This is a genomic window from Stutzerimonas kunmingensis (assembly GCF_900114065.1).
Taxonomy (GTDB): Bacteria; Pseudomonadota; Gammaproteobacteria; order Pseudomonadales; family Pseudomonadaceae; genus Stutzerimonas; species Stutzerimonas kunmingensis.
In genome coordinates this window covers 167434-222838 of record NZ_FORS01000003.1, presented here as the reverse complement: position 1 = coordinate 222838, position 55405 = coordinate 167434, and the positions used below count along the sequence as shown (strand labels likewise).

Sequence of the window (55405 nt, the reverse complement as noted above, 5' to 3'; positions counted from 1 at the left end):
ACGCTGATCAGCGAACTGCTGAGCAACCTGCTGGACAACGCGCTGGCGCATACCGGCGACGGCGGCAACGTGGTGCTGCGGGTGCTCGACGGCGCCGTGCTGGAGGTGGAGGACGACGGCCCGGGTATTCCGGCCGCCGAGCGCGATCGCGTCTTCGCGCGCTTCTACCGCCGCGACACCGGCGGCCATGGTGCCGGCCTCGGGCTGGCCATCGTCGGCGAAATCGTCCGCGCCCATCGCGCCGAGATCAGCCTGGATCAGGGCGCTCTCGGCGGCCTGCTGGTGCGGGTGCGTTTCGTACCGGCCGAGAGCTGAGGGGCGGCCGCGCCTCAGGCAAACACGGTCGCGCCATCCGGCCCGAGGTCGGCGGCCTCGACCACGCAGTTGCGCCCGCTGCGCTTGGCCTCATAGAGCGCACGGTCTGCTGCACTGAGCAACTCCAGCGGCGACGCCGCGGCTTGCGGATCGAGCGTAGCCACGCCAAAGCTGATGGTCAGGCTGACGCGCTCACCGTCGCAGTCGAGCTCAAGCCGCTCGACATCCTGCCGCATCCGCTCGGCCAGCAGCACCGCCTGCGGCCCGCCGGTTGCCGGCAGCGTGATGACGAACTCCTCACCACCGTAACGCGCCGCGAGATCACCGGCTCGCTGGCAATGCTGCTGGAGTACCGCCGCGACCCGGCGCAGGCACTCGTCGCCGAACGGATGGCCGTAGCTGTCGTTGACTCGCTTGAAGTGATCGATGTCGCCCAGCAGGACCGTCAACGGCGTGCCGTTGCGGCGTCCGCGACGGACCTCGTCTTCGAGTAGCTGATCGAACTGGCGGCGATTGGCGAGGTGCGTCAGCGGATCGGTGGAGCTCAGTCTGAGCAGCTCGGCATTCGCCAGCTCGAGACCGTGACGGACTTCCTCGAGCGCCTTGGTGCGCGCCACTACGCGCGTTTCCAGCTCTTCATTGGCACGCTGTTGGATCTGCAGTGCCTGTTGCTTGGCCTGCAGGTGCTGCTCGCGTTCGTCGGCCAGGCTGCGCGAGGTCTCCAGCGCCAGCTGCTGGGCGGCGATGCGTTGATCGCGCTCCAGGTTGATCCGTTCGGCAAGCGCCATCGATAGCAGCACGAACTCGATGAACATGCCTATCAGCTGGCCATGCAGCGTCAGCCGATTGAGTGGCATGTAGCCCCACAGCGCCAGGAGGTGAATGACGGTGAAACCCAGCAGCGTTATCCAGGCGATGCTGAACAGCCGCGCCGATACGTTGCCGCGGGCCCACAACGTGAGCGTCACCGCCAGGCTGATCAGGCAGTAGGGCAGCGCCACGTATTCCATGAACAGCCAGTGTGCATGCTCCGGAACCAGCAGCACCGCCAACACCACCGTGATCCAGTAGCAGCCCAGCACCCAGGTGATGTGCCAGACCCAGCCGCCGTACTGGCGAACCTGCAGAAAGCGTACGACGAAAAGCAGCGGAGTAAGGAAGCACAGGGTTGCCGACAGCGTGTAGAAGCGCGCCGAGAACGGCGGTGCGCCGGGCCACAACACCAGCTGGCCGAAGCCGCTCATGGTGCCGACGTAGAACATTGCGCTGAGCAGATACAGCACGTACAGCAGATAGCTGAGGTCGCGGGTGAAAATCAGCAGGCTCAGGTTGTACAGCACGATGACGATCATGCCGCCGAAGAACAGGCTGAACAGCGCCGTATCGAGCACCTTGCCCTCGATGAAGCTCGTCTCGTCGACCAGCTCCAGCGGCAGCACCATCAGCTCGCTGGCCTCCAGCTGCAGATAGACCACCGCCTGCTCGCCGGGCTGCAGGTTCAGCGGGAAGACCAGGTTGTGATCGACCACCGGCCGCTGACTGACCGCCAGCGTATCGCCAGCGACCATGGGCTCACCCCATCGGTCCTGCCGCGGGTAGTAGACGCGCAGCGTAACGCGGTCGAGCACGGGCCACTTGAGCAACAGATACCAGCTGCTGGCATTTGCCTGGAGGTTGTGCACCGGGAATCGTAGCCATGCGCCTGCTGGCTGGCGGAGCAGATTGGGTACCTGCAGCGGCTGCCAACCCCGGTCGTCGCTGCGTGCCTGGTCGAAGCCAGACTCCAGCCGGCCAAGCGCGTACTCCGGTTGGCCAACCTGCAGCCCGGGAGCGTGCCGGCTTTCGATCATCAGGCTGTCTTCGGCCACAGCCCGGCCCGGCGCAGCACCAAGCAGAAGCATGAAGCACAGGATCAGCAGTGCATTGAACGGCATCGATTTCTCATGGCCGGTAGCGCCGCCGGAATCGAGCCGGAAACGCTTCGGAAGGGCGTGGTGGTATCGGCGCGGCCCCGCCGGGCGACCGGAGCCTGAAGCGGATCATTGTATGTAACTTTTTGTATTTAGGCGCGCAGCGGGCGATCCCTTTTTCAGGGCATGCCAGCGAGCCGCGCGCACCTCGCGCAGGACCGTTTCATACCGCTCAAGCGTTGAGGGCCGGAGTCTGCTCGCCAGCATTGACCTCAGCGGCCAGAGCCACCTGGTCGCGACCAGCGTTCTTGGCCTGATAGAGCGCCGCATCCGCCGCCGCCAGCAGATCGGCCGGCGCGACGAGCGAGGGGGTCAGCGTGGCGACGCCAAGGCTGATGGTCAGCGCCACCGGCTGTTCGCCATGCTGCAGCTGCAGGTGCGCGATCGTGCAGCGGATCGATTCCGCCAGGGCGACGGCCTGTTCGGCGTCGAGCCCCGGCAGCAGGACGACGAACTCCTCACCGCCATAGCGCGCCGCGACGTCGCCGGCGCGCTGGCAGTGGGCGGCGAGCACTGCCGCGACCTGGCGCAGGCACTCGTCACCGAAGGGGTGGCCGTAGCTGTCGTTGACCCGCTTGAAGTGATCGATATCGGCGAGCAACACCGATAGTGGGCTGCCGGCGCGCCGCGCGCGGCGGATTTCCTCGTCCAGCAGACGATCGAAACGCCGGCGGTTGGCCAGCTGGGTCAGCGAATCGGTGGTGCTCAAGCGCATCAGTTCGGCATTGGCGGCTTCCAGGCCGTGGCGGACTTCTTCCAGCGCACGGGTGCGTTCGTACACCCGCGCTTCGAGCACCTCGTTGGCGCGCAGTTGCAGATCCAACGCCTCCTGCTTGGCCTGCAAACGGAGTGCGCGCTCCTCGGCCAGCGATTCCGAGGCGTGCAATGCCAGTTGCTGCGCGGCGATGCGCCGGTTGCGCTCGACGTTGAAGCGCTCGGCCAGCGCCATGGATAGCAGCACGAACTCGGCGAACATGCCGATCAGCTGGCCATTCAGCGTCCAGGCATTGAGTGGCAAGGTGCCGTTGAGCGCCAGCAGGTTGACCACGGTGAAGCCGAGCAAGGTGCTCCAGGCGATGCTGAACAACCGCGCGGACGGATTGCCGCGCATCCACAGGTTGAGCGTCACGGCCATGGTCACGACGCAATGCAGCAGCGCGACGCTGTCCATGAACAGATAGCGCGCCAGGGTCGGTGCCAGCAGCAGCATGAGCACCGCCACGCCCCAGTAGCCGGTCAGGCTGATGGACACCGCCCAGACCCAGCCGCCATAGCGGCGTATGCCGAGAAAGCGCAGGGCGAACAGCATCGGCGTGAAGAAGCACAGCGCCGCGGAAAGGCCGTAGAAGCGTGCCGACAGCTCGGGGATTTCCGGCCAGAGGTAGAGCTGGCCGAAGCCGGTAATGGTCAGCACGTAGAACACCGCGCTGAGCAGGTAAAGCACGTAGAGGAAGTAGCTGCCGTCGCGGGTGAAGATCAGCAGGCTGCAGTTGTACAGCACGATCACCAGGATGCCGCCGAAGAACAGGCTGACCAGCGTGACGTCGCGAAGCTTGCCCTCGATCAGCTGCTTTTCGTCGATCAGCTCCAGCGGCAGGGCGAGGGTTTCCCTGGCCTGCAGCTGCAGATAGACCACCGCTCGCTCGCCCGCCGGCAGCTCGAGTGGATAGACGAAGTGATGGTCGGCCAGCGGTCGGCTGCTCAGTGCCACGGCATCCCCGGCCAGCATGGATTGACCCCAGCGGTCGCTGTCCGGGTAATACAGGCGCACCGCGACGCGGTCGAGCACCGGCCATTTCAGCAGCAGGTACCAGCGCTTCGCGGCGTCGCCGGTGTTATGCAGCCGGAGGCGCAGCCAGGCACCGTCGCGCTGTTTGCCAAGGTTGGGTTTGTTCAGCCGCTGCCAGGGCAGATCCGCTACGGCGATCTGGGTGAAATCCGCGTCCGGCCTGCCCAGCAGGTATTCCACTGCGCCAACCTGCAGCGTCGCCGCCCCCCTCGTCTGCAGCACCGGCGATGGCTCAGCCGCCATCGCGTTGCCGGTCCAGGGCAGCAACGTCAGGCAGGCGAGCATCAGCAGTAAGGCGCGCATCATGTGGAATGCCTCGTCGGCGCGGCAATGGCCAGCGAAGTGCCAGCCAACCGGCGTCATTTAATAAGCGCCGACGAGCGCATGATGCCACTCTGACATCAGTCTGTCCCGTGCAAGCGACAGACTGCAGCGATCACGCCCGCCGCCGCGCCCAGAACTGTTGCACCAGCTCGAGCATGCCATCGGCCAGCTTGGCGACGCCGCAGGCGCTGCGCTGGCTGTGTAGACCGGTGGCAACGTGATTGTCCGAGCTGCCGCGGATGCTGACGATGCTCTGGGTGATCTCCTCGCTGGCCGAGCTTTGCTGATCCACCGCTGCGGCAATCTGGCTGCTCATGGCGCTGATCTCGTTGACCCGGCTGTTGATGCCGCCGAGCGAATGCTCGGCCTGGTCGGCATGGCTGACGCTGTGCTGCGCCTGCTCGCGGCTACGCTGCATGACGTCCACGGCCTGGCGCGCACCGGCCTGCAGCGAGCCGATCATGCTCTGGATATCGGTGGTCGCGCTGGATGTGCGCGATGCCAGCTGACGCACCTCGTCGGCCACCACAGCGAAACCGCGGCCCTGATCGCCGGCACGCGCCGCTTCGATGGCGGCATTGAGCGCGAGCAGGTTGGTCTGCTCGGCAATGCTGTGAATCACCTCGAGCACGCGGCTGATTTCCTGGCTGTGGCTTTCCAGCTGATGAATGACTTCGGCGGCCTGCTGGATGTCACCAGCCAGCCGCGTGATGCTGCTGCCGGTCAGGCCGACGATCTCCCGGCCGCTGGCCGCTTCGCTGTCCGCGCGGGCCGCCACCTCGGCCGTGCGCTGCGCGTTGAGGGCGACTTCCTGCACGCTGGCGGTCATCTGCCGAATCGCCGTGGCGATCAGATCGGTTTCCTGCTGCTGGCGCGAGGCGCTTTCGGTACTGCCATGCATGGCACCGAGCAGGTCGCGGGCGTGGCTGCTGAGCTGGCGGCTGCAGTCGGCGATGCGCCCGACCATGGCGCCGGCTTCGGTTTCCAGCATCTTCATGGCGAAGGCGATCTCGCCGATCTCGTCGCGGCGTCCGGTGTAGATCAACTGGCTGACCGGGTTGTGGCCGATGCGTCGTGCCTGGCGCGCCAGCTGCGTCAGCGGTGCGAGCGCCAGCGCCGCCAAGCCAGTGGCCACCGCACCGCCTAGCACGACCGCGGCGGCACCGGCGGCCAGCGGCGCACCGAGCAGCAACGCGCCGAGCGCCGAGCCTGCGGCACTGCCGAGGCCAGCCAGCAGCGCCACGCGGCCACGCAACCCGAGCCGCGAAGCGCGCAATGCGCCTGCGGCACGGCCCTCGCGCAGGCGTGCGTAAAGCACCTCGGCGGCGCGAATCTGTTCGGGCTGCGCGCGGGTCCGCACCGACTGGTATTCGACGACCTTGCCGTCGCGGCCGACGGGCGTGGCGAACGCGCTGACCCAGTAGTGATCGCCGTTCTTGCAGCGGTTCTTCACGATGCCCATCCACGACCTGTTCGCCTGCAGCGTTTGCCAGAGGTCGGCAAAGGCGGCCTCGGGCATGTCGGGGTGGCGCACGAGGTTGTGCGGCTCACCGAGCAGCTCGTCTTCGCTGAAGCCGGAAATCGCCACGAAATCCGGATTGGCGTAAGTGATGGTGCCGTTCAGATCGGTGGTGGACAGGATGTTCGCCGTCTCGCCGACCGTGACTTCGCGGCCGCTGACGGGAAGGTTGGTGCGCATAAACAGATCTTCCTTGGAAATGGGGTCTGAGTACGCGAGGCAGGTTCGGCGCCGCTTCTGTTGGCAGCGCTCGCATGGATGCGGCGGACATCCTTGTACAGGAGGCCGGTTACGGTTTGGCGATCAGCGCTCGTCCTTCTCTCCCGTGTCGGTTTCCAGTTGCTCGAGCAGTTCAATCAGGCGCCGGCGCAGCTGGCCGAGCTCGCGCGATTTGAACGAGCGTCGCGTGCGTTCCAGTACCTGAATGGTTTCTTCCAGCGCAGTGCGCAGCGTCTCTTCGGTCAGCATTGATTCATCTTTCGTGCAAGCACATGCAGGTTGAGTGCCGATCTCTGTCAGGGCGCGCCTTGCAGCGAAACGAGCCCAAAAAAAAAGGCGCCAGCCGTGGTGCACCCCCAAGGGAATGTCACGGCTGGCGCCTTAGCTATCAGGTCCGGTTGTCCTGAGCGGTAAAGCAGCTTTCGCAGCATGCGAAACTAGTGGCATTTTGCCTTTACGCGCGCGGCGTAACAAGCCCGGCGCAGACGGCGCAGGCAACATGCCGCGCCCTCTCCAGCACGCACCATTTCGGGGCATCGGCAGGCCTTCAGCCGCGCCGCCGCGTCCAGAATTGCTGCACCAACATCTCCATGCTGCTCGCCAGCTCGGCGACGCCCGACGCGCTCTGCCGGCTGCGCAGGCCGCTCTCCACATGCTGATCGGAGCCGCCGCGAATGCTGACGATGTTCTGGTTGATGTTCTCGCTGACCGCGCTCTGCTGCTCGACGGCCGCGGCGATCTGTATGCTCATCGCGCTGATCTCGTTGACCCGGCTGTTGATGCCCTGCAGCGAGCGCGCCGCCTGGGCCGCATGTTCGACGCTCTGCATGGCCTGCTCGCGGCTGCGCTGCATGACCTCCACCGCCTGCCGTGCCCCGCCCTGCAGCGCCCCGATCATGCTGTTGATCTCCTGGGTCGACTGCTGGGTCCGCGATGCCAGGCTGCGTACTTCATCGGCGACCACGGCAAAGCCACGGCCCTGCTCGCCGGCCCGCGCCGCCTCGATGGCCGCGTTCAGCGCCAGCAGGTTGGTCTGCTCGGCGATGCCGCGAATGACGTCTAGCACCTTGGTGATGTCATTGCTGTGCGCCTCCAGCTCATGGATCACGTCACCGGCTTGCTGGATGTCCTGCGCCAGTCGGCCGATGGCCGCCCCGGTACGGTTGACCACCTCGGTGCCGGTCGCCGCTTCGCTGTCCGCGCGGCTGGCTGCCTCGGCGGTGCGCTGGGCGTTGCTTGCCACTTCCTGCACGCTGACCGCCATCTGGTTGATCGCCGTGGCGACCTGATCGGTTTCGCTTTGCTGGCGTGCAGCGCTCTGCGTGCTGCTGTCCATCGCACCGAGCAGTTCGTGGGCATGCTGGCTGAGTTGACGCGAGGCATCGCCGATACGGCCGACCATGGCGCCGGCCTCGGTTTCCAGCATCTTCATGGCAAAGGCGATCTGGCCGAATTCATCACGCCGGCCGGCATAGACCAGCTGCCCCACCGGGTTGTCACCGACCCTGCGTGCCTGCTCGGCGAGGCGCTGCAGCGGTGCCAGCGCGACATAGGCCATTGCACCTGCGCCCAGCACGGCGGCAGCGGCGGTGGCCAGCGCAGCGATCAGACCCGCTCCAGCCAGCAGCGCGCCGACCACGCACGGCGCGGCACCCAGCGCCGCCAGAAGCGCGACGCGACTGCGGGCGCTCAGCGGTGCACGGCGCAGCGCGACCGGTGGACGCTTGTTGCGCAACTGCGCGTACAGCTGCTCGGCGGCTGCGATCTGAGCCGGCGCGGGCTTGGTGCGTACCGATTGGTATTCGACGACCCGACCGTTGCGGCTGATCGGCGTGACGAACGCGCTGACCCAGTAGTGATCGCCGTTCTTGCAGCGGTTCTTCACCATACCCATCCATGAGCTGCCGCCCCGTACGCTCGACCACAGGTCGGCGAAGGCCTCGGTGGGCATGTCCGGGTGGCGGACGATGTTGTGGTGCTGACCAAGCAGCTCGCTTTCCTCGAAGCCGCTGATCTTGATGAAGTCCGGATTCACATAGGTGATGTCACCGTTGAGATCCGTGGTGGAAAGAATATTGGCGGTGTCGCTGATGGAAACGTCGCGGCCAGTGACCGGCAGGTTCATGCGCATGGTGGTCTCGTGAACAAGGCAAAGCGTGTTGTTCTTCTCCGCCACGGACGTCTCGGTCGATGCACCTTTTCGGTACCTCGTGCACTCCCTGCCAATATCGCCACCCTGCGGTGATCGCTCCTTGCTGCGGACGGCGCAGCGGGTCGTTTGTATCGGTTTTGTAGCGCCGAAGACGGGCACGAAAAAAGCGCCAGCATTGATCCACCCCTCTGGATGGCCCCTGATGGCGCTTCAGTCGGCAGGCCCGTGGTCCTGTCCGATCAGCAAGTCTCCTCGCCTGGAAACTGATATCAGAGTGATATCATCGATCTCGACTGGCAATGCGACTGAAGTCCTACTCCGCCGGTCGGCTTTTCCAAGCAACATATCAATAAGCCATCAAAGCTGTACAGATAATACAGTCTGTACAGTATTTGTACATAAAAATATGACACCTCACGCGCAACCCTTCTGCCGTAGTCCGGTCCTAGCAGTGGGACGCGACGCTTGCCCGGATCGACATGGCAGGTCCGCTGGCTGTTACCGACGCGGTCGCCTGCTAGACTCAAGTTCCGCGCAGACTCACAAGGGATGCCGGGAATCCGAAAACAACCAAAAAGGAGTGCATCCATGAAAGGCAAATCCTTGGCATGGATCTTTACCGCTGCTCTGGCGGGAACCGGCCTGAGCGCAGTGGCACAGGCGCAAGAGAAGTTCGTTACCATCGGCACGGGCGGCCAGACCGGCGTTTATTACGTTGCCGGGCAATCGATCTGCCGCTTCGTCAACCGCAACGCGGAAAACATCAAGTGCAACGCGCCGGCGAGCGGCGGCGGCGTGGCCAACGTCAACGGCCTGCGCAGTGGTGAGTTCAACTTCGGCATCATGCAGTCGGACCATCAGTACAAGGCGATGGAAGGCGTGGCGCCGTTCGAGAAAGAAGGCAAGATGGACGACATCCGTGCCGTCTTCTCGCTGCAGAGCGAAGTCTTCACCGTGCTGGCGCGTCGCGACGCCAACATCAAGGGCCTGGATGATCTGAAGGGCAAGCGCGTCAACATCGGCAACCCCGGTTCTGGCCAGCGCGACACCCTCGAAGAAATCATGAAGGAAAAGGGCTGGGACAAGTCGGCCTTCTCCCTCGCCGCCGAACTGAAGCCGGCCGAACAGGCCAGCGCTCTGGGCGACAACAACATCGACGCCATGACCTACTTCGTCGGTCATCCGAATGGCGCCATCCAGGAAGCCACCACCACCGTCGATGCAGTTCTGGTGCCGATCACCGGCCCGGAAATCGACAAGCTGCTGGCTGCCAAGAGCTACTACACCAAGGCTGAGATCCCTGGCGGCCTGTACAAGGGCAACGACCAGCCGACGCAGTCCATCGGTGGCAAGGCCGTGCTGTCCACTACTGCCAAGGTCGATGCGGAAGTGGTCTACCAGCTGGTGAAGTCGGTGTTCGAGAACATCGAGCGCTTCCAGCGTCTGCACCCGGCATTCAAGGATCTCAAGCCGGAAGAGATGATCGAAGTCGGCCTGAGCGCGCCGCTGCATGAAGGCGCCGAGCGTTACTACAAGGAACGCGGCTGGCTGTAAGGCTCAGCGGGGCCGCGTCGCGGATGCGGCCCTGAACGTCGATGCCTTAGCCGAAAACCCGTGCGCCGTATGGCCACGGGTTTTCGCGGTTCCGTTACCTGAAAAAACAGGCCTCAATTCATGCAAGACAAACAACTTTCCACCGAGGAACTGATCGCCCAGGATGTCGGTGCGCGCTTGCCCGAAGGCCCGATGGCCGCGGTCATCGCCGGGCTGGCGCTGCTCTGGTCGCTGTTTCAGCTGTGGATCGCCTCGCCGCTGCCCTTCGTACTCGGGTTCGGCGTGCTGAACGACACCGAGACCCGCTCGATCCACCTGGCGTTCGCGCTGCTGCTGGCATTTCTGGCCTACCCGGCCTTCAAGAGATCGCCCAGGGACCGCGTACCGCTGTTCGACATCGCCCTGGGGCTGATCGCTGCCTCCACCGCCGCCTACCTGTTCATCGTTTACGAACAACTGGCGCAGCGCCCCGGCAACCTGACCACCATGGACCTGATCACGGCCTGCCTCGGCATTCCGCTACTGCTGGAAGCCACGCGCCGCGCACTCGGCCCGCCACTGGCGATCATTGCCCTGGTGTTCCTCGTCTATAGCGTCGCCGGTCCCTGGATGCCCGGCCTGCTGGCCCATCGCGGGGTGAGCTTCACCGCGCTGGCCAACCACCAGTGGATCACCACCGAAGGCGTGTTCGGTATCGCCCTGGGGGTTTCCACCAGTTTCGTCTTTCTTTTCGTACTGTTCGGCGCACTGCTCGAACGTGCCGGCGCTGGCCACTATTTCATCCAGCTGGCGTTCAGCATGCTCGGGCATTTCCGCGGCGGTCCGGCCAAGGCCGCGGTCGTGGCGTCCGGTATGACCGGCCTGATTTCCGGCTCGTCGATCGCCAATGTGGTGACCACCGGTACCTTCACCATCCCGATGATGAAGCGCACCGGTTTCTCGGCCGAGAAGGCCGGTGCGGTGGAAGTCGCCTCATCGGTGAACGGCCAGATCATGCCGCCGGTGATGGGCGCCGCGGCATTCCTGATGGTCGAATACGTCGGCATCCCCTATGTCGAGGTGATCAAACACGCGTTCCTTCCCGCGTTGATCTCCTATATCGCGCTGGTCTACATCGTCCATCTCGAGTCGCTCAAACTCGGCCTCACCGCATTGCCGCGGGCCAACGTCGCCAAGCCGTGGATGCAGCGCCTGATTGGTTTCGCCTTCGGCGCGGCGCTGATTTCCGGCCTGTCCCTGGGCGTCTATTACGGTCTTGGCTGGCTGAAACCGGCACTTGGCGATTCCGCGCTTTGGGTCATCGGCGCGTTACTGGCATTGGTCTATCTGGGCCTGCTGAAGATTGCCGCAAGCAACCCGCCACTGCCCCATGAAGACCCTGACGCTCCGCTAGAGCAGCTGCCCGAGACGCGTCCGGTGCTGCTCTCCGGCCTGCACTTCCTGCTGCCGGTGGTGGTGCTGGTCTGGTGCCTGATGATCGAGCGGCTGTCGCCCGGCCTGTCGGCATTCTGGGGCTCGGTGATGCTGGTGATCATCCTGCTCACCCAGCGGCCGCTGCTGTCGATGCTGCGCAAGGACGGGGCCCACGAGCACGGCACCTTCATGGATGGTGTCGTCGATCTGCGCGAGGGCCTGATCGCCGGTGCGCGCAACATGATCGGCATCGGTATCGCCACAGCGGCGGCGGGCATCATCGTCGGCGCGGTATCGCAGACTGGAGTCGGTCTGGTGCTGGCCGATCTGGTCGAGCTGCTGTCGATGGGCAACCTGCTGCTGATGCTGTTGCTCACGGCCTTCCTCAGCCTGATCCTCGGCATGGGCCTGCCGACCACCGCCAACTACATCGTGGTGTCCAGCCTGCTGGCGCCGGTGATCGTGGCGCTGGGGCAGCAGAATGGTCTGATCGTGCCGCTGATCGCGGTGCACCTGTTCGTCTTCTACTTCGGCATCATGGCCGACGTCACGCCGCCTGTCGGCCTGGCATCGTTCGCTGCCGCAGCGGTGTCCAAGGGCGACCCGATCAAGACCGGTATCACCGCCTTCTACTACAGCCTGCGCACGGCGGCTCTGCCGTTCCTGTTCATCTTCAACACCGACCTGCTGCTGATCGACGTGGACCTCTGGCACGGCGTGCTGATCTTTGTCGTGGCGACCATCGCCATGCTGATCTTCGCCGCCGGCACCCAGGGTTACTTCCTGGTGCGCAGCCGCTGGTATGAAAGCCTGTTTCTGCTGCTGGTGGCCTTCACCCTGTTTCGCCCGGGATTCTGGATGGACATCATCCACGACCCCTATCGCGACATCGAGCCAGCCGCGCTGGTCGAGACGCTGGAACGGGTGGAAGAAGACAGTCAGCTGCGCCTGCGCGTACTGGGTGAGGATGACGTGGGCGACCCGCGCGAGTTCGTCGTGCTGCTGGCAATCCCTGACGGCGAAAGCGGTGAGGAAAAGCTCGAGAAGATCGGCCTAATGACTTACGAGGACGATGGCAAGGTCCTGATCGATAGCGTGACCTTCGGCAGCCCGGCCGCCGAGGCGGGCCTGGAGTTCGACCAGCAGATCCTGCGCGTTCGCGCACCGACTGATCGCTGGCCGAAGGAATTCATGTGGATTCCGGGCTTCCTGCTGTTCGGGTTGATCGTCTGGATGCAGCGGCGCCGCCGACAGCGCTGACTGCAGTCGCTGCAAGAGAAACCCCGGCCACAGGACATGTGGTCGGGGTTTCTTTTTTTAAGCGCTATAAACGCCCGTCAGATTCGGAGCCGGGCAGTGCGCGGCTTCGGCTCAGCCGAAGAACCAGTAGCACACGGCAATCGCGGCGATGATGCCGGCCAGATCCGCCACTATCGCGCAACCCACCGCATGGCGCGCGCGCTGGATGCCTACGGCGCCAAAGTACACCGCCAGCACATAGAAGGTCGTCTCGGTACTGCCCTGTACCGTCGCCGCCACCAGTGCCGGGAAGCTGTCCACGCCCTGACTCTGCATGGTCTCGATCAGCATCGCTCGCGCCGCACTGCCGGAAAACGGTTTGACCAGCGCAGTCGGCAGGGCATCGACGAAGCGCGTGTCCCAGCCCAGCGCCTCCACCATCCAGCGAATGCCTTCCAGACCGAAATCCAGCGCGCCGGATGCACGCAGGGCGCCGATCGCACAGAGCATAGCGATCAGGTAGGGCAACAGGCTTTTGGCGACATCGAAGCCTTCCTGTGCGCCCTCGACGAACGCCTCGTACACCGGCACCTTGCGCAGCGCGCCGACGACCAGAAAGGCGATGATCAGACCGAACAGGGTCAGGTTGCCCAACAACGAAGACAACGACGCCAGCGCCGTCGCCGACAGCCCGGCCAACAGCGCCATGAAGCCACCGAGCAGCAGCGCACCGGGGACGAAGTAGGCCAGCACGACTGGGTCCCACAGGCGCAGCCGCTGCACCAGTGCCACCGCCAGCAGGCCGGCCAGCGAAGACGCACTGGTCGCCAGCAGGATCGGCAGAAAGACCAGGGTCGGGTCTTCCGCGCCCTGCTGTACGCGGTACATGAAGATCGACACCGGCAATAGCGTCAGCGACGAGGTGTTGAGCACCAGAAACAGGATCTGCGCATTGCTGGCCACGGTCGGCAGCGGATTGAGCTCCTGCAGCGCGCGCATCGCCTTGAGGCCGATTGGCGTCGCGGCGTTGTCCAGTCCGAGACCGTTGGCGGCGAAGTTCAGGGTGATCAGTCCCAGCGCCGGATGGCCTGCCGGCACTTCGGGCATCAGGCGACGGAACAATGGCCCGAGCAAACGCGCGAGGAGTTCGATGAGCCCGGCCTTTTCCGCGATGCGCAAAAAGCCCAGCCACAACGTCAAGGTGCCGAACAGCACGATCATCACTTCTACGGCCAGCTTGGCCATGGCGAACAGGCTTTCCACCAGCGCGGCGAACACTGCAGGGTCGCCACCGATCAGCCAGCGCCCGAGGGCGGCAACCGCGGCGATCAGAAAAAAGCCCAGCCAGAGGCCGTTGAGCATGTCGTTCTCCCGTCGAAAGCTGGATGCGATGATAGCGGTGCGGGCGCGCACGGGTCATCCGCAGATCAGCAGGCGGTAAAGACAGCAGGAGGTGGAAAACGATGAGATGGATTGCGAAAGGCGATATGAAGCGGATCAGACATTTGTTGCTGCATGCCGGGAGCGATAGCGCCCCCGGCCGCAGCTTCACAGAACCCGGTCCGATTAGGAGGTACTCCCTGTACCTCTAGGTCGCTCCGCGATGCAGAACAACCCGACCCCCTGGTTCCCCCCGCTGAGGGGTGAAGCGCGCGGAGCGGTTAGGCCCGCGCGCTCTGGATCACCTTCGAAAGCCGAACATGACCCGGCGAAATTGGCTTCCCATGCCGCTGAAACTCCTCAATCAGCCGCCCTTGCGGGCGGCCATCGATTGCATCACACGCGTGGTCCGCGGCCGCGGCCAAAGATCAGCGACGCTACGAACAGAACCAGGAAAACCACGAACAGGATCTTGGCGATACCCGTTGCAGTGCCAGCGATACCACCGAAGCCCAGTACCGCAGCGATGATGGCGATGATCAGGAAGGTAATGGCCCAACTCAGCATGGTGTGACTCCTCTTGTTTCAGGAACGGTTCTCAGCGGATCGGTCAGTCCGATCGGCATCGAGTGTGTGAAGCATCCTTGCTGATTCGCTTGCACGTCCCCTTCGTTGCTCAGAATACCCAGCGCTGTTCAGAAGGCGCCTGGCGATAGTCGATGGTCTGCGGCGCTTGGCCGGTCCGCATGAGCTCAATAGGTTGAGCGTCATACATGCCGATTCGTTCCGCTGAATTCTGTTGCGCCTGGCTGAGCGGTTGCGACAGCGGGCGCTCGGCACCCATGATCAGCATGACAACCGCAGCAGAGAGGAACCCCTTGCTGGCCAATGAAAAGCGGGCTTGGCGATTCATCCTCAACTCCTTCTAAGCGTGGCGACGTCGTTTCGTTGAGTGAGACATTGCAGGCGCCGTGCCAGGCTGCACCACTATTTAAAATGCTTAAAAATCAATAGCTTAGATATAATGGCCAGCATTGCATCAACTCAATTTGCATGAGCACCCCAGCAATGCCGGGCGTTTTGCACGAACGCTTAATGCCTGGCTTGCTTGAGGTGGCACATGCGCTCGTGACAGGCACGCAGCTTCGGCAGCTCGATGGCGAGCAGTGCTCTGATATCCGGCTCGGCGTCTCCTACAGCATCCTCGAAGGCGTGCAGAATGTTCGCTTCGGTCTGCTCCAACTGGTCGACATAGGCGGTGTCGTGGTCGCCGATGCGTGATCGGGCGTCGGCATAGAGCTCGCGCATCCGGCCGGTCAGCGTCCCGCCCTGCGACGGGTGCTCATGGTTGGCTGCAACCTTCACGCTAAGGGCCTGGATGATCTGCGTCTTGGCCTGCGCCAGATCGCGAAACAGGTGCTGCAGCTCGACGTCCTTTACTTCGTCGGCGGCATGCTGGTAGAAACGCTGCCCGTCGCGGGTGATCTCGATGAGCTCATTGAGCTGATTCATGGACTGATTCATGACACCTCCTGCATGGTTGCGACAGATTCGCCACACGCCCGCTCGGCGGGAAGTGACGCCCTGTGTTCAGGGTCGCAAGCCCCATGCCAGGCCGGCGCAAGCGTCAGCGGTAACCAAATCAGCCACTTGGGCGATTCCATTGCAGGCGTCGGAGTGCAGCATGCAGGAAAGCCGTGCTGACACCGTGCAACTTGCAAGACTTTTCATAGACTAAGGTCTCGCCAGCAACGCAACGGCGCCGCCCGGCGCTCGACACACATAATCCGAGCAATTCAGCGACCGATACGCCTTTTGATGGGGAGCATCCATGGACCAAACGACGGACAACGGCGGGCGCATCCTCCTGGTGGATGACGAAGCGGCGATCCTGCGTACCTTTCGTTACTGCCTGGAGGACCGCGGCTACACGGTCATGACTGCAGCCAGTGCGGCGCAGGCCGAGGCCATTCTGCAGCGTCAGGTATTCGACCTGTGCTTCCTCGACCTGAGACTTGGCGAAGACAATGGCCTGGACGTGCTGCAGCAGATGCGCCTGCTCGCGCCCTGGATGCGCGTGGTGATCGTCACCGCCCATTCGGCCGTGGACACCGCCGTGGACGCCATGCAGGCCGGCGCCGCGGACTACCTGCTCAAGCCATGCAGCCCGGAACAGCTCCGCCTGTCCGCCGCCAAGCAGCTGGAAGTCCGCCAGATGGCGGCCCGACTGGAAGCGCTGGAAGGCGAGATGAAGCAACGCAGCGACGCCCTCGGCTCGCACAGCCCGGCGATGATGGCCGTGCTGGAAACCGCGCGGCAGGTGGCAGACACCGACGCCAATATTCTCATCCTTGGCGAATCGGGTACCGGCAAGGGCGAACTGGCGCGTGCCATCCACACCTGGAGCCGGCGCTCGAAGAAGGCCTTCGTCACCATCAACTGCCCGTCGCTGTCCGCCGACCTGATGGAAAGCGAGCTGTTCGGACACAACCGCGGCGCCTTCACCGGCGCGACGGAGAGCACGCTGGGCCGGGTCAACCAGGCCGACGGCGGCACGCTGTTCCTCGACGAGATCGGCGACTTCCCGCTGGCGCTGCAACCCAAGCTGCTGCGCTTCATCCAGGACAAGGAGTACGAGCGGGTCGGCGACCCGGTCACCCGCCGCGCCGATGTGCGCATCCTCGCGGCGACCAACCTGAACCTCGAAGAAATGGTGCGCGAGGGCAAGTTCCGCGAGGACCTGCTGTATCGCCTCAATGTCATCACCCTCAACCTGCCGCCCATGCGCGAGCGCCCCGAGGACGTGCTGACCCTGGCCGAACGCTTCCTCGCCTCGTTCGTGAAGAACTATGGCCGCCCTGCGCGCGGTTTCAGCGATGCGGCGGTTGCTGCACTGAAGACTTACCGCTGGCCGGGCAACGTGCGTGAACTGCGCAACGTGGTGGAGCGGGCGAGCATCATCTGCCCGCAGCAGATGATCGAAGTCAGCCACCTCGGACTGGGCGAACAGGTAGGCAGCAACGCGCCACGCATCGGTGAGCCGCTCAGCCTGGAGGCGCTGGAGAAAGCCCATATCGCCGGCGTGTTGAGCACCAGCGATACTCTGGATCAGGCCGCGCGCATCCTGGGTATCGACGCCTCGACCCTCTACCGAAAACGCAAGCAGTACGGCCTATGAAACTCCAGATGAAGCTGCGGACCCGCCTGTTTCTCGGCTTCTCCGCGCTGATGACGGTTGCGCTGCTGGGCCTGCTGCTGGCGCTGGTCAGCGTCATGCAGATGGCCAAGAGCCAGGAACAGCTGATCCGCAACAACTTCGCCATCATCGAGATCAACCAGCAGCTGCGGCAGACGCTGGGCAACCACCTGATCGTGATGCTCACCGACAGCGGTCGCAGTGAAGCGCTGGAACCGCTGAGCCAATCGTTTCAGCAGACGCTCGAACGCGGCATCGCCGAAGCCAGCGACGAGACCGACCGGCAGGCATTCCAGGCCGTCGCCAGCGCCTACGCCAGCTTCCTGCAGCAGGTCGATGCCGCCCGCAACCAGAACCTGACGCTGCTGGAAGACAATCCGCTCAGCCAGGCCTTCAATCAGGTGCGCAGCCTGATGACCGACATGCAGCGCACGGCGTACGACAAGATCCGCGATACCGAGCTGCGCAGCCGTGACCGGGCATCGCTGCTCGCCGGGCTGCTGGGCCTGACGGCGATCGCGGTACTGCTGATCGGCTTCATCACCGCGCACAGCTTCGCCCGCCGCTTCGGCGAACCGATCGAACGGCTGTCCGCCGCCGCCGACCAGATCGGCCGCGGCGACTTCAACATTTCCCTGCCGACGCCGCACATCGCGGAGCTGTCCTCGCTGAGCCGCCGCTTCGGCCTGATGGCTCAGGCGCTGCACGAGTTCAAGCAGACCAACGTGGAGGCGCTGGTCAACGGCCAGCAGCGTCTGCAGGCACTGCTCGATAGCATCGACGACGGCCTGCTGATCGTCGACCGCGACGGACGCCTGGAGCACGCCAACCCGGTCGCCCAGCGGCAGCTGGCCTGGGAGAACGAGCACCTCGGCTCGACTCTCGGCGAAGCGCTCGGCTACCCGGACCTGGACAATGCCGCGCGGCAGGTGCTGGACGACAAACCACTGTCCGACCCACCCGAAGACCTGATCATCGAGGCGGACGGCGAACGCCGCCTGCTGGCCTGGCGCATCAGCCCAGTGAGCCACCACGACGGCAGCATCAGCGGTGCGGTCATGGTGCTGCACGATGTCACCGATCAACGAACCTTCGAGCGGGTGCGCAACGAGTTCGTGCTGCGGGCCTCCCATGAGCTGCGCACGCCGGTCACCGGCATGCAGATGGCCTTCAGCCTGCTGCGCGAACGCCTGCGCTACCCGGCCGGCAGCCGCGAGTCGGACCTGTTCGACACCGTACACGAGGAAATGCAGCGACTGGTCCGGCTGATCAATGACCTGCTCAACTTCTCGCGCTATCAGAGTGGCCAGCAGAAGCTGGAGCTGGAGCAGTGCCACATCCCCGAACTGCTCGAGGCCGCGCGTCAACGCTTCGAGGTCAACGCCGCCGAACAGGAGGTTCAGCTCAAGCTGGAGTTGCAGCAGCCGCTGCCGACGCTGATGCTCGACCGCCAGCAGATCGAGCGGGTGATGGACAACCTGCTGAGCAATGCCCTGCGCCACACGCCCAAGGGCGGCGAGGTTCGGCTGCTGGCGCGGCACCACGGCGAGCGGATGATCCTCAGCGTCGAGGACAACGGCGAAGGCATTCCCTACAGCCAGCAGGCGCGCATCTTCGAGCCGTTCGTGCAGATCGGTCGCCGCCGTGGCGGTGCCGGACTGGGCCTTGCCTTATGCAAGGAAATCGCTCAGCTGCATGGTGGGCGTATCGGCGTGCATTCACGGATCGGCCACGGCACCATCTTCTACGTTGCGCTGCCGATCTGACAGCGCCATCGAGGAGGCCACATGCCGAGCCTGAACCCCAGCCCCGAACAGCTCGCCGACTTCGCGGCGTCGATGCCTTCGGGCGTGCCGATCCTGATGCTCAACCTGCTGCGTTATAACGACCAGGCGACCTATCCGCCAGGTAGCCAGCACAGTCCGTGCAGTGGTCGCGAGGCCTACGCGCGCTACAGCCGCGTGGCGCTGGCCAAGGTGCAGGCCAGCGGTGGCGCGGTGGAAGTCAGGGCCAAGGCCCATGCCGCGCTGATCGCCCCGCCGGACGAGCAGTGGGACGACCTTCTGCTGGTCAGCTATCCATCCAAGGAAGCCTTCCTGGCGATGATCGGCGACAGCGACTATCAGGCTGCAGCCGAGCACCGTAGCGCAGCGCTGGCCGACTCGAGACTGATCGGCACGACCCGCTACTGAGTCAGCGCCCCGCCTGATTGCCGAGCACCTGCAGCATCGCGGCGGTCTCGGCATCGGGTTCGCCGTCGAAGCGAGCCGGGCGGTATTTCATCTGGAACGCAGCGATCACGTTACGCGTCTCGTCGTCCAGATGGCCGTGGCGCGGCACCCGGTAACCCTGCGCCGCCAATGCATCCTGGAACCAGGCGATCGTCGGCAGCCCGGCCGATGCATAGCGCATCCGCTCGGCCGCCACCGCATCGGCGTCGGGCCAGAGCAGCAGCCCCTCCTCGGCCAGGCGTTTCCAGGGGAACAGCGGCCCCGGATCGACCTTGCGCTGCGGAGCGATGTCGCTGTGGCCGATGATGGCGCCCGGCTTGAGGTCGTGACGCGCCATGATGTCCTTGAGCAGCACCACCAGCGCGTCGATCTGCTCCTCGGAGTACGGATACCAGAGCCGGCGCCCGTCGGCGCTTTCCACGTAGCCGCGGTTGACCAGCTCGATGCCGATCGATGTGGCGTTGAGCCAGGTGCGCCCGTTCCACTCACTCTCGCCGGCATGCCAGGCGCGGCGGTTTTCATCCACCAGGCGGTAGATGGTCGCCGGCGATTCGCCGATCAGGTAGTGGCTGCTGACGTCGCGGCCGCTAAGCAGCTGCAGCGAACGGGGCAGGTCGGTCGAGGTGTAATGCAGGATGATGAACTGGGCGCGGCTGTCGTGGCCGGTCGAGCTGTAGCTGGTATCGATGCGCGGACCACTGGCGCAACCGGCCAGCAGCAGGAGCATCAGGACGGCGGGGATGGTTTTCATCGGGACGACCTCTGTGTCGACGGCGAAATGACGCAGATGAGCAGCAGCCCGTTGCGAGGGGCTCCGCTCATGTCGGTGCGGTGAGGGGCGTGATTATACCGGGCGATCGGGACCGGGCCAGGGCAGCCGGTCAGGCCGCCTCGACGCGATTGCGCCCCGAATCCTTGGCCCGGTAGAGCGCGCTGTCGGCACGCTCGAAAGCGCGCTCGGTGCTGTCACCTTCGCTGAACGCGGTCAGGCCGGCCGAGAGCGTGATGGCAACGCGCTCGCCCTTGAAATGGAACGGACAGCTGCCGATCGACTCACGCAGCGACTCCATCAGTTGCAGCCCTGCCTCATAGGGCGTGTTGGGCAGCAGCACAACGAACTCCTCGCCACCGAAGCGGGCGATGAAATCGGTCTTGCGCAGACGCTTGTGCAGCTCGGTGCCAATGATCTTCAGCACCCGATCACCAGCCAGGTGACCGTAGCCATCGTTGACCCGCTTGAAGTGATCGACGTCCAGCACGGCCAGCAGCAGGTCGCCGCCGTAACGTTGCCAGCGGGCGAACTCGAGCTCCAGGCGCTCGTTCCATGCCGCCCGGTTGGGCAGGCCGGTCAGCGGATCCTGCAGCGCTTTCTGACGCTGCTCCTCCAGGTGCCCGCGCAGGCCGCGTGCTGCCTGTTCGAGGCTGCCGACCCGGCTGACCAACTGCTGCAGGCGCTCACCGAGCTTCTGTTCCTGCTCGCTACGCTGTTGCCGGTAGGTGTCCACCGTGGTCAGCAGGCCATCCAGGCGCGCCTCGACCACCTGCTTCAGGCTGGTCAGATCCTTGGCCTGGCGCATGCTGTCCTGCAACCCGCCGACCTGTTCTCGCAACTCCGCATCCAGCGCCTGAGCGGCGTCGCGTCCTTCGCTATGCCCCTGGTGCGCGGCGAGGAGATTTTGCTGCATCGCAGTCAGGCGCTCGTTGAGCGTTTGCAGGTAGTTTTCGAAATCCCGCTGCCCCTGGTCGCTGAAGGCGATCATCAGCATCGCGAGATCGTCCAGCACCGGCACCAGCTCATACCAGTTCAAGCCGTGCTGGATGCGCGCCCGCAGCGTCTGCAGTTGCGGCTGGTGCTGTTCCGGCAGATGAAGGCTGTCCAGCAGGCTGCCGAGGGTCGCCTCCACGCGGTCCGCGACGACGCTGAACGCGGGCTCCGGCGAATCCGGCAGGGCATACGCAGCAGCGTTCTGCTCCGCCTCGGTTTCCGCGATCGCTTCTTCGGCGGCCGGTGCCTCGGCCGGCGTCTCGGCAAGCGGCATGCCCTCGAGCACCGGGGCAGCCTGAACGGCAGACTTGGGCAGCCCTAGCGCTTCCACTACTACCGGGCCAGCGTCGACCTCATTGACTGCGGCAGGCGGCGGGGTTTCCTCACCCCGCTCGGCTGCAGGCGGCGCCAGCGGCATGTCCCGCCCGCCAAACAGACGCTTCAGAAAACCGCTCTGCTGCGGCGCCGCCAGCCCCTGCAGATCCAGCACCTGGCCCTGCAGGTCACTCAGCTCGCCGAGCAGCACCGGCAGCTCACGCAGCCTGGCGGCACGCTGGTCCAGCTCCTTGGCAAATCGCTTGAGCGGCTTGCGCAGCTCCGCCGGCACCGACATGCCCAGTAGCTGGGAGACCAGCCGATGCAAAGCCTCGGTCAGGCGAACGGCCCGTTCCTGGCGGTGGCGTTCGGATTCCAGCACAGCCTTTTCCAGGCGCGGCACCAGCAGGCTGAGCCCCTCATCCAGATCACCGTCGCGGAGGATCTCTCGCATTTCGTGCAGGCAGCGCTCGACCGCGGGATCGGCACCCTCCACCGCCAGGCTGCTACGCACCAGGCTGCGCCGCAGCAGATCGACGCGCTGCTCCCAGCGCGCTTCGAGCTGCTCCTGCCGCTCGGCGAGCTGAAGATACTTTTCCTTCCAGCGTTCGACTTCTTCGCTCATTTCGTTTCTTGTACCTGTACCGGCAGGGAATCGGCCTGAAGCGAGTCCGGCAAACGGATCTCCACTGCCACCGGCAGATGGTCGGAGATCGGCAGCGCCAGCACATCGACGCGTTCCAGCGTCAGGCTCGGGCTTAGCAGAATATGGTCCAGACAGCGTTGCGGTCGCCAGCTCGGGAAGGTCGCTTCGATCTGCGGCGCGAGCAGGCCGAGATCACGCAGCGGCGAATTTTCCAGCAGATCATTGGCGTGGGTATTCATGTCGCCCATCAACACCTGATGCCGGTAGCCGCCAATCAGCTCGCGGATATAGGCCAGCTGACGCGTCCGCGCTCCGCCTCCCAGGGCCAGGTGCATCATCACCACCACCAGCGCGTCCGGTCCCTCGCCGAAACGCAACAGAATCGCCCCGCGCCCCGAAGGGCCAGGCAGCGGGTGATCCTCCAGGCCTTGTGGTTCGAGCCGGCTGAGGACGCCGTTGCTGTGCTGGGCGAAACGCCCGAGATTGCGATTGAGCTGCTGATACCAGTAGGGAAAGGCGCCCAGATGGGCGAGGTGCTCGACCTGATTGACGTAACCGGAGCGCAGGCTGCCACCGTCGGCTTCCTGCAGGGCGACCAGGTCATAGTTACCCAGTACTTCGCCGATGCGTTGCAGGTTGCTGGCGCGACCGGGATGCGGCAGCAAATGCTGCCAGCTGCGCGTCAGGTAGTGGTGGTAGCGCTCGGTGCTGATGCCAACCTGGATGTTGAAGCTAAGCAGCCTTAGCCGCCCATCGGCGGGCAGCCCGCTACTGGCCAGGCACTGCGAATTGACGCGCGCCTTGCCTGGGCCGGCAAGGCGCGGAGCGCTCCAACGGCGCAGCATCGCGGGTTACCGCGCTGCGCGTTCTTTTTCGATGAGGAAGTCCGCCACCTGCAGCGTACGCTCCGGGCCGCCAGACGAGCCGAGGTCGAAGCGGTACTTGCCGTTGACGATCATCACCGGTACGCCGGTGATCTGATAAGCCATGCCGAGCTTCTTCGCCTGCTCAACCCGGCCACGTACACCAAAGGAGTTGTAGGCCTTGAGAAACGCCTGCTTGTCGATGCCCTGACCGGCGAGGAAGTCAGCCATTTCCTCGGGAGTGGCGAGCTTCTTGCGCTCCTGGTGATAGGCGGCAAACACCGCGTCATGCACCTTCGGCTCGACACCCATGGATTCCAGGGCGATGAACAGCTGCCCATGCGCATTCCAGATGCCACCGAACATGGCCGGAATACGCTTGAACTGGACGTCATCCGGCAGCTGTTCGGCCCAGGGCTTGATCACCGGTTCGAACTGATAGCAGTGCGGACAGCCATACCAGAACAGCTCGACCACCTCGATCTTGCTCGGGTCGGCAACGGGGACCGGGCTGCTCAGCTCGACATATTCCTTGCCGGCCTGAAACTCCGCTGCCTGGGCTGCGACACCGAACAGGCTCGCAGCGGCAAAAACGGCAGTGAGTAGGAAATTGCGCATGAAATACTCCTGTTTACGACGGACCGATGGCGCAACAGGCTGCAGCAAAACGTCAGGACTCGCCAGCGTTTTTCATCCGCGCGTGTAAAGCCGTGACGAAGATTGTGTAGCCAGGCGTGAAAACGCAAAAGGGCGCCGGAGCCAACGGCCCCGACGCCCTTCTGTTCAACCTGCCGCTGTTATCAGTGCAGGCCCTGGATGTAGCTGGACAGCGCTTCGATGTCCTTGTTGCTCAGCTTGGCGGCGACGCCACGCATGATCATGGTGTCGCCGTCGTTGGTGCGATTGCCTTCGCGGAAGTCGGTCAGCTGCTTGGCGGTGTACGCCGCGTGCTGCCCACCCAGCTTGGGGAAGCCAGCCAGGTCGTTGCCGACACCGTTGGGTGCGTGGCAACCGGTGCACGCCGGCATGCCCTGATCGAGCTTGCCACCACGGAACAGTTTCTCGCCCTGCTTTGCCAGAGCCGGATCGGCGTAACCAACACTGCCCTTCTGGCTTGAGAAGTAGGCGGCGATGTCTTCCAGATCCTGATCGCTCAGCGGGTCCAGCATACCGGTCATTTCCAACACCTTGCGACCTACGCCTTCCGCGGCACCCGGTGTGCTGCCAGCCTTGATGTCCTGCAGTTGCTTGAGCAGGTAACGCTCACCCTGGCCAGCCAGTTTCGGGAAATTCGGCGCCGGGCTGTTGCCATCGACACCGTGGCACGCACCACACACTGCAACTTTGCCCTGACCAGCTTCGGCGTCTCCAGCCGCGTGGGCCATACCGGTGATGCCAAGGGTCAACAGCAGACTCACGAGTACTTTGTTCATCAGCTAATCCAACTACGGCTAAGGGTTTGAAAGGAATTCATCGGGTCGCGCACGGCCATCGAACCGGGGCGACGCTCGTTATAGTGGCACGCTGGGCATCCGCATTGCGGTGGCAACTACCGCCGCACCGGCGTCCGGATCAGGCTGAACACCACACGTGGCCCGATATCAGGCCAAAGCGCACATAAAAACTGCGGCATTATATACTCCCGTTTCTGAAACGGAAACGAACCATTGCCGCACCCGCGTGCACTCACCGGAACGACCATGCTACCGAAAAACCCGATTCTCGGCCTTTGCCAACAGGCCACCTTCATGATCAGCGCCGCCAAGGTCGATCAGTGCCCGGCCGACGAGGGTCTGGAAGTAGCCTTTGCCGGCCGTTCCAACGCAGGCAAGTCGAGCGCGCTGAACACCCTGACCCATGCCAACCTGGCGCGCACATCGAAGACCCCGGGCCGCACCCAGCTGCTCAACTTCTTCCGCCTCGATGACGAACGCCGATTGGTCGACCTGCCCGGCTACGGCTACGCCAAGGTGCCGATCCCGCTCAAGCAGCACTGGCAGCGCCACCTGGAAGCCTACCTGGGTAGCCGCGAGAGCCTGGCCGGCGTGTTCCTGATGATGGATATCCGCCATCCGCTGACCGAGTTCGACCGCATGATGCTGGACTGGGCGAGCGCCAGCCAGATGCCTTTGCACATCCTGTTGACCAAGTCCGACAAGCTGGCCTTCGGCGCCGCGAAGAACGCGTTGCTGGCCATCCAGCGCGACATTCACAAGGGCTGGGGCGCCGACGTCAGCGTCCAGCTGTTCTCGGCACCGAAGCGGCAGGGGGTCGAGGAAGCGCAGCTGGTGCTGGCGAACTGGCTGGGAATGCTGGACGAGGCAGCCGAAGACGAGCACGAGCCTGAGGCATAGAGTGGGTCAGGCGTCGCCGATTCCCGCAGCCCTGGGCCGGAGCTCCGGTGGATGTAAAAAGCGACATCCACCCTACGAAATCCGGCACCAATCACTGAAATCACCCGAATTTCACCCCACCAACCACCTCGCAGAAGCCGGAAAGGCGCCGAGAATCGACGCCCACCCGGCCCTCAGCGCAACTCAGTCGCGATAGGCATCCACCGGCACGCAGGCGCAGAACAGGTTGCGATCGCCGTAGACGTTGTCCACCCGATTCACCGCCGGCCAGTACTTGTGGGCACGAGCGTGGGCGCTCGGCGTTACCGCTTCGGCGATGCTGTACGGCCGGTCCCACTCACCGATCACGTCAGCCAACGTATGCGGCGCGCGCACCAGCGGATTGTTGTCCGTTGGCCACTCACCACCCTGGACCTTGGCGATCTCCGCGCGGATGCTCAGCATCGCTTCGACGAAGCGATCCAGCTCGGCTTTCGACTCGCTCTCGGTGGGCTCGATCATCAACGTGCCGGGCACCGGGAAGGACATGGTCGGCGCGTGGAAGCCGTAGTCCATCAGGCGCTTGGCGACGTCTTCCTCGCTGATTCCGGTCTCGGCCTTAAGCGGGCGCAGGTCGAGGATGCACTCGTGGGCGACGCGGCCGTTGCGCCCGGCGTAGAGCACTGGGAAGGCGTCGCCCAGGCGATTGGCCAGGTAGTTGGCGCCGAGAATCGCGACTTCCGTGGCGTCGCGCAGCTGCGGGCCCATCATGACAATGTACATCCAGCTGATCGGCAGGATGCTCGCGCTGCCCCAGGGCGCCGCGCTGACCGCGCCGTTGCCCGGCTGCGGGCCTTCCAGTTCGACCACTGGGTGATTGGCCACGAACGGCGCCAGGTGCGCCTTCACGCCGATCGGCCCCATGCCTGGACCGCCGCCGCCATGGGGGATGCAAAAGGTCTTGTGCAGGTTCATGTGCGAGACGTCGGCGCCGATGTCCGCCGGCCGCGCCAGGCCGACCTGGGCGTTGAGGTTGGCGCCGTCCATGTAGACCTGGCCGCCCTGGGCGTGGATCGCCGCGCAGATCTCGCGCACGTTTTCTTCGTAGACGCCGTGCGTTGACGGATAGGTGATCATCAAACAGGACAGCCGGTCACCGGCTTCGGCGGCCTTGCGCTTGAGGTCTTCCAGATCGACGTTGCCGCCCTTGTCGCACTCGACGATGACCACACGCATGCTGACCATCTGCGCCGAGGCGGGGTTGGTGCCATGGGCCGAGGACGGGATCAGGCAGATGTCGCGCTGCCCTTCGCCACGGCTCTCGTGGTACTTGCGGATCGCGACCAGGCCGGCGTATTCGCCCTGGGCACCGGAGTTCGGCTGCATGCTGATCGCGTCGAAGCCGGTGATCGCACAGAGCCAGGCTTCCAGCTCTTCGATCATCAGCTTGTAACCCTGGGCCTGACCGCGCGGAACGAACGGATGCAGGTTGGCGAATTCGGCCCAGGTGATCGGGATCATCTCGCTGGTGGCGTTGAGCTTCATGGTGCAGGAGCCGAGCGGGATCATCGCCTGGTTCAGCGCCAGGTCCTTGTTTTCCAGCTGCTTGAGGTAGCGCAGCATCTCGGTTTCGCTGTGGTGCGTGTTGAATACCGGGTGGCTGAGGTAGTTGCTCTCGCGCAGCAACGCCTCGGGGATTCCGCCCGGCAGCTCGCTGGCATCCAGCGTAGCGATGTCGAGGCCGTGATCGGCACCGAGGAAGATCGCCAGGAGCTGTTCAACGGTGCGCTCGTCGCAGGTCTCGTCGAGGCTAACGCCCAGCCGGCCGCGGCCGAGGATGCGCAGGTTGATCTGCGCCGCTTCGGCGCTTTCGATGACCGCGGTCTGCGCGCCACCGACCTCGAGGGTCAGGGTGTCGAAGAAATGCTGGTTGACCCGAACGATGCCCTTCTGCTCGAGGCCTGCGGCGAGAATGGCGGTCAGCCGGTGGACGCGCTGGGCGATGCGCTTGAGGCCCTGCGGGCCGTGATAGACGGCATAGAAGCCGGCGATGTTGGCCAGCAGCACCTGGGCGGTGCAGATGTTGGAGTTGGCCTTCTCGCGGCGGATGTGCTGCTCGCGGGTCTGCAGCGCCATGCGCAGCGCGGTGTTGCCGCGGGCGTCCTTGGACACGCCGATGATGCGGCCCGGCATGCCGCGCTTGAACTCGTCGCGGCTGGCGAAATAGGCCGCGTGCGGGCCGCCGTAGCCCATCGGCACGCCGAAGCGCTGGGTCGAGCCGAGCACCACGTCGGCGCCCAGTTCGCCCGGCGGGGTCAGCAGCAGAAGGCTGAGCAGATCGGCGGCGACGCAGGCCAGCGCCTGCTGCGCATGCAGCTGCTCAATGGCCGGACGCAGGTCGCGAATCTCGCCATGGGTATCCGGGTACTGCAACAGCGCGCCAAACACTTCCTGTCCGGCCAGCTCGTCCAGCGTGCCGACCACCAGCTCGAAACCGAACGCCTCGGCGCGGGTCTGCACCACGGAGAGCGTCTGCGGATGGCAGTTCTCCTCGACGAAGAAGCGGTTGCTCTTGCTCTTGGCCATGCGCCGGGCCAGGGTCATGGCCTCCGCCGCTGCGGTGCCTTCATCCAGCAGCGAAGCATTGGCCAGATCGAGCCCGGTGAGATCGATGATCATCTGCTGATAGTTCAGCAGCGCTTCCAGACGGCCCTGGGCGATTTCCGGTTGATAGGGCGTGTAGGCGGTGTACCAACCGGGGTTCTCCAACACGTTGCGCAGGATCACCGGCGGGGTGATGGTGCCGTGGTAACCCATGCCGATCAGACTGGTCCAGAGCTGATTCTGCTCCGCATAACCACGCAGCTTGGCCAGCGCGGCCTGCTCGTCCAGCGCCGGCGGCAGGTTCAGCTCGGCCTGCAGGCGGATCGCCGGCGGCACGGTCTGCTCGATCAGCTGTTCGCGGCTGCTCAGGCCCAGGGCGTCGAGCATGGCCTGCTGTTCGCCCTGATCCGGGCCGAGGTGACGGCGCAGGAAGGCATCGGGTTGCTGGAGTTGGGAAAGGCTCGGCATATACGGCATGGTCGCTACTCTCGGAAAAACAAAAGCCCCGACAGAGCGGGGCTTTTGCGGATGATGCTTAGGCGTCGGCGTCGCAGGCAGCCTGGTAACCGGCCGCGTCGAGCAACTTGTCCAGCTCCGACGTATCGCTCGGCTGCAGGCGGAAGAACCAGCTGCCGTAAGGGTCGCTGTTGACCAGCTCCGGCGAATCGGCAAGCGCCTCGTTGACCGCGATCACCTCTCCAGCCACCGGCGCATAGATGTCGGACGCGGCTTTCACCGATTCGACCACACCGGCTTCCTGGCCGGCATTGAGCTGGCGCCCGACCTCGGGCAGCTCGACGTAGACCACATCCCCCAGCGCTTCCTGGGCGTGATCGGAGATACCGACGGTGATGCTGCCGTCCGCTTCGAGACGGGCCCACTCGTGGCTGGCGGCGTAACGCAGATCGCTGGGGATATTGCTCATTGTTGGGTCCTCAAGGCTGTTGACAGCAGTCGCGCAAAACAGTCGGTCGAATTTACACCAGTACCTTGCCGTGGCGCACGAATGTCGGCTGCACGACCCGCACCGGATACCACTTGCCACGAATCTCCACTTCCGCGCGCTCGGCCGTCCCGGCCGGCACGCGGGCCAGGGCGATGGACTTGCCAAGCGTAGGAGAAAAACTGCCGCTGGTGATCTCGCCGTCGCCGACGCCATTCACCCGCACCACCTGATGAGCACGCAGTACGCCGCGCTCCTCCAGCACCAGGCCGACCAGCTTGGGCAGGTCGCCTTGGGCGCGTTGCTGCTCCAGGGCGGCACGGCCGACGAAGTCGCGCTCGGTCGGCTCCCAGGCCACGGTCCAGCCCATGTTGGCCGCCAGCGGCGATACGTCTTCAGTCATGTCCTGGCCGTACAGGTTGAGGCCGGCCTCCAGACGCAGGGTGTCGCGAGCACCGAGGCCGATCGGCGGGATGCCGGCGCCGACCAGCTCGCTGAGGAAGTCCGGCGCCTGCTCCGCGGGCAGGATGATTTCCAGGCCATCTTCGCCGGTATAGCCGGTACGCCCGATGAACCAGTCGCCATCGGCCATGCCCTGGAACGGCTTGAGATCATGGATCAGCCCGGCCCGGGCCTGGCTCACCAGCTCGGACGTACGCGCGCGGGCATGCGGTCCCTGGATGGCCAGCATGGCCAGCTCGGGGCGCTCTCTGACCTCGACGGCGAAGCCGGCCGCCTGGGCCTGCATCCAGGCCAGATCCTTGTCGCGGGTGCTGGCATTGACCACCAGGCGATAACCCCAATCGGTCAGGTAGACGATGAGGTCATCGATCACCCCGCCGCGCTCGTTGAGCATCGCGGTGTAAAGCGCCCGACCGGTGCTTTTCAGGCGTGCCACATCGTTGGCCAGTAAGCGCTGCAGATAGTCGCGGGCCTGCTCGCCGGAGACATCGACCACGGTCATGTGCGAGACGTCGAACACCCCGCAGTCACGACGAACCTGATGATGTTCTTCTACTTGGGAGCCGTAATGCAGTGGCATGTCCCAGCCACCGAAGTCGACCATCTTGGCACCGAGCGCAAGGTGCTGATCGTAGAGGGGAGTACGCTGACCCATGGGTTTCTCCTTCCGGGCAGGTCGCCGAATCGGCATTGGAAAAGTCAGTAGAGCCGGGCCCTGCGGGGGTCGGCGACTTTCGAATGGCGCGCATTGTAGCCCCAAGGTGGCAGCAGGTCACGGCAGATCAGGTGGCAGGAGACTGGAGGTCGAATGGCGGCCCGCAGTAGCGCGGCTGCGTCGCTCAGCACCCTGCCGCCAGAGCTGCGTGACTAGCCAGGGCGCCGCGCCGAGCGGCGAATCAGCAGCACCACCGGCAGCAGTCCGACCAGCACCAAGGTCAGTGCCGGGAGCGACGCGCGGGCCCATTCGCCTTCACTGGTCATTTCGAAGATGCGCACGGCCAGGGTGTCCCAGCCGAATGGCCGCATCAGCAAGGTCGCCGGCATTTCCTTGAGCACGTCGACGAATACCAGCAGTGCCGCGCTCAGCGTGCCCGGCAGCAGCAACGGCAGGTAGACCCGGAAGAACAGCGCCGGGCCACCGACACCCAGGCTGCGCGACGCCTGCGGCAGCGAGGGGCGAATCCGCGCCAGGGCGTTTTCCAGCGGGCCGAAGGCAACCGCCATGAAGCGGATCAGATAGGCCAGCAGCAACGCGCCGAGGCTGCCGAGCAGGATCGGCTTGCCGCCAGCGCCCAACCAGCTCGACAGCGGAATGACCAGGTGCCGGTCGAGGTAACTGAACGCCAGCATGATCGAAACCGCCAGTACCGAACCCGGCAAGGCATAGCCGAGATTAGCCAGGCTCACCGCGCTGCGGATCGAGCGCACCGGCGCCTGACGTCGGGCGAACGCCAGCAGCAGCGCCACGCTCACAGTGATCAGTGCGGCGATAGCACCGAGATAGAGCGTGTGCAGGATCATACCGGCGTAACGCTCGTCGAGATCAAAGCGACCGCGCTGCCAGAGCCAGGCCAGCAGCTGCAACAGCGGGATGATGAACGCGCAGAGAAATACCAGGCCGCACCAGGCGCTGGCCGCAAACGCCTTCACACCGGTCAGCCGGTACAGCGCCGCGGAGCGCGCTCGCTCATTGGCCGGTCGCGCAGCACCGCGCGCCCGGCACTCGCCGTAGAGCACCAGCATCACCGCCAGCAACAACAGGCTGGCCAGCTGGGTGGCGCTGGTCAGACTGAAGAAGCCGTACCAGGTCTTGTAGATCGCAGTGGTGAAGGTATCGAAGTTGAACACCGACACCGCACCGAAGTCAGCCAGGGTTTCCATCATTGCCAGGGCCAGACCGGCACCGATCGCCGGTCGCGCCATCGGCAGCGCCACGCGCCAGAAAGCCTGCCAGGGCGACTGGCCGAGCACCCGCGCCGCTTCCATCAGTCCCTTGCCCTGAGCGAGAAAGGCCGAGCGCGCCAGCAGATAGACATAGGGGTAGAACACCAGCACCAGCACCGTGATCACACCGCCCGTGGAGCGCACTCGCGGAAAGCGAATGCCGCTACCGAACCACTCGCGCGCCAGGGTTTGCACCGGACCGGCGAAATCGAGCAGCCCGATGAAGACGAACGCCAACACATAGGCAGGAATCGCGAACGGCAGCATCAGCGCCCAATCCAGCCAGCGGCGTCCGGGAAATTCGCACAATGCCGTCAGCCAGGCGAGGCTGACGCCGAGCACCACCACGCCGATGCCCACGCCGAGAACCAGCGTCAGGGTATTGCCCAGCAGACGCGGCATCTGCGTGTCCCACAGGTGCGACCAGATCTCGGTATCGATACTGCTCCAGCTGAACAGCAGGATGCTCAGTGGCAGCAACACCAGGGCTGCGACAGCAAACGTGATGGGATACCAGCGGCGCTCGACGGGATGGGACACTCAAGCCTCGACAGCAAAAAAGACGACGCCCCGGACCAGGCCGGGGCGCCGAGTATAACCGCAGCGGTGAACGTGGCGGCCGGAGCTGCACGTCACCGCTGCAAGCGCGGAGGGCTGATCAGTTCCAGCCGGCGCGGTCCATCAGCTTGATGGCTTCGGCCTGGCGCTTGCCGGCCACTTCCACCGGAATGGTGTCGGCCTTGAACTCGCCCCATGCCGCCACTTCGGCAGACGGCTTCACGCTCGGGTTGGCCGGGTACTCCATGTTGATGTCGGCGAAGATGCTCTGCGCCTCTTCGCTGGTCATCCACTCCACCAGCTTGCGCGCGGCGTCCGCGTTCGGTGCGTGCTTGGTCAGGCCGATGCCCGACAGGTTGACGTGCACGCCGCGGTCTTCCTGGTTCGGCCAGAACAGCTTGGCCTTGAGCTGCGGGTTCTGCGCGTGCAGACGACCGAAGTAGTACGTGTTGACGATGCCGGCATCGCATTGCCCGGCGTCGACGGCCTGCACCAGCGCCGTGTCGTCGGCGAAGACGTCGGTGGCGAGATTGCCGACCCAGCCCTTGATGATCTCTTCGGTCTTCTCGGCGCCGTGAGTCTCGATCATGGTCGCAGTCAGCGACTGGTTGTACACCTTCTTGCTGGTGCGCAGGCACAGGCGGCCGTCCCAACGCTCGTCGGCCAGCGCCTCGTAAGTGCTCAGCTCGCCGTCCTTGACCCGCTCCGGCGAGTAGACGATGGTCCGTGCGCGCAGCGACAGGCCGGTCCAAGCGTCATTGGAGGAACGATACTGGGCCGGGATGTTGTCCTTGACCACCTGAGAGTTCAGCGGCTGCAGGATGCCCATTTCCTCGGCTTGCCAGAGGTTGCCGCCATCGACGGTGAGCAGAAGGTCCGCCGGGGTGTTCGCGCCTTCGGCCTTGATGCGGGCCATCAGCGGGGCTTCCTTGTCGGTGATGAACTTGATCGCTACACCGGTCTTCTCGGTGTAGGCGTCGAACACCGGCTTGATCAGCTCATCGATACGCGAGGAGTAGACCACTACTTCGTCGGCAGCCTGGACGGCACCCGACAGCGCCGTCAGCGCCAGGGCGGCGAGTAAACCTTTGCTTGCCTGCATGGAACAGCCTCTTGGTGAGTTGGAACAGAGGCTGAATAGTAGTGAATGTTATTTACCTTCTCAATGCGACAAATCGTGCAGGTAATGTTTTGTAAATATCAATCTGATATCAGGGCTTGGCCAGTTCCGGCAGATCGCCGCTCAATCCGAGCGCCTGACGAACGAACAGCGCCTTCGCCTCCGGTAGCGCCTGTACGGCCTTGAGACCGGTATTGCGCAGCCAGCGCAGCGGCAGTGGATCAGCCTGGAACAGCCGTTCGAAGCCTTCCATGGCTGCCATCATCGCCAAGTTGTGCGGCATGCGCCGACGCTCGAAGCGGCTCAGCACCTGCACATCGGCCACCCGCTCACCGCGGGCAATCGCCGCCTTGAGCACTTCCGCCATCACGGCGGCATCCAGCAGACCAAGATTCACGCCCTGCCCCGCCAACGGATGAATGGTGTGTGCGGCATCGCCGATCAACGCCAGACCCGGCTGCACATAGCGTTTGGCATGGCGTTGGCGCAGCGGGATGCACAGCCGCGGATCGACCTCGAGCACTTCGCCCAGGCGCTCCTCGAAGGCTCGACCAAGCGCCGTTCGGAATGCCGCGTCATCCAGCGCCATGAGCCGCCTGGCTTCAGCTTCAGTAACCGACCAGACAATCGAGCACCAGTGCTGGTCGCCATCGCGCTCGAGCGGCAGAAACGCCAGGGGGCCGTCATCGGTGAAGCGCTGCCAGGCCGTACGCTGGTGCGGCTCGCTGCAACGCACGCTGGTGACGATGGCCTGATGCAGATAATCCCATTCGCGGGTTTCGCAACCAGCCAGGCGGCGAATCGCCGAGTTGGCGCCATCCGCCGCAATCAGCAGGGGCGTACGCAACTCGCGGCCGTCGACCAGCGTCAGCTGCCAACCGTCAGGGGTGCGCGCCAGCTGCTCGACGCGCGCGTCGCCGATCAGCTGCAGTCCGCCGCGGCGCTGCATCGCGTCCAGCAGCGAGTCCTGCACTACACGGTTCTCGACGATATGCCCGAGCACTTCCGCGTGCACGGTCTCGGCGGAGAAATGAATCTGCCCCGTGCCCGAGCCGTCCCATACGTGCATGTCGGTGTAGGGACTCGCGCGGCGCGCGGCGATGCCCGGCCAGGCACCGACCCGCTGCAGGATGCGCTGGCTGGCTGCGGACAGCGCACTGACCCGCGGTTCGAAGGCGCCCTGCGGGTCGAAGTCGACGATCTCGAGCGGGCTCGCATCGAGCACGACGATCTTCAGCCCGCAACCTTCGAGGGCGAGTGCCAGGGTACTGCCGACCATGCCGGCACCCACGATGATCAGATCCGCTTGCATCACTTCTCTCCTGGCTGCCGCGCCCGCGGCTTGAGTCGTATGTAGAGGGTCTTCTGCACCCGTGCCACCAGCGTGCCCTCGCCGTCGCGCACTTCGACATGCATTCTGGGCAGGTACTTACTGCCGTCGGCCGTGTGCGCGCGGATCTCATCCAGCAGCCTGTCGCTGATGGCGAATTCGGCGTAGACCGCGCCGCGCCCGGGGCTGACGAATTCTATGTTGGCCGCCTTGTCCCAGACGATGTAGTCGCGCCCGAGACTCTCCATCAGCATCAGCACGAAGAACGGGTCGACCATCGAATACAGCGAGCCGCCGAACTGCGTACCGACATAATTGCGGTTGTACCAGCGCAGCACCATCTTGACCTGAACCAGGCGCATATCCGCGCTGATGTGCCGCACCCGAACACCGGCTCCGATGTATGGCGGGTAGAAATTCATGGCCCAGCGCAGAAACCGCGCCTTGCGCGCCAAACGGGAGCCGCTCATGCCGAGTCCTTTTGGTTGCCGCTTTTCAGCCAGCGCGAGTGCCCAGGCCCATCGCCTGGCGCGCAAACCAACGCTTGGCGGCGGGCATGAGGTCCAGCCCGAGCAGACCGAGACTGCGTCCGGCCGCGACCAGCCGACCGGAATCACCGAACAGCCGGGTGACCTGATCGGAGAAACCGACCGTCACGCGCTGATCGAAGCGCTGCCTGCGGGCGTACTCCTGCAGCACCGCCAGGTCGCCCAGCGCGGCGTCGCTGCGCAGCAAAGCGACGCTCAGTGCCTCCACATCACGCAGCGACAGGTTGTAGCCCTGCCCGGCGATCGGGTGCAGGCTGTGCGCCGCGTTGCCGAGCACCACCAGACCCGAACGTACCTGCTCTTCGGCCTCGATCAGCGTCAGCGGATACAGATGCCGGGCACCGACCTGCTGCAACGCGCCCAGGCGATAACCGAAGGCTTCCTGCAGTTCACCGAGGAAAACCGCCTCGTGTGCCTGCGCCAGGCGCGCGGCATCGACCTGGGAGCGCGTCCATACCAGCGCACAGCGATCATCCTGCAGCGGCAGCAGCGCCATCGGGCCATCTTCAGTGAAGCGCTCGAACGCCAGACCGCCGTGCGGTTTGCCTGGCGTGATGTTGGCGATCAGGGCGGTCTGGCCGTACGGCCGGCGCGACACCTGGATGCCAAGCTGCTCGCGCAGCCCGGAGCGGCCACCATCTGCGAGCACGGTGAGGTCGCACTCCAGCTGCTGACCATCGGTAAAGCTCAACCGGTAACCGGTGGCGCCGGGCTCCAGTCGCTCGACCTCGGCCGGACAGTGACGGATCACCACCTGATCATCCAGCGCCTGCCACAGGCAATGCCCGATCCAGGCGTTCTCGACCACGTAACCCAGCGCCTCGACGCCTTCGCGTGTGCAATCGAGGCGTGCCGCCCCGAAACTGCCACGCTCGGATACATGAATGCGCAGAATCGGCTCGGCGCGCTCGGCGATGTGTTCCCATAGGCCCAGGCGCTGGTAGATCAGCCGAGTGCCGTAGGACAGCGCCGTAGAGCGCGCGTCATAGCTCGGCTGGTACTCGTGGCCGGGCTCGAACGGCTCGATCAGATGGATGCACCAGCCGCGCTCCCGGGCGCCATCCTGCAAGGCCAACGCGAGACTGGCACCGACCAACCCGCCACCGATGATCGCCAGGCTCTGCATGTCAGGCGACCTGCTCACGAGCGGCGGCCATCAGCGCCTCGATCTCGGCAACGCTCTTCGGCACGCCACCGGTGAGGATTTCGCAGCCGGTCCGGGTCACCACCACGTCATCCTCGATGCGCACGCCGATGCCGCGCCACTTCTTGGCGACGTTCTGATTGTCCACGGCAATATAGATGCCCGGCTCGACGGTCATCGACATGCCCGGCTCGAGCACGCGCCACTCGCCGCCGATCTTGTAGTCGCCGACGTCATGCACGTCCATGCCCAGCCAGTGCCCGGCGCGGTGCATGTAGAAGGGTTTGTAAGCCTCGCTTGCGATCAGTTCGTCGACCTCACCCTGCAACAGGCCCAGCTCGACCAGCCCGGCGGTGATGACCCGTACGGTGGCCTCGTGGGCCTCGTTCCAGTGCTTGCCGGGTGCGATGTGCTTGAAAGCCTCTTCGTTGGCCTTGAGCACCAGTTCGTAAATGGCCTTCTGCTCGGGCGAGAAGCGGCCGTTGACCGGAAAGGTGCGGGTAATGTCGCTGGCATAGCAGTCGATTTCGCAACCGGCATCGATCAGCACCAGGTCGCCATCCTTCAGCGGCGCATCGTTCTCGCGGTAATGCAGGATGCAGGCATTGCGACCCGCGGCGACGATGCTGCCGTAAGCGGGCATCTTCGCCCCTCCCTTACGGAACTCGTAATCCAGCTCGGCTTCCAGGTGGTACTCGAACAGGCCGGCGCGGCTGGCCTGCATGGCACGGATGTGCGCACGGGCGGAAATCTCCGCGGCATGCTTCATCACCTTCACTTCGTTACTCGACTTGTACAGGCGCATGTCGTGCAGCAAGTGATCGAGCGCGACGAACTCGCTGGGCGGCTGCGCGCCCTGGCGCGCCTTGGCGCGAATGGTCTTGATCCACTCCATCAGCCGATGATCGAAGGCTTCGTTGGTGCCGATGGCGTAGTAGACACGGTCGCGGCCTTCGATCAGCCCGGGGAGGATGTCGTCGATGTCGCCGATGGGAAAGGCATCGTCGGCACCGTATTCACTTATCGCGCCGTCCTGCCCGGCACGCAGGCCATCCCACAGCTCGCGTTCGGGGTCGCGTTCGCGGCAGAACAGCACATATTCGCCATGCTCACGCCCGGGAATCAGCGCGATCACCGCCTCCGGTTCGGGGAAGCCGGACAGATACTGAAAGTCGCTATCCTGGCGGTAGACATGCTCGACATCGCGGTTGCGGATATACATCGGCGCCGCCGGCAAAATGGCGATGCTGTTGGGTTCCATCTGCTCCATCAGCGCCTTGCGTCGACGGGCGTATTCCGATTTCGGGATGCGAGTCATGAGCGGAACGATTTCCTCAGTGCAGGGAAGGTTTCGGAGCAGCAGGTACCGGCTTGGCGCACTCGGTGAACAGCAGCAAGGGCGCCACGCGCAGGTACTCCATCACTTCCATGTAATCGGTCTCGCCGTCTTCGGACTCTTCCAGCGAGTCCTGAATCTGCGCGATGGCCGAGAGATCCTGCAGTACTTCCATGGCCTCGGCGCTCAGCGCGCGGTCACCAGCGGTCAGACCGAAGCCGGCGAGAAAGCCCTGGCACCACTGGCCCAGCGCGACAGCGCGCTCGGCCAGCGGCGCATCATCGCTGGGCAGCAGCAGAACGACGGCGATGTCGTCGCCGGCGAGCTCACCCTTGACCATCTCCTGCAGGCCGATCAAGGCCTGACGGATATTGTCCTGCGGCGCTTCGCCAAGCAGGTCCGAGGCATCGGTCAGCCAGGGTTCGACATCGAAGCCGGCACCGGCGCAGCTGCGCCCGAGCAACAGGCCATGCAATTCGGCAGGAGAAACAGTTTGCGGTGCGCCAGCCAGAAGTGTGGCGAAAGCGGCATATGGGGAATTCTGAATGGACATGGCGGCTAGGCGCACGATGGCGCAATGACTAGAATGAAGGCTTCGTATCCTAGCACCGGCGGCCGCGGCAAGACCATCGAAGCCCCCGGGCATCGCCTCCGTCTTCACTCAGTGCCCCAACAGGAATCCCATGGAAGACGCCGATCTGAAAGCGCTGACCACCAAGCTGGAGCAGCTGATTCAGCGCATCGAACAGCTCAAGGCGCAGAACCACCTGCTACTGGCCAACGAGCGGAACTGGCGTGAAGAGCGCGCTCATCTGATCGAAAAGAACGAAATGGCCCGCTTGAAGGTCGAATCAATGATTTCGCGCCTGAAAGCCCTGGAGCAGGACTCATGACCCAGCCGAACACCGTCACCGTGCACATCATGGACAAGGAATATTGCATTGCCTGTCCGCCAGAGGAACGCAGCAATCTTGAAGGCGCGGCCCGCTATCTGGATCGCAAGATGCGCGAGATCCGCAGCAGCGGCAAAGTCATTGGCGCCGACCGCGTCGCGGTGATGGCGGCACTGAACATCACCCACGAACTGCTACACAAGCATGATCGCCTGGATGCCGAAGCCAACAGCGCGCGCGAGCACGTACGCATGCTGCTGGAGCGCGTCGACAGCGCACTGGCCACCGACCCGAACCCTTCCGGCAACTGATCAACGGCAGCCGGTTTGCGTTATACTCCGCCCAACTCCCTGGCATGTTCGCCAGTCGGCGATGACCCTCTCCCGATAAGCAACACCATGGAGGCTACACGTGGTGCCGGTGTGCATGTCCGCCTGACGGAAAGCCTTAAGGTACTCTGTAGTCGCCACCTTGAACTCTCGGGTTCAAGGGCCTACGCTGGCAGCGGCATGCTGGGGAGCCACTTCTGATGATCGTAGCCGAAGGCCTTTCGCGCCCGGCGCTACGCCGCAAGCTGCGCCACGCTCGGCGCCAACTGACACCGGCCCAGCAGCGCCTGGCCGCTCGCCGCCTCTATCGGCAGCTGGTTCAGCATCCCCTGTTTCGGCGCGCGCAGCATATCGCCCTGTACCTGCCCAATGATGGCGAAATCGATCCGCGCCTACTGCTGCAAGCGGCTCAGCGCCGCGGCAAGGCAACCTATCTTCCGGTACTCAACCCCTGGCCACGTACGCGCATTGTGTTCCAGCGCATCGAGCCCGGCGAACAGCTGCGCCGCAACCGCTTCGGCATTCTGGAACCCGTGATCCGGACCGCTCGGCAACGCCGCGTCTGGGCGCTGGACCTGCTGCTCATGCCACTGGTGGGCTTCGACGGAAAGGGCGGACGGCTTGGCATGGGTGGCGGCTTCTATGATCGCAGCCTGGCGTATCGCGCCATGCGCAAAAAAAGTCACAAACCGACATTGTTGGGACTGGCTCATGAATGTCAGCGCGTCGATCGACTGCCGCTGGAGAGCTGGGATGTAGCGCTTCAGGCTACGGTGACGGACCAGGGCTGGTACGCCGGGTGATGGAACGCCGCGTCCATGCGGCACGAGGTCATCGCTGCTGAGCCTGCTGCACCTGAATGACCGGGGCCATGCCGGCCGCGCCATCGTGCTGATCCCACAGACTCTGCGTATAGCCCGTGGTGACTACGCCGAGACCAAAGATAAAGACCAAAATCCACAGAATATCGGGCTTACGTTTCATTTGTGTTCGCCTCCCCCTACCAGGCGAAATGCTTGCGTCGAGTCGATGTGTTTTCGTTCTAGGACTCGATAGGCCACCTTACAGCTGCGGCATTTTCCGTGAAGCGTCGGCACCACGCAAACAGGTATTGCAGCCGATTGTCGGAGATTTTGCCATCATGGTCTGATCGAACCGTCTGATGGGAGAGCAAGGTTCATGCCTTACTGGCTAATGAAGTCCGAACCCGACGAATTTTCCATCCGGGACCTGAAAAAAATGGGTCACGGACGCTGGGACGGTGTACGCAACTACCAGGCGAGAAACTTCATGCGCCAGATGCAGGAAGGCGATCAGTTCTTCTTCTATCACTCCAGTTGCGCCGAGCCAGGAATCGCCGGCATTGGCAGGATCAGTCGCAGCGCCTATCCCGATCCCACTGCCCTCGACCCTGCCAGCCCCTATCACGATGCCAAGGCTCGCGATGATGCAAATCCGTGGAGCGCGGTCGATGTCGAGTTCGTCGACGCCTTTGCGACACCGTTGAAATTGGCGCGACTGAAAACCGAGCCAGCACTGCACGAACTGGCACTGGTGAAGAAAGGAAGCCGCCTGTCGGTGATGCCGGTCAGCGAAGACGAATGGCAGGCAATCCTGGCGATGCGCTGAGCTACTGGATGATCAGATTGTTGAACAGCAGATCATCCACCAGCGGTTTGCCTTCTTCCTGCTCCAGCACCTCGCGCACCTGGCGCAAGGCTTCCTGACGCAGCTGTTCCTTGGCTTCGGGGCCGCTCAGCGTCTCGTCGGTCTGCTGGGAAAACAGCATCACCAGCTGATGGCGAATCAGCGGCTCGTGATGCTTGACCCGATCCTCCACCTCCTTGCTGGAGATACGCAGCGCAACATCGGCCTTGTAGTACTTCAGTCGCTCGCCGGAGCCGTAGTTGCCAACCATCGCAGGCGTCAGCGCGTAATAGAGTGTCTGCGTGGCGGCGGCGTCTTCGGCCGGCTCCTCAGCCAGCGCGGGCCCAGCCAGGGCGAGGCAGAAAAACATCGAGATGAGGTATTTCACGCGGTACTGCTCCAAGGGATTCCTGCGCCAGCATAACCAGTCGCCGCGGCCCACCCAAGCCTATCGCGCAACCGCCTGCCACTTATACGCCGCCATTACAGTGAACGATGCTGATTGCCTCGCCACGCAGCGCTCCTAGACTGGAAAGTCCTGAGCAGTCGAGCCATCCCATGTCGGGCGGCAAGCGTCCGACCAGTCGAACAAGGAAAAGCGATGAAAGCCGTCCTATGCAAAAGCTTCGGCCCGCCCGAAAGCCTGGTTGTCGAAGATGCCCCCTCCCCTCAGATCAAGCCGAGCGAGATCCTGCTCGACGTGCATGCCGCCGGGGTGAATTTCCCTGACACGCTGATGATCGAGGGCAAGTATCAGTTCAAGCCGCCGTTCCCGTTCTCGCCCGGCGGCGAGGCGGCCGGCGTGATTGCCGCAGTCGGAGAGAAGGTCAGCCACCTCAAGGTCGGCGACCGGGTCATGGCGCTCACCGGCTGGGGCAGCTTTGCCGAACAGGTTGCCGTGGCCGGTACCAACGCACTGCCAATCCCGCCGAGCATGGACTTCGAGACCGCTGCCGCCTTCAGCATGACCTATGGCACATCGATGCATGCGCTCAAGCAGCGCGCCAATCTGCAACCCGGCGAGACCTTGCTGGTGCTCGGTGCCTCCGGAGGCGTCGGCCTGGCTGCCGTGGAGATCGGCAAGGCCATGGGCGCGCGAGTCATCGCCGCCGCCTCCAGCGCCGAAAAGCTGGAGGTGGCGAAGAATGCCGGCGCCGACGAACTGATCAATTACAGCGAAGTCAGCCTGAAGGAGCGCCTGAAGGAACTCACCGGCGGCCAGGGTGTGGATGTCATCTACGATCCGGTGGGCGGTAAGCTGTTCGAGGAAGCGTTCCGCAGCATCGCCTGGAACGGCCGCATGCTGGTGGTGGGTTTCGCCGCCGGTGGCGACATTCCGGCGTTGCCGGCCAACCTGCCGCTGCTCAAGGGTGCCGCACTGATCGGCGTGTTCTGGGGCGCCTTCGCCCAGCGTCAACCGCAGGACAACGCCGCGAATTTCCGTCAGCTGTTCGCCTGGCATGCAGAAGGCAAGCTCAAGCCGCTGGTATCGCAACGCTTTGCGCTGGAAGAGGCTGGCCAGGCTATCGCCACGCTGGGGCAGCGCAAGGCGGTCGGCAAGCTGGTGGTGCAGGTGCGCTAATGCGCAGAAGGGAAATGCAGGAAGCGTCAGACGCTTCCTGCATGATCCGCATGGATCAGTGGGCGGTGCTGGGGGCTTCGCCGGCGCTCTGCATGCGCGCCATTTCCTGGGCGTAGAGTGCGTCGAAGTTCACCGGAGCCAGCATCAGCGCCGGGAACGAACCGCGGGTCACCAGGCTGTCCAGCGCCTCACGGGCGTAAGGGAAGAGGATGTTCGGGCAGAACGCGCCAAGGGTGTGGCTCATCGCAGCCGCTTCCAGACCCTTGATCAGGAAGATCCCGGCCTGCTGCACTTCGGCAATGAACGCAACTTCTTCGCCGGTCTTCACGGTGACCGAAAGGGTCAGCACGACTTCATGGAAGTCGCCCTCAAGCGCCTTCTGCTTGGTGTTCAGGTCCAGCGCGACACTCGGATTCCATTCCTGACGGAAAATTTCCGGGCTCTTCGGCGCTTCGAAGGACAGGTCGCGGACGTAGATGCGCTGCAGGGAGAACTGCGCGCCCTGTTCGTTCTGCGACGCTGCGCCGCCGTTGTTAGCTTGTTCGGTCATTTCTGCAACCTTCTATCCAGTTGTGCGTGTCGTTTGAATTGTTCGCAGACCCGCGTTGCCGGCCTCAAGCCTGCAGCAACGGGTCGAGACGTCCGGCGCGCTCCAGAGCGTGGAGCTCATCGCAGCCGCCGACGTGCTTGTCGCCGATCCATATCTGCGGCACCGAGGTGCGTCCGGCCTTGCTGGCCATCTCGGCGCGCAGGGACGGGTTGCCATCCACGGGAATTTCCTCGTAGGCGACACCCTTGCGATCGAGCAGCGCCTTGGCGCGGATACAGAACGGGCACCAGGCGGTGGTATAGATGACGACGCTGGGCATGATTACTTGACCACTGGCAGATTGTCGCCGCGCCAGCTGGAAATCCCTCCCGACAACTTGGCGGCGGTGAAGCCTGCCTTCTGCAGCTCACGGCAGGCCGTTCCGGCGTGCTGCCCCATGGCGTCGACCACGATGATGGTCTTGGCCTTGTGCTTTTCCAGCTCGCCTGTGCGGCTGACCAGCTTCTCGTAGGGAATGTTCAATGCATCGACGATATGACCGGCGTCGAACTCCTTCTTGACGCGCACGTCCAACACCACGCCCTCGCCACTGTTGACCAGTGCCGTCAGTTCGCGATTGCTCAGGCTCTTGCCACCCTTGCGGGTCTCGGTGATGAACAGAAGGATCAACAGCACCACGAACAGGCTGCTGAGTACATAGTGGTTAGAGACAAATTCAATCAGGTTAGCGAGCATCAACGGGTACCCGGACGATAAAATGCGGGCCAGTATACACAGCCCCTCCTACCGGCTGAACCCTGATGATTCGTGACCTCGCCCCGGCCAGCCAGTAGACTGGCTGCCCTTTTCCGCCCCCGTGCAAGGAGCCCGAAAGCATGTCCGTCGCCCCCACCGCCACGCCCAAACCCCTGGTACTGATCATTCTCGATGGCTTCGGGCACAGCGACAGCCCGGACTTCAACGCCATCCACGCCGCCCGCAAGCCGGTCTACGATCGCCTGCTGGCCAGCCAGCCGCACGGATTGATCTCTGGCAGCGGCATGGATGTCGGTCTGCCGGACGGGCAGATGGGCAACTCCGAGGTCGGCCACATGAACCTGGGTGCCGGGCGCGTGGTGTATCAGGACTTCACCCGGGTGACCAAGGCGATCCGTGATGGCGAGTTCTTCGCCAACCCGACCATCTGTGCCGCCGTCGACAAGGCCGCGGGGGCCGGCAAGGCGGTGCACATCCTCGGCCTGCTCTCCGACGGTGGCGTGCACAGCCATCAGGATCATCTGGTCGCCATGGCCGAGCTGGCGGCCCAGCGCGGCGCCGAGAAGATCTACCTGCATGCCTTCCTCGACGGCCGCGACACACCACCGAAGAGTGCACAGCACTCCATCGAACTGCTTCAGGCCACCTTCACCCGCCTGGGCAAGGGCCGTATCGCCAGCCTGATCGGCCGCTACTTCGCCATGGACCGCGACAACCGCTGGGACCGCGTGCAGCAGGCCTACGAGCTGATCGTCGACGGCAAGGCGGAGTACCGCTCCGACTACGCCGTGGATGGCCTGATCGCCGCCTACGAGCGTGGCGAAAGCGACGAATTCGTCAAGGCGACCACCGTCGGCGAACCGGTGCGCGTCGAGGATGGCGACGCCGTGGTGTTCATGAACTTCCGTGCCGACCGCGCCCGCGAGCTGACCCGTTGCTTCGTCGAACCCGGCTTCAATGAATTCGAACGCGCCCGGGTGCCGCAACTGGCCGAGTTCGTCATGCTCACCCAGTACGCCGCGAGCATTCCCGCGCCGGCAGCCTTCGCCCCGGAAGCGCTGACCAACGTGCTCGGCGAGTACCTGGCCAACAACGGCAAGACCCAGCTGCGCATCGCCGAAACCGAGAAATACGCCCACGTCACTTTCTTCTTCTCCGGCGGCCGCGAAGAGCCCTTCCCCGGCGAAGAGCGCATTCTGATCCCCTCGCCTCAGGTCGCCACCTACGACCTGAAACCCGAGATGAGCGCGCCCGAGGTCACCGATCGTATCGTCGATGCCATCGAAAACCAGCGCTACGACGTTATCGTGGTCAACTACGCCAACGGCGACATGGTCGGTCATACCGGCGTGTTCGATGCCGCGGTCAAGGCGGTGGAATGCCTGGACAGCTGCGTCGGGCGGATCGTCGAGGCGCTGGACAAGGTCGGTGGCGAAGCGCTGCTGACCGCCGACCACGGCAACGTCGAACAGATGGAAGACGTCATGACCGGCCAGGCGCACACCGCGCATACCTGTGAGCCAGTGCCTTTCATCTATATAGGCAAGCGCAACGTCTCGATCCGCGAAGGCGGCGTGCTGGCCGATGTCGCGCCAACCATGCTGACCCTGCTCGGCATGCCGGTACCGCCGGAGATGACCGGTCGCTCGATCGTCGAGCTGAGCTGAGCTGAGCTGAGCTGATCGAGCCGGGCGGGAAGCGGCTGGCGCCAGCCGCCGTTTCCCGCTACAGGCTTCAAGCTTCCAGCTTGCTTTTTAGGCATACTACGTCGGTCATAACGCTCGGTTGACGCCCTCCAATGCCTCGTACCTTTCTCGCCCTCGCCTTCCTCTGCCTGCTCGGCCCCGCCGTGGCGGACGAACGTGCCGCAGCGCGGCAGCAGATCGAAGCCGCTCGCCAGGACATTGCCGAACTGCAGAAACTGCTCAAGCAGATCGAGCAGGAGAAATCCGGCGTTCAGAAGCAGCTGAAGACCACCGAAAGCGAGATGGGTCAGCTGGAAAAGCAGGTCGACACCCTGCAGCAGGAGATCGACCGCAGCGAGGCGGAGCTGGAACGCCTGAACGAGGAGAAAACCACCCTCGAAGGCGCACGTCTGGAGCAGCAGCGCCTGATCGGGCTGCAGGCCCGCGCCGCCTATCAGAATGGGAGGCAGGAATACCTCAAGCTGCTGCTCAACCAGCAGAACCCGGAAAAATTCAGCCGCACCATCACCTATTACGACTACCTGAACAAGGCGCGCCTCGAACAGCTCGACAGCTTCAACGAGACCCTGCGCCAACTGGCCGGAGTCGAGACTGACATCGAAGCGCAGCAGAACCTTCTGGCGGAAAAGAAGGACGGCCTGCTGGAGCGGCGCGAGCAACTCGCCGAGGTGCGCAAGGAGCGACAGCAAACTCTGGCCAAGCTCAACAGCGACCTGTCCAGCCGCGAACAGAAGCTGCAGGCCCGCCGTCAGGAGCAGGCCCAGTTCGAACGGGTACTCAAGACCATCGAGGAAACTCTGGCGCGCCAGGCTCGCGAAGCCGAGGAAGCCCGGCAACGCGAACTGCTTGCCGAGCGCCAGCGTCAGGAGCAACAACAATCCCGGCCCGGCGCCAGCACTGCGCCGAGCGGCCCATTGGTTTCCAGTGCCGGCGGCAACTTCGGCGGCCCGTTCGCCAAGGCCAAGGGCAAGCTGCCATGGCCGGTGGATGGACGTCTCGTCGCCCGCTATGGCACTCCGCGCGGCGGCGACGCTCGAACCAAGTGGGACGGCGTACTGATCGGCGCCAGCGTCGGTACTCAGGTCCGCGCCGTCCATGGCGGACGCGTAGTGTTCGCCGACTGGCTGCGCGGCGCTGGACTGCTGGTAATCCTCGACCATGGCAATGGTTATCTGAGCCTGTATGGCCACAACCAGAGCCTGCTGCGCGACGCCGGCGATATCGTCAAGGCCGGCGACGCAATTGCCACGGTAGGCACCAGCGGCGGCCAGGAAACTGCCGCACTGTATTTCGCCATTCGCCAGCAGGGGCGCCCCAGCGATCCTGCCCAATGGTGCCGCGCGCAAGGTTAGCGATCAGCGGCGTTCGGTCCTGCCGAGCCGCCCGCACCACCAAGCGCGCCCTCTCATAATTGGAGTTCGACATGTTGCACCTGCGCCGTTTCGCCCGCCCATCCACGCTCGCCCTGGCCGTATTGCTGGGGATGCAGGGCGGCGCATGGGCCCAGCAGCCCATGGAGGAGGCCGCGGCGCCAAGTGCCAGTGCCAAAGCCCCGCTGCCGCTGGAGGAACTGCGCACCTTTGCCGAGGTACTGGATCGCATCAAGGCTGCCTATGTCGAACCAGTCGATGACAAGACCCTGCTGGAAAATGCCATCAAAGGCATGCTCAGCAATCTCGATCCTCATTCCGCCTATCTCGAGCCCGAAGCGTTCGCCGAGCTGCAGGAAAGCACCAGCGGCGAATTCGGTGGTCTCGGCATCGAAGTCGGCATGGAAGACGGCTTCATCAAGGTCGTTTCGCCGATCGACGATACCCCGGCGTCCAAGGCCGGCATCGAAGCCGGCGACCTGATCGTCAAGATCGACGGCCAGCCGACCAAGGGGCTGTCGATGATGGACGCCATCGGCAAGATGCGCGGCAAGCCGGGCAGCAGCATCAGCCTGACGCTGGTGCGCGAAGGCGGCCAGCCGTTCGACGTGAAGCTGACCCGCGCGGTCATCAAGGTGCGCAGCGTCCGCAGTCAGATCCTGGAGCCGGGCTACGGCTACCTGCGCGTCACTCAGTTCCAAGTCAACTCCGGCGAGGAAGTGGGCAAGGCGCTGGCGAAGCTGAAGAAGGACAACGACGGCAAGAAGCTTAACGGCCTGGTCCTCGACCTGCGCAACAACCCCGGTGGCGTGCTGCAGGCGGCTGTCGAGATTTCCGACCACTTCCTGACCAAGGGCCTGATCGTCTACACCGAGGGTCGCATCGCCAATTCCGAGCTGCGCTTCAACGCCGACCCGGCCGATGCCAGCGAAGGCGTACCGCTGGTGGTGCTGATCAACGGCGGCAGCGCTTCGGCCTCGGAGATCGTCGCTGGCGCGCTGCAGGATCACAAGCGCGGTGTGGTGATGGGCACCGACAGCTTCGGCAAGGGCTCGGTACAGACCGTGCTGCCGCTGAACAACGATCGTGCACTGAAGCTGACTACCGCGCTGTACTACACCCCCAACGGCCGCTCGATCCAGGCCCAGGGCATTGAGCCGGACATCAAGGTCGAGCGTGCCAAGCTGACCCGCGAGCAGGCCGCCGACGGCTTCCGCGAGGCCGATCTTGCTGGCCACCTGGGCAACGGCAACGGCGGTCCTGACCGTCCCACCGCCACCCAGATCGCCAGCGACTCGCCGCGGCCGCAGGACGATGACTACCAGCTCGGTCAGGCCCTGAATCTGCTCAAGGGATTGAACCTCACCCGCGGCCAGTGAAGATGTCAGGCTGGGTAGCAGGGCTGGCGCTGCTGGTGTTGCTCGCCAGCCAGGCGCTGTATGCCAGCGAGCCCGCAGCCACGCCGGACCATGTCCCGCGACCGCGGTTGACCCTGATAATCGACGACCTCGGGCAGAACCCGGCACGCGACCGCCGCGTGCTGCAACTGCCGGGGCCGGTCGCGCTGGCGATCCTTCCCGACACCCGCCACGCAGCCACACTGGCCGAGCAGGCCCATCGCGCGGGCAAGACCGTCATGCTGCACATGCCGATGGCGCCTGCCCAAGGCCGTTTCGCCTGGCATCCCGAACTACCTCATGACGAACTGGCGCGCCGTCTCGACGCAGCGCTTGCGGCGGTACCGCATGCCAGCGGGCTGAACAACCACATGGGCAGCGCCATGACCGATCAGACACAGGCCATGACCTGGCTGATGGGGGAACTGCAGCGCCGCCACCTGTTCTTTCTCGACAGCCGCACCAGCCCGCGCACCGTGGCCGCCGCCAGCGCCCAACGCACGGCATTGGCCAGCCTGTCGCGGGACATCTTTCTCGATGACGATCCCGCGCCGTCCGCGGTAGCCGAACGCTTTCACGCGGCAGTCGCGCTGGCGCGCAGGCAAGGCTCGGTCGTCATCATCGGTCATCCCCACGAGAGCACGCTGGCCGTGCTCGAACGCGAACTGCCGCGACTCTCCGCGCAGGGCATCGAATGGGTCGATGTCGGGCAGATGATCGCCACCCGCAGCAACCGCGCGATGGCCGCCCATGGTCGTGGCGGCGTCTACCGCTGAGCTTCAGAGATAGCGGCGCAGCATCGCATCCACCGTGCCGTCGGCACGCATCGCATCCAGCGCCCGCTGCAGACGCTCAACCACCTCGTCCGGTGTCGCCCGGTTGAGCGCGAGGAACAGCCGCGCTTCATTGAAACGCAGCACCGGTTTCAGGCCGGTCACACCTTCCTGCTTGGCCAGGTAGGGTCCGACCGGATCGGCGGTGGCCCAGACGTCGATCTGACCCTTGAGCAGCTTGCCGATGTTCTCCTGATCACGCAGCGAGTTGATCGGCGCCAGGCCCTTGCCCTCCAGATGCTGGCTGACCGCATCGTTCTTGTAGGCACCGATGCGCAGGTCGCGTGCCTGCTCCAGTCCGGTCAAGCGCAGAGGACTGTCGGCGGGCGCCAGCAGCACCCAGCTGATGCTCGCCAACGGGCCGACCCATTTGAATTGCTGCTCGCGCTCGGCCGTGAAGGTGGTGGAGAACAGCCCCTGATCCGGCTGTTCGAGCACCTGCTTGTAGATGCGATCCCAGGGAAAGCGCAGGGTCAGCTCGTAGCGGATATTCGCGCGGCGGAACATCTCGCGCACGATGTCGGCGTTGATGCCGTGGATGCGCGCGTCGGCGGCGTAGTTCTTGCCGTCCTCGGCCATGTTGAATGGTGGAAAATTCTCGGTCAGCAGCACGACTCGGTAGTCGTCAGGCAGCGCGGCGTGCGCATGAGCGCAGAGCAGCAGCAAGACGACGGCAATGATTCGCTTGAACATGGATCGCTCCCTTTTTCTCGATTCCCTGGCCCACCCCTCCGCGAGCCAGAGCCGGAGGTTGTCCAAAGCAAGATGCGAACCAGCGAAGCGCCACGGCGCCAGCGGCTGAGCGCCCGCTGAATCAGGGAAGCGTGCATGCGTCAGGACGGCGCGAGCAGGGGGATCGGTGCACGCTACTGGCGCACCGCCATCACTCGAGAAAGTCGGCGCAGAACATGCGCCGACCTGGGAAGGCTCAGAGGTAGCGCGCGTTGATCTCGTCGATCACACCTTCGCTACGCATCTGGTCGAGCGCTTTTTGCAGCTTCTGCACCGTCTCGTCGGCGATCTGCTTGTTCAGCGCCAGGTACAGTTCGGCACTGTCGAAACGCAGCACACGCTTGAGGCCCGTCACACCGTCCTGGCGGGCGAGGTAGCGGCCAGCGGGATCACCAGTGGCCCACAGGTCGATCTTGCCGTCGATCAGCTTCTTCACGTTCTCCTGATCGCGCAGGGCGAGCTGCGGCTGCAGCCCCTGTCCGTCCAGGTGCTCGGCAATGGCATCACCCTTGTAGGCGCCGATGTTGTACTGGCGCGCCTGATCCAGGCTGGTCAGGTTGATCGGACTGTCGCCACGAGCCAGCAACACCCAGTCGTCCGGGCCGATGGGACCAACCCACTTGAACAGCTCTTCGCGCTCGGGCAGGCGCGCCGTGACGAAAACCCCGTAGTTCGGCTGCTCCAGCGCCATGCCGTAGATACGCTCCCAGGGGAAGCGCAGCGTCAAGGTGTAGTCGATGCCGGCACGCTTGAACATCTCGCGCACGATGTCCGCGGCGATCCCGGTGATGTGCTCGTCACGCGCGAAGTTCTTGCCATCGTCCGCCATGTTGTAGGGCGGGAAATTCTCGGTCAGCAGATTGATCTTGTCTGGCGCCTGAGCGTGCGCCAGCGTAGCGCCCAGCAGCAAAGCTGCGGCGATGGTAGAGATTGTCTTGCGCATGTGTGTACCCCCTGAGTACTTATCCGCAACAGCCGCGGACGTGTCCATGTTTCGAGAGCGAAGCCTTTCGCTCTGCCGGCAACGCGATCAGCGCATCACGATGCCGCGGGCAGCCAGATAGGCCTTGGCTTCCGGAATGGTGTATTCGCCGAAGTGGAAGATGCTGGCGGCCAGCACCGCATCGGCCTTGCCTTCGAGGATGCCATCGGCCAGGTGCTGCAGATTGCCGACGCCACCGGAGGCGATCACCGGGATGCACAGCGCTTCGCTGATGGCCCGGGTGACGCCCAGGTCGTAGCCGCTCTTCACGCCGTCCTGATCCATGCTGGTCAGCAGGATTTCGCCAGCGCCGAGGTCTTCCATCTTCTTCGCCCAGGCCACCGCATCCAGGCCGGTGGGCTTGCGCCCGCCATGGGTGAAAATTTCCCAGCGACCCGGCTCGCCCGGCGCGGAGACCTTCTTCGCATCGATGGCGACGACGATGCATTGCGAGCCGAAGCGGTCCGCGGCCTCGCCGACGAAGTCCGGGTTGAACACCGCGGCGGTGTTGATCGAGACCTTGTCGGCGCCGGCGTTGAGCAGGTTGCGGATGTCCTGCACGCTGCGCACGCCACCGCCGACGGTCAGCGGGATGAACACCTGGCTGGCCATGCGCTCGACGGTGTGCAGGGTGGTGTCGCGGTTGTCGACGCTGGCGGTGATGTCGAGAAAGGTGATCTCGTCGGCGCCCTGCTCGTCGTAGCGGCGGGCGATTTCCACCGGGTCGCCGGCGTCGCGGATGTTCTCGAACTGGACGCCCTTGACCACGCGGCCGTTGTCCACGTCGAGGCAGGGAATGATGCGTTTGGCCAGGGCCATGGCTTTCTCCGAAAGCGGCTTATTCAAGCCGCAGGCTTCAAGCTGCAGGTAGCGTGTAGGGTGGATCGCGCTTCACCGATCCACCGCAGTTCAGCGAATCACTCGTCCTTGTACTTCAGGTCGCAGAGCGCCTGCGCCTCGGCGACGTCGAGCGTGCCTTCATAGATCGCCCGGCCGGTGATGGCGCCGACGATACCCGGTGTGTTGGTATCGAGCAGCTTCTGGATGTCGCCGATGTTGTGGATGCCGCCGGAGGCGATCACCGGGATGCGGCTGGCGTTGGCCAGCGCCACGGTGGCCTCGACGTTGCAGCCCTGCATCATGCCGTCCTTGGCGATGTCGGTATAGACGATCGCCGCGACGCCATCGGCCTCGAAGCGGCGCGCCAGGTCGACTGCCTGCACGCTGGAGACTTCGGCCCAGCCATCGGTGGCGACGAAGCCGTCCTTCGCATCCAGGCCAACGATGACCTTGCCCGGAAAGGCGCGGCAGGCCTCGGTAACGAACTCCGGCTCTTTGACCGCCTTGGTGCCAATGATCACGTAGCTGACGCCGGCGCGCACGTAGTGCTCGATGGTTTCCAGGGTGCGGATGCCGCCACCGATCTGGATCGGCAGGTCCGGGTAGCGCCTGGCGATGGCGGTGACCACCTCGCCGTTGACCGGCTGGCCTTCGAAGGCGCCGTTGAGGTCGACCAGGTGCAGGCGACGGCAGCCGGCCTCGACCCACTTGGCGGCCATGGCCACCGGGTCGTCGGAAAACACCGTGGCATCGTCCATCAGGCCCTGGCGCAGACGCACGCAGGCGCCGTCCTTCAGATCGATAGCGGGGATAATCAGCATGGCTTGAACCTGTTCAAATCAAGTGTCGGTTAAGGGTCAGCTCTTCTCGAGCGCCCACAAGTCGCTTTCGATGCTCTCGAACCGTTCCTTCAGGTGGCTCTGCACGTCGAAGATCGCCTTGTTGTAATACAGCGGCGCGATTTCCCGGGCGAACAGATCGAGCACTTCCTGCGCCTCGAACGAGCCCAGCTCGAGTTCGAAACGCTCTTGCAGAAAGCGCTTGATGACCTGCTGCGCTGCCTGCTCCTGAGCAGGATCCAGCGTCAGGACCGGCGGCTTGAGCTTGGCCCGGCTCATTTACCAGCGACCATCCCAGGCGGCGAAGTTCTGCAGCAGCTGCAGGCCGTGGGTGTGGCTCTTCTCCGGGTGAAACTGCACGGCAAAGCGCGAGCCATCGGCCAGCGCGGCGGCGAAGTCGTTGCCGTAATGGCCGCGACCGACCACCTGGCGCGGATTGCCGGCCTCGATGTAGTAGCTGTGCACGAAATAGAAGCGCCCATTGTCCGGAATCGCGTGCCAGAGCGGGTGGTCGACCACCTGCTTGACCTCGTTCCAGCCCATGTGCGGCACCTTCAGGTGCTCGCCGTCCTCGTGCAGGTCCTTGCCGAAGAAGCGCACCTGACCGGGGAACAGGCCGATGCAATCGACACCATCGTTCTCCTCGCTGCGCTCCATCAGCGCCTGCATGCCGACACAGATGCCGAGAAATGGGCGGTCCTGGCTGACTTCACGGACCAGTTCGTCGAAGCCCAGCCGGCGGATCTCGGCCATGCAGTCGCGAATCGCGCCGACGCCGGGAAACACCACGCGGTCGGCCTCACGGATGACCTGCGCATCGCTGGTGATCAGCACGCGGCCAGCGCCGACGTGTTCCAGCGCCTTGGCCACCGAGTGCAGGTTGCCCATGCCGTAGTCGATGACGGCGACGGTCTGCATTACAGGCACCCTTTGGTCGACGGCATCTGCCCGGCCATGCGCGGATCGAGCTCGACGGCCATGCGCAGCGCGCGGCCGAAGGCCTTGAACACGGTTTCGATCTGGTGGTGGGTGTTGATGCCGCGCAGGTTGTCGATGTGCAGGGTGACCAGGGCGTGATTGACGAAGCCCTGGAAGAATTCCTGGAACAGGTCGACGTCGAACTTGCCGACCACCGCGCGGGTGTAGGGCACGTTCATGGTCAGCCCCGGGCGCCCGGAGAAGTCGATCACCACGCGCGACAGCGCCTCGTCCAGCGGTACGTAGGAATGCCCGTAGCGGGTCATGCCCTTCTTGTCGCCGATAGCCTTGGCGAAGGCCTGGCCGAGGGTGATGCCGACGTCCTCGACGGTGTGGTGGTCATCGATGTGCAGGTCGCCGTTGCACTCGATATCCAGGTCGATCAGCCCGTGACGGGCGATCTGGTCGAGCATGTGCTCCAGGAAGGGCACGCCGATGGCGAAGCGCGCCTTGCCGGTGCCATCCAGATTGATGGTGACCTTGACCTGGGTTTCCAGGGTGTTGCGCTCTACGTAAGCCGTACGTTCGGACATCAACAGCTCCGCTGATCGTGGGCGAAAAGGGGCACATTATAGGCGCAAACGCCGCAGCACGGATACGCGCCGGGTTTACTGGACTGCATCTTGCAGGAACCTGCGCGTCAACCCGCGGAGGTGCCGCCCATGCACGGACGGAAAATGCCTGCGACCCTGCGCTTCATGCTGGCGTCCCGGCGCAGCGAACTGCTCGGCCTGGAAGACCTGGCGCGCACCTGCGAACTGGTCACCCGTATCAGCCAGCTGGTGCACGCGCTGCAGAAAGAGCGCGGCTACTCGAACATCTACCTCAGCGGCAACGCCGCCCATCAGCGCCAGCAGCTGGACGTGCTCAGCCTGGAAGCCGAGGCGCTGGAGCGCGGGGTGCGCCTGGATCTGGATCGCATCGACCTGGATGCCGTCAGCACTGCGGACAAAACCCGGCTGTTCACCCGCATCGCCTATGCCCTGCACAGTCTCGACGAGCTGCCGGCTCTGCGCCGGCGCATCCGCGACCACGCCATCAGCATGCAGGACGCCACGGCAACACTGGTGCGGCTGATCGGCGGGCTGCTGGCAGTGGTGTTCGAAGCGGCCGACACCGCCGCCGACCCGGACATCACCCGCTGCCTGGTGGCGCTGTTCAATTTCATGCAGGGCAAGGAACTGGCCGGCCAGGAGCGCGCGCTCGGGGTCGTCGGCTTCGCCAGCGGCTATTTCCGCGCGGACATGCTGGAGCGCCTGGAGCATCTGCTCGAAGGCCAGGAGCGCTGCTTCGCCACCTTCAGCCGCTTCGCCAGCCCGGCAGCGCAGGCGCTATGGCAAGCGCTGTGCGCCAGCGAGACGAACATCAACGCCTGCCGCCTGCGTGACATCGCCCGCCGTACCAGCCCCGGCGCGGCGGTCGAACCGCAGCTGTGCGAGCTCTGGTTCGAGCTGCACACGCACCGCATCGACGCAATGAAGCAGGTCGAGACGCGCCTGGAGCAGGATCTGTTGCAACAGTGCCGGTACAGCATCGAGCGTATCCGCAAGGACCTGCAGAGCCATCGCAAGCTGCTCGACGGCATCGCCGACATGCACGCCGCCGCCGAGCAGGCCAAGCTGTTCAGTGTGCAGGCCAGCGATCTGGACGCGCCACCGCCGGACGGCATGACCGCGATGGTGGCGCGCTCGACCCTGGAACTCTTGCTAACCCAGAGCGTGCGCCTGCAGGGTCTCAATGAAGAATTGCGCGAGGCGCGTCAGGCGCTGGACGAACGCAAACAGGTGGAGCGGGCCAAGCAGCAGCTGATGCGCCAGCAGGGCTTCTCCGAAGGCGAGGCCTACGGCTGGCTGCGTCAGGCGGCAATGAATCAGGGCCTGCGCCTGGAGGAGGTCGCCCAGCGCCTGCTGGCACTGGCACAGCCCGCCGAGCGCGCCCCGGCCCGCACTCTGGGCCAGCGCTCCAGGCACTGAAAACAGGCACGCCGCACCATCAGCACAGCATGCCTGCCCCGCGGATGTGCATGCGCCGCCAGTCCCGCAGGATCGCCAAGCGCAATTCATCTCGAGCAAGCCAATCACGGAACTGGTCGCGCTCTGTTTGCGCCCCGCCGCAAGTGCTTGATTCGATGGAAACCTCCCGGCGATTCGATGCCGCGGCAGCACCCGTTCCGCGCCGCCTGAGCAGTTCTGGCACAGCTTTCGCAAAGCTCAGGCAAGGCCGGATCCTTCGGCTTTCACAACTCCTCATTAGGACAACGGTGTCCACGCTCTCCGGCTCCAGCCGGGCGGTGTGGCGCCGTTTTTTTTCGCCCAAAGGAAAACCCGACCATGACCGACAAGCCGAACAACGACCAGCCCAGCAGCGTAACGCTGGCCTCGCGCCGCAGCTTTCTCAAGCACTCGATCATTGCCGCCAGCGGCGTCGCCCTGTTCGGCGGCATGTCCCTGGGCATGCGTTCGGCCGCCTGGGCGGCGGGCGGGGATGTGGAGACCAGCAAGGCCAAGCTCGGCTTTATCGCCCTAACCGACGCCGCGCCGCTGTTCGTCGCCGCCGAGAAGGGCTTCTTCGCCAAATACGGGATGACCGAGGTCGAGGTACTCAAGCAGTCGTCCTGGGGCACCACCCGCGACAACCTGGTGCTCGGCTCGGCGAAGAACGGTATCGACGGCGCGCACATCCTCACGCCGATGCCCTACCTGATCAGCGCCGGCATCGTCACGCCGAACAACCAGCCGGTACCCATGTCGATCCTCGCG

Annotated in this window: 54 protein-coding genes and 1 other RNA gene (2 of these 55 running past the window's edge); 19 read left to right on the top strand and 36 right to left on the bottom strand. The window is 64.5% G+C overall.

Annotated elements, in window-relative coordinates:
• Positions 1–315, top strand: the end of a protein-coding gene (locus BM275_RS09170; RefSeq protein ID WP_090520740.1) for a sensor histidine kinase. Its footprint begins 1086 nt before the window's first position; the window shows 315 of its 1401 coding nt (coding positions 1087–1401); the start codon falls outside the window, past its left edge; its stop codon occupies positions 313–315.
• A gap of 14 nt (positions 316–329) precedes the next feature.
• On the opposite strand, the gene BM275_RS09165 is transcribed toward BM275_RS09170, so the two are convergent.
• The 5 genes from BM275_RS09165 to BM275_RS09150 all read right to left on the bottom strand — a co-directional run bounded on the left by BM275_RS09165 (position 330) and on the right by BM275_RS09150 (position 8267).
• Complete coding sequence (locus BM275_RS09165) at positions 330–2249, bottom strand: sensor domain-containing diguanylate cyclase (protein WP_244153869.1); 1920 nt, start codon at positions 2247–2249, stop codon at positions 330–332.
• Positions 2250–2457: 208 nt separating this feature from the next.
• A complete protein-coding gene (locus tag BM275_RS09160) occupies positions 2458–4380 on the bottom strand; it encodes a sensor domain-containing diguanylate cyclase (RefSeq protein ID WP_090521168.1) in 1923 nt (640 codons plus the stop codon).
• A 130-nt stretch (positions 4381–4510) separates the two neighbouring features.
• Positions 4511–6097, bottom strand: a complete 1587-nt coding sequence (locus tag BM275_RS09155; RefSeq protein WP_090520738.1) for a methyl-accepting chemotaxis protein — start codon at positions 6095–6097, stop codon at positions 4511–4513.
• Between the two features lie 123 nt (positions 6098–6220).
• Positions 6221–6385, bottom strand: a complete 165-nt coding sequence (locus BM275_RS22260) for a hypothetical protein (RefSeq protein WP_167362157.1) — start codon at positions 6383–6385, stop codon at positions 6221–6223.
• 298 nt (positions 6386–6683) lie between these two features.
• Entirely contained in the window at positions 6684–8267 is a 1584-nt protein-coding gene (locus BM275_RS09150) for a methyl-accepting chemotaxis protein (RefSeq protein WP_090520737.1), read from the bottom strand.
• Positions 8268–8876: 609 nt separating this feature from the next.
• On the opposite strand from BM275_RS09150, the gene BM275_RS09145 reads away from it, so the two are divergent.
• Positions 8877–9842 (top strand): TAXI family TRAP transporter solute-binding subunit, encoded by a 966-nt coding sequence (locus BM275_RS09145; protein ID WP_014818672.1) that lies wholly within the window; start codon positions 8877–8879, stop codon positions 9840–9842.
• A gap of 120 nt (positions 9843–9962) precedes the next feature.
• Positions 9963–12515, top strand: coding sequence for a TRAP transporter permease (locus BM275_RS09140; protein WP_090520735.1), 2553 nt, complete (start codon positions 9963–9965; stop codon positions 12513–12515).
• A gap of 111 nt (positions 12516–12626) precedes the next feature.
• Here BM275_RS09140 and BM275_RS09135 read toward each other — a convergent pair whose 3' ends face one another.
• The 4 genes from BM275_RS09135 to BM275_RS09120 all read right to left on the bottom strand — a co-directional run bounded on the left by BM275_RS09135 (position 12627) and on the right by BM275_RS09120 (position 15398).
• Positions 12627–13856 carry a nucleoside recognition domain-containing protein gene (locus BM275_RS09135; RefSeq protein ID WP_014818670.1) on the bottom strand — a complete coding sequence of 410 codons (1230 nt, stop codon included), beginning with the start codon at positions 13854–13856 and terminating at the stop codon, positions 12627–12629.
• A 414-nt stretch (positions 13857–14270) separates the two neighbouring features.
• On the bottom strand, positions 14271–14441 hold the full coding sequence (locus tag BM275_RS09130; RefSeq protein ID WP_003282841.1) for a DUF1328 domain-containing protein: 171 nt from the start codon (positions 14439–14441) through the stop codon (positions 14271–14273).
• A gap of 109 nt (positions 14442–14550) precedes the next feature.
• Positions 14551–14787: a hypothetical protein gene (locus BM275_RS09125; protein ID WP_014818669.1), complete on the bottom strand. Its 237-nt coding sequence runs from the start codon at positions 14785–14787 to the stop codon at positions 14551–14553.
• Positions 14788–14966: 179 nt separating this feature from the next.
• Positions 14967–15398, bottom strand: a complete 432-nt coding sequence (locus BM275_RS09120; protein WP_045665986.1) for a PA2169 family four-helix-bundle protein — start codon at positions 15396–15398, stop codon at positions 14967–14969.
• 307 nt (positions 15399–15705) lie between these two features.
• Between BM275_RS09120 and algB the strand changes: the two genes are divergently transcribed.
• From algB to BM275_RS09105, 3 genes are read left to right on the top strand one after another with little or no spacing between them, the layout of a single operon-like run.
• Positions 15706–17052 carry a sigma-54-dependent response regulator transcription factor AlgB gene (gene algB, locus BM275_RS09115; RefSeq protein ID WP_014818667.1) on the top strand — a complete coding sequence of 449 codons (1347 nt, stop codon included), beginning with the start codon at positions 15706–15708 and terminating at the stop codon, positions 17050–17052.
• Complete coding sequence (locus BM275_RS09110) at positions 17049–18836, top strand: KinB sensor domain-containing domain (protein ID WP_023444003.1); 1788 nt, start codon at positions 17049–17051, stop codon at positions 18834–18836. Before algB ends, BM275_RS09110 begins: the two co-directional genes overlap by 4 nt.
• 21 nt (positions 18837–18857) lie before the next feature.
• On the top strand, positions 18858–19262 hold the full coding sequence (locus BM275_RS09105; RefSeq protein ID WP_090520732.1) for a DUF1330 domain-containing protein: 405 nt from the start codon (positions 18858–18860) through the stop codon (positions 19260–19262).
• Position 19263: 1 nt separating this feature from the next.
• Here the strand turns inward: BM275_RS09105 and BM275_RS09100 are convergent, their stop codons facing one another.
• From BM275_RS09100 to BM275_RS09080, 5 genes are all read right to left on the bottom strand, one after another.
• Positions 19264–20052, bottom strand: a complete 789-nt coding sequence (locus BM275_RS09100; RefSeq protein WP_090520730.1) for an N-acetylmuramoyl-L-alanine amidase — start codon at positions 20050–20052, stop codon at positions 19264–19266.
• Between the two features lie 130 nt (positions 20053–20182).
• Positions 20183–22006, bottom strand: a complete 1824-nt coding sequence (locus BM275_RS09095) for a GGDEF domain-containing protein (protein WP_090520725.1) — start codon at positions 22004–22006, stop codon at positions 20183–20185.
• Positions 22003–22872, bottom strand: coding sequence for an endonuclease/exonuclease/phosphatase family protein (locus tag BM275_RS09090; RefSeq protein WP_041015059.1), 870 nt, complete (start codon positions 22870–22872; stop codon positions 22003–22005). The genes BM275_RS09095 and BM275_RS09090 overlap by 4 nt, the downstream gene beginning before the upstream one ends.
• A 6-nt stretch (positions 22873–22878) precedes the next feature.
• Entirely contained in the window at positions 22879–23508 is a 630-nt protein-coding gene (locus BM275_RS09085) for a thiol:disulfide interchange protein DsbA/DsbL (protein WP_014818661.1), read from the bottom strand.
• Positions 23509–23690: 182 nt separating this feature from the next.
• Positions 23691–24323: a c-type cytochrome gene (locus BM275_RS09080; RefSeq protein WP_041015057.1), complete on the bottom strand. Its 633-nt coding sequence runs from the start codon at positions 24321–24323 to the stop codon at positions 23691–23693.
• Positions 24324–24590: 267 nt separating this feature from the next.
• On the opposite strand from BM275_RS09080, the gene yihA reads away from it, so the two are divergent.
• Positions 24591–25244 (top strand): ribosome biogenesis GTP-binding protein YihA/YsxC, encoded by a 654-nt coding sequence (gene yihA, locus BM275_RS09075; protein WP_014818659.1) that lies wholly within the window; start codon positions 24591–24593, stop codon positions 25242–25244.
• Between the two features lie 183 nt (positions 25245–25427).
• Here yihA and gcvP read toward each other — a convergent pair whose 3' ends face one another.
• The 10 genes from gcvP to BM275_RS09025 form a co-directional block, all read right to left on the bottom strand.
• A complete protein-coding gene (gcvP, locus tag BM275_RS09070) occupies positions 25428–28304 on the bottom strand; it encodes an aminomethyl-transferring glycine dehydrogenase (protein ID WP_090520723.1) in 2877 nt (958 codons plus the stop codon).
• A 58-nt stretch (positions 28305–28362) separates the two neighbouring features.
• On the bottom strand, positions 28363–28752 hold the full coding sequence (gene gcvH / locus BM275_RS09065; protein ID WP_003303288.1) for a glycine cleavage system protein GcvH: 390 nt from the start codon (positions 28750–28752) through the stop codon (positions 28363–28365).
• A 52-nt stretch (positions 28753–28804) separates the two neighbouring features.
• Positions 28805–29887 (bottom strand): glycine cleavage system aminomethyltransferase GcvT, encoded by a 1083-nt coding sequence (gene gcvT, locus BM275_RS09060; RefSeq protein WP_090520721.1) that lies wholly within the window; start codon positions 29885–29887, stop codon positions 28805–28807.
• 212 nt (positions 29888–30099) lie between these two features.
• A complete protein-coding gene (locus BM275_RS09055) occupies positions 30100–31716 on the bottom strand; it encodes an ABC transporter permease (RefSeq protein ID WP_090520719.1) in 1617 nt (538 codons plus the stop codon).
• A gap of 118 nt (positions 31717–31834) precedes the next feature.
• Positions 31835–32836: an extracellular solute-binding protein gene (locus tag BM275_RS09050; RefSeq protein ID WP_014818654.1), complete on the bottom strand. Its 1002-nt coding sequence runs from the start codon at positions 32834–32836 to the stop codon at positions 31835–31837.
• 109 nt (positions 32837–32945) lie between these two features.
• The gene (locus BM275_RS09045) at positions 32946–34166 is read right to left on the bottom strand and encodes a 2-octaprenyl-3-methyl-6-methoxy-1,4-benzoquinol hydroxylase (protein ID WP_090520717.1); all 1221 of its coding nucleotides are present in this window, start codon (positions 34164–34166) and stop codon (positions 32946–32948) included.
• The gene (locus BM275_RS09040) at positions 34166–34654 is read right to left on the bottom strand and encodes a DUF4442 domain-containing protein (RefSeq protein WP_090520715.1); all 489 of its coding nucleotides are present in this window, start codon (positions 34652–34654) and stop codon (positions 34166–34168) included. Before BM275_RS09040 ends, BM275_RS09045 begins: the two co-directional genes overlap by 1 nt.
• A 25-nt stretch (positions 34655–34679) precedes the next feature.
• Entirely contained in the window at positions 34680–35858 is a 1179-nt protein-coding gene (gene ubiH / locus BM275_RS09035) for a 2-octaprenyl-6-methoxyphenyl hydroxylase (protein ID WP_090520711.1), read from the bottom strand.
• Position 35859: 1 nt separating this feature from the next.
• A complete protein-coding gene (pepP, locus tag BM275_RS09030) occupies positions 35860–37194 on the bottom strand; it encodes a Xaa-Pro aminopeptidase (RefSeq protein WP_045666866.1) in 1335 nt (444 codons plus the stop codon).
• 16 nt (positions 37195–37210) lie between these two features.
• Positions 37211–37765, bottom strand: coding sequence for a YecA/YgfB family protein (locus BM275_RS09025; RefSeq protein ID WP_014818649.1), 555 nt, complete (start codon positions 37763–37765; stop codon positions 37211–37213).
• A gap of 130 nt (positions 37766–37895) precedes the next feature.
• Between BM275_RS09025 and BM275_RS09020 the strand changes: the two genes are divergently transcribed.
• From BM275_RS09020 to BM275_RS09005, 4 genes are all read left to right on the top strand, one after another.
• The gene (locus BM275_RS09020; RefSeq protein ID WP_003303302.1) at positions 37896–38105 is read left to right on the top strand and encodes a TIGR02449 family protein; all 210 of its coding nucleotides are present in this window, start codon (positions 37896–37898) and stop codon (positions 38103–38105) included.
• A complete protein-coding gene (locus tag BM275_RS09015) occupies positions 38102–38416 on the top strand; it encodes a cell division protein ZapA (RefSeq protein ID WP_003303305.1) in 315 nt (104 codons plus the stop codon). The genes BM275_RS09020 and BM275_RS09015 overlap by 4 nt, the downstream gene beginning before the upstream one ends.
• Positions 38417–38449: 33 nt before the next feature.
• A non-coding RNA gene (gene ssrS, locus BM275_RS09010) (6S RNA) lies at positions 38450–38628 on the top strand.
• A 6-nt stretch (positions 38629–38634) separates the two neighbouring features.
• Positions 38635–39237, top strand: a complete 603-nt coding sequence (locus tag BM275_RS09005; protein ID WP_090520708.1) for a 5-formyltetrahydrofolate cyclo-ligase — start codon at positions 38635–38637, stop codon at positions 39235–39237.
• Between the two features lie 28 nt (positions 39238–39265).
• Here BM275_RS09005 and BM275_RS22255 read toward each other — a convergent pair whose 3' ends face one another.
• Entirely contained in the window at positions 39266–39418 is a 153-nt protein-coding gene (locus tag BM275_RS22255) for a hypothetical protein (RefSeq protein WP_014818647.1), read from the bottom strand.
• A gap of 195 nt (positions 39419–39613) precedes the next feature.
• Between BM275_RS22255 and BM275_RS09000 the strand changes: the two genes are divergently transcribed.
• Positions 39614–40063 (top strand): EVE domain-containing protein, encoded by a 450-nt coding sequence (locus tag BM275_RS09000; protein ID WP_041015049.1) that lies wholly within the window; start codon positions 39614–39616, stop codon positions 40061–40063.
• Position 40064: 1 nt separating this feature from the next.
• Here the strand turns inward: BM275_RS09000 and BM275_RS08995 are convergent, their stop codons facing one another.
• On the bottom strand, positions 40065–40451 hold the full coding sequence (locus tag BM275_RS08995; protein ID WP_230697652.1) for a flagellar basal body-associated FliL family protein: 387 nt from the start codon (positions 40449–40451) through the stop codon (positions 40065–40067).
• Between the two features lie 231 nt (positions 40452–40682).
• Here BM275_RS08995 and BM275_RS08990 point away from each other — a divergent pair, with 231 nt between their 5' ends.
• Positions 40683–41663, top strand: a complete 981-nt coding sequence (locus BM275_RS08990) for an NADPH:quinone oxidoreductase family protein (protein ID WP_090520706.1) — start codon at positions 40683–40685, stop codon at positions 41661–41663.
• A 55-nt stretch (positions 41664–41718) separates the two neighbouring features.
• On the opposite strand, the gene secB is transcribed toward BM275_RS08990, so the two are convergent.
• From secB to BM275_RS08975, 3 genes are all read right to left on the bottom strand, one after another.
• Entirely contained in the window at positions 41719–42213 is a 495-nt protein-coding gene (secB, locus tag BM275_RS08985) for a protein-export chaperone SecB (protein ID WP_014818643.1), read from the bottom strand.
• Between the two features lie 64 nt (positions 42214–42277).
• Positions 42278–42532 carry a glutaredoxin 3 gene (gene grxC / locus BM275_RS08980; protein ID WP_090520704.1) on the bottom strand — a complete coding sequence of 85 codons (255 nt, stop codon included), beginning with the start codon at positions 42530–42532 and terminating at the stop codon, positions 42278–42280.
• Between the two features lie 2 nt (positions 42533–42534).
• Positions 42535–42948: a rhodanese-like domain-containing protein gene (locus BM275_RS08975; RefSeq protein ID WP_014818641.1), complete on the bottom strand. Its 414-nt coding sequence runs from the start codon at positions 42946–42948 to the stop codon at positions 42535–42537.
• Between the two features lie 140 nt (positions 42949–43088).
• On the opposite strand from BM275_RS08975, the gene gpmI reads away from it, so the two are divergent.
• The 4 genes from gpmI (at position 43089) to BM275_RS08955 (ending at position 48218) form a co-directional block, all read left to right on the top strand.
• Complete coding sequence (gene gpmI, locus BM275_RS08970) at positions 43089–44636, top strand: 2,3-bisphosphoglycerate-independent phosphoglycerate mutase (RefSeq protein ID WP_090520702.1); 1548 nt, start codon at positions 43089–43091, stop codon at positions 44634–44636.
• Between the two features lie 131 nt (positions 44637–44767).
• Positions 44768–46027, top strand: a complete 1260-nt coding sequence (locus tag BM275_RS08965) for a murein hydrolase activator EnvC family protein (RefSeq protein WP_023444019.1) — start codon at positions 44768–44770, stop codon at positions 46025–46027.
• A gap of 71 nt (positions 46028–46098) precedes the next feature.
• Complete coding sequence (locus BM275_RS08960) at positions 46099–47424, top strand: S41 family peptidase (RefSeq protein ID WP_014818638.1); 1326 nt, start codon at positions 46099–46101, stop codon at positions 47422–47424.
• Between the two features lie 2 nt (positions 47425–47426).
• Positions 47427–48218: a divergent polysaccharide deacetylase family protein gene (locus BM275_RS08955; protein ID WP_272890998.1), complete on the top strand. Its 792-nt coding sequence runs from the start codon at positions 47427–47429 to the stop codon at positions 48216–48218.
• A gap of 3 nt (positions 48219–48221) precedes the next feature.
• Here BM275_RS08955 and BM275_RS08950 read toward each other — a convergent pair whose 3' ends face one another.
• From BM275_RS08950 to hisB, 7 genes are all read right to left on the bottom strand, one after another.
• A complete protein-coding gene (locus tag BM275_RS08950; RefSeq protein ID WP_042927525.1) occupies positions 48222–48968 on the bottom strand; it encodes a substrate-binding periplasmic protein in 747 nt (248 codons plus the stop codon).
• 235 nt (positions 48969–49203) lie between these two features.
• Positions 49204–49950, bottom strand: a complete 747-nt coding sequence (locus BM275_RS08945; protein ID WP_023444022.1) for a substrate-binding periplasmic protein — start codon at positions 49948–49950, stop codon at positions 49204–49206.
• Between the two features lie 87 nt (positions 49951–50037).
• Positions 50038–50808: an imidazole glycerol phosphate synthase subunit HisF gene (hisF, locus tag BM275_RS08940; protein ID WP_014818634.1), complete on the bottom strand. Its 771-nt coding sequence runs from the start codon at positions 50806–50808 to the stop codon at positions 50038–50040.
• Positions 50809–50906: 98 nt separating this feature from the next.
• Positions 50907–51650, bottom strand: a complete 744-nt coding sequence (hisA, locus tag BM275_RS08935) for a 1-(5-phosphoribosyl)-5-[(5-phosphoribosylamino)methylideneamino]imidazole-4-carboxamide isomerase (protein ID WP_044314856.1) — start codon at positions 51648–51650, stop codon at positions 50907–50909.
• A 36-nt stretch (positions 51651–51686) separates the two neighbouring features.
• A complete protein-coding gene (locus tag BM275_RS08930) occupies positions 51687–51947 on the bottom strand; it encodes a DUF2164 domain-containing protein (protein ID WP_090520698.1) in 261 nt (86 codons plus the stop codon).
• Entirely contained in the window at positions 51948–52586 is a 639-nt protein-coding gene (hisH, locus tag BM275_RS08925; protein WP_003282884.1) for an imidazole glycerol phosphate synthase subunit HisH, read from the bottom strand.
• Positions 52586–53179: an imidazoleglycerol-phosphate dehydratase HisB gene (hisB, locus tag BM275_RS08920; RefSeq protein ID WP_003303331.1), complete on the bottom strand. Its 594-nt coding sequence runs from the start codon at positions 53177–53179 to the stop codon at positions 52586–52588. Before hisB ends, hisH begins: the two co-directional genes overlap by 1 nt.
• A 129-nt stretch (positions 53180–53308) precedes the next feature.
• On the opposite strand from hisB, the gene BM275_RS08915 reads away from it, so the two are divergent.
• Together BM275_RS08915 and BM275_RS08910 are read left to right on the top strand one after the other, a co-directional pair.
• Positions 53309–54619, top strand: a complete 1311-nt coding sequence (locus BM275_RS08915; RefSeq protein ID WP_090520696.1) for a nitrate regulatory protein — start codon at positions 53309–53311, stop codon at positions 54617–54619.
• A gap of 357 nt (positions 54620–54976) precedes the next feature.
• Positions 54977–55405 carry the 5' portion of a CmpA/NrtA family ABC transporter substrate-binding protein gene (locus BM275_RS08910; RefSeq protein ID WP_090520693.1) on the top strand. Its footprint extends 903 nt past the window's final position, so the window shows 429 of its 1332 coding nt (coding positions 1–429); its start codon is at positions 54977–54979; its stop codon lies off the right edge, out of view.

Coding starts and splice junctions, on each gene's coding strand:
- BM275_RS08965 (WP_023444019.1), top strand. CDS start 44,768: ATGCCTCGTACCTTTCTCGCCCTCGCCTTCCTCTGCCTGCTCGGCCCC.
- BM275_RS09085 (WP_014818661.1), bottom strand. CDS start 23,508: ATGCGCAATTTCCTACTCACTGCCGTTTTTGCCGCTGCGAGCCTGTTC.
- BM275_RS09160 (WP_090521168.1), bottom strand. CDS start 4,380: ATGATGCGCGCCTTACTGCTGATGCTCGCCTGCCTGACGTTGCTGCCC.
- gcvP (WP_090520723.1), bottom strand. CDS start 28,304: ATGCCGTATATGCCGAGCCTTTCCCAACTCCAGCAACCCGATGCCTTC.
- pepP (WP_045666866.1), bottom strand. CDS start 37,194: ATGACTCGCATCCCGAAATCGGAATACGCCCGTCGACGCAAGGCGCTG.
- gpmI (WP_090520702.1), top strand. CDS start 43,089: ATGTCCGTCGCCCCCACCGCCACGCCCAAACCCCTGGTACTGATCATT.
- BM275_RS09015 (WP_003303305.1), top strand. CDS start 38,102: ATGACCCAGCCGAACACCGTCACCGTGCACATCATGGACAAGGAATAT.
- hisB (WP_003303331.1), bottom strand. CDS start 53,179: ATGTCCGAACGTACGGCTTACGTAGAGCGCAACACCCTGGAAACCCAG.
- BM275_RS08975 (WP_014818641.1), bottom strand. CDS start 42,948: ATGCTCGCTAACCTGATTGAATTTGTCTCTAACCACTATGTACTCAGC.
- BM275_RS09000 (WP_041015049.1), top strand. CDS start 39,614: ATGCCTTACTGGCTAATGAAGTCCGAACCCGACGAATTTTCCATCCGG.
- BM275_RS22255 (WP_014818647.1), bottom strand. CDS start 39,418: ATGAAACGTAAGCCCGATATTCTGTGGATTTTGGTCTTTATCTTTGGT.
- BM275_RS09050 (WP_014818654.1), bottom strand. CDS start 32,836: ATGCAGGCAAGCAAAGGTTTACTCGCCGCCCTGGCGCTGACGGCGCTG.
- BM275_RS09130 (WP_003282841.1), bottom strand. CDS start 14,441: ATGCTGAGTTGGGCCATTACCTTCCTGATCATCGCCATCATCGCTGCG.
- BM275_RS09025 (WP_014818649.1), bottom strand. CDS start 37,765: ATGTCCATTCAGAATTCCCCATATGCCGCTTTCGCCACACTTCTGGCT.
- BM275_RS09110 (WP_023444003.1), top strand. CDS start 17,049: ATGAAACTCCAGATGAAGCTGCGGACCCGCCTGTTTCTCGGCTTCTCC.
- algB (WP_014818667.1), top strand. CDS start 15,706: ATGGACCAAACGACGGACAACGGCGGGCGCATCCTCCTGGTGGATGAC.
- BM275_RS09090 (WP_041015059.1), bottom strand. CDS start 22,872: ATGCTGCGCCGTTGGAGCGCTCCGCGCCTTGCCGGCCCAGGCAAGGCG.
- BM275_RS09020 (WP_003303302.1), top strand. CDS start 37,896: ATGGAAGACGCCGATCTGAAAGCGCTGACCACCAAGCTGGAGCAGCTG.
- BM275_RS09095 (WP_090520725.1), bottom strand. CDS start 22,006: ATGAGCGAAGAAGTCGAACGCTGGAAGGAAAAGTATCTTCAGCTCGCC.
- BM275_RS08960 (WP_014818638.1), top strand. CDS start 46,099: ATGTTGCACCTGCGCCGTTTCGCCCGCCCATCCACGCTCGCCCTGGCC.
- BM275_RS09040 (WP_090520715.1), bottom strand. CDS start 34,654: ATGAGCGGCTCCCGTTTGGCGCGCAAGGCGCGGTTTCTGCGCTGGGCC.
- BM275_RS09155 (WP_090520738.1), bottom strand. CDS start 6,097: ATGCGCACCAACCTTCCCGTCAGCGGCCGCGAAGTCACGGTCGGCGAG.
- BM275_RS08915 (WP_090520696.1), top strand. CDS start 53,309: ATGCACGGACGGAAAATGCCTGCGACCCTGCGCTTCATGCTGGCGTCC.
- BM275_RS22260 (WP_167362157.1), bottom strand. CDS start 6,385: ATGCTGACCGAAGAGACGCTGCGCACTGCGCTGGAAGAAACCATTCAG.
- BM275_RS09045 (WP_090520717.1), bottom strand. CDS start 34,166: ATGCAAGCGGATCTGATCATCGTGGGTGCCGGCATGGTCGGCAGTACC.
- hisA (WP_044314856.1), bottom strand. CDS start 51,650: ATGCTGATTATCCCCGCTATCGATCTGAAGGACGGCGCCTGCGTGCGT.
- BM275_RS08995 (WP_230697652.1), bottom strand. CDS start 40,451: ATGTTTTTCTGCCTCGCCCTGGCTGGGCCCGCGCTGGCTGAGGAGCCG.
- BM275_RS09120 (WP_045665986.1), bottom strand. CDS start 15,398: ATGAATCAGTCCATGAATCAGCTCAATGAGCTCATCGAGATCACCCGC.
- BM275_RS09150 (WP_090520737.1), bottom strand. CDS start 8,267: ATGCGCATGAACCTGCCGGTCACTGGCCGCGACGTTTCCATCAGCGAC.
- BM275_RS09005 (WP_090520708.1), top strand. CDS start 38,635: ATGATCGTAGCCGAAGGCCTTTCGCGCCCGGCGCTACGCCGCAAGCTG.
- grxC (WP_090520704.1), bottom strand. CDS start 42,532: ATGCCCAGCGTCGTCATCTATACCACCGCCTGGTGCCCGTTCTGTATC.
- BM275_RS09140 (WP_090520735.1), top strand. CDS start 9,963: ATGCAAGACAAACAACTTTCCACCGAGGAACTGATCGCCCAGGATGTC.
- gcvT (WP_090520721.1), bottom strand. CDS start 29,887: ATGGGTCAGCGTACTCCCCTCTACGATCAGCACCTTGCGCTCGGTGCC.
- BM275_RS09165 (WP_244153869.1), bottom strand. CDS start 2,249: ATGCCGTTCAATGCACTGCTGATCCTGTGCTTCATGCTTCTGCTTGGT.
- gcvH (WP_003303288.1), bottom strand. CDS start 28,752: ATGAGCAATATCCCCAGCGATCTGCGTTACGCCGCCAGCCACGAGTGG.
- BM275_RS08950 (WP_042927525.1), bottom strand. CDS start 48,968: ATGTTCAAGCGAATCATTGCCGTCGTCTTGCTGCTGCTCTGCGCTCAT.
- BM275_RS08990 (WP_090520706.1), top strand. CDS start 40,683: ATGAAAGCCGTCCTATGCAAAAGCTTCGGCCCGCCCGAAAGCCTGGTT.
- secB (WP_014818643.1), bottom strand. CDS start 42,213: ATGACCGAACAAGCTAACAACGGCGGCGCAGCGTCGCAGAACGAACAG.
- BM275_RS08955 (WP_272890998.1), top strand. CDS start 47,427: ATGTCAGGCTGGGTAGCAGGGCTGGCGCTGCTGGTGTTGCTCGCCAGC.
- hisH (WP_003282884.1), bottom strand. CDS start 52,586: ATGCAGACCGTCGCCGTCATCGACTACGGCATGGGCAACCTGCACTCG.
- BM275_RS09100 (WP_090520730.1), bottom strand. CDS start 20,052: ATGAAAACCATCCCCGCCGTCCTGATGCTCCTGCTGCTGGCCGGTTGC.
- BM275_RS09135 (WP_014818670.1), bottom strand. CDS start 13,856: ATGCTCAACGGCCTCTGGCTGGGCTTTTTTCTGATCGCCGCGGTTGCC.
- yihA (WP_014818659.1), top strand. CDS start 24,591: ATGCTACCGAAAAACCCGATTCTCGGCCTTTGCCAACAGGCCACCTTC.
- ubiH (WP_090520711.1), bottom strand. CDS start 35,858: ATGCAGAGCCTGGCGATCATCGGTGGCGGGTTGGTCGGTGCCAGTCTC.
- BM275_RS09105 (WP_090520732.1), top strand. CDS start 18,858: ATGCCGAGCCTGAACCCCAGCCCCGAACAGCTCGCCGACTTCGCGGCG.
- BM275_RS09080 (WP_041015057.1), bottom strand. CDS start 24,323: ATGAACAAAGTACTCGTGAGTCTGCTGTTGACCCTTGGCATCACCGGT.
- BM275_RS09145 (WP_014818672.1), top strand. CDS start 8,877: ATGAAAGGCAAATCCTTGGCATGGATCTTTACCGCTGCTCTGGCGGGA.
- BM275_RS08945 (WP_023444022.1), bottom strand. CDS start 49,950: ATGCGCAAGACAATCTCTACCATCGCCGCAGCTTTGCTGCTGGGCGCT.
- BM275_RS09125 (WP_014818669.1), bottom strand. CDS start 14,787: ATGAATCGCCAAGCCCGCTTTTCATTGGCCAGCAAGGGGTTCCTCTCT.
- BM275_RS08930 (WP_090520698.1), bottom strand. CDS start 51,947: ATGAGCCGGGCCAAGCTCAAGCCGCCGGTCCTGACGCTGGATCCTGCT.
- hisF (WP_014818634.1), bottom strand. CDS start 50,808: ATGGCCCTGGCCAAACGCATCATTCCCTGCCTCGACGTGGACAACGGC.